Genomic DNA, 54,029 nt, shown 5'->3' on the forward strand with positions numbered 1-54,029 from the left:
GAAGCGCCTTGCTGCGCCCGGAAGGGCTGAAAAATGAAGAAAATGGATCAAATTTCGACGCGGGTCGTTTTTTGAAAAGTACTGACGGCTCGATAGCCGGAAAACATCCGGCTATTTCAGACCATCCTTAGCAATCGGGGAGAAAGATGAACGAAGAATTCAGCTATGTCTGGTTGTTGCCGTTGCTTGAGAAACCTGTCGAAACAGCTGCACTCGATTTGCCAGATGCGATAAGAGCCCTTAGGGAAAAATACACGCTGCCTGCCGACATAGCGTTGCAGCCGCTGGTGGTCACTGCCTTGAGGTCGCACTCCGAATATTGGTCGGGGCTGGCGCTTAAATGGCTGGAGGATGGCTTTCCGCTAGACGTTGAGCTAACCGCGCTCTTGGCTCATTGCACCGAGGACAAGACGTTATCTCAGTCTCGCCGCCATAGGGTACGTAGGCTCGTTGGCCGGGAAAAATCAGAAAGCTGAATCCTATGTCTGGTTGTTATCGGCTAGAAGCAGACATTTTGCACCACATCCATTCCCGGCCAAATTCGATCTCATGCACACCAGCCAGGTTGTTACACTCTTGTAATACGTTTAGACGCTGCTGGTTTTCAGGAAAATTATGGAAATTCGACTGACGGAAACAAAAGACTGGATGCTTTTGAAACAAGTCCGACTCGCCGCGCTTTTGGACACGCCAACGGCGTTTGGTGTGAATTACCAAACCGCCGCCAAATACACTGACGAACAGTGGAAAGACCGAGCGTCATCAGCCGGAACGGCGTTCTGGCTGGCCTTCGACGGCGACAGACCTATCGGAATGATCGGTGCCGGAGTGAGTAGTGCAAATCGCTATAACTTGATCGGAATGTGGATTGAGGCCCCTGCACGAGGCTCCGGCGTAGCAGCACAGCTGGCTGAGGCAGTGAAAGCTCGTGCGATTGCCCAGGGCTTCGAAGGAGTTTTTCTCGACGTCTCTCCAGACAATGCGAGAGCCTCAAACTTCTATCTGAAACAGGGTTTTGCTTTCTTGGATGAATGGGAACCGTTAGAAAGTCATCCGCATATTACAGTTCAGACAATGCACTGGCCTGGAAATTGACGCACCAGCATCCCTAATCGCAGGATGTCCGCAATGGGTTGATTCTGTTGAAAAAGTAGCTCCCCTGGCTGGCCTCCGGCAAAATCTGCGCATTGGCCAGCAGGGAAGCACGCAGCATGATGGGACAGTTATCGAGTGGGCAGGAGCGGCTGTTTTACTCGTTCAACCTTGAAGATCACATTCCAGCCAATCATCTTCTGCGCAGCATTGATCGGTGTCTTGATCTGAGCGACCTGCTCCATTACCTCGCCGATTTCTATAGCCCGATTGGGCGTCCGTCGATTGATCCAGAACTGATGATTCGTATGCTGATCGTGGGCTATTGCTACGGCATTCGCTCAGAGCGCCGGCTGTGCGAAGAGGCCCATCTGATGGAAAGGATTCAATCGATCGCCATAAACGCAGGTCTGAACCTGCTACGGGTTCCCTCTTCAATCACCGCAGAAGGCTTTTATGCTTCGCTTGGCTTTATAAAAGTCAGGGATGAGTTTCACAAATCTGAGCGCACGATCATCATGACGAAAATCTTGGACCTGTAGCACTGCAGCGGCCTAGATATCGGTGTTAGGCCACTTCGGTGTGATGCTGATGCAATGATTACGCCCTTCTTTTTTGCACCACCACGAAAACTCCATGAAGAATTCGTCATCTGGGAAGAGCACCCCATTATCAACCGCACCGTATTACCCACACTGGGATCCACCCCCTATGCCCCTGATTTCAGCTACGGACGCCCTTAAGCAGAAGCTCAAGTGCCCCCAGGGCCTGCAACAGCCTGTCTGAACCTGGTTCAGCTTCTGCGATCCAGAATGCTGCTTCGCACAAGGCACCATGGATTAGCATCGCCAATGCTTCGGGATCGGTTTGTACAACCGTCTCTTGCAGCATCAGTTGCTCAAGCATCTTTTGTAGGGAGGCTGCACAGTGCCGATGCGCTTCTGGTGGGGAGCTACCCAGAACAGCGCGCGCATCCCGCAATACGATGCGCTGTATTTCAGGCTCCTGTGCCATTTCCAGGTACATGCGACAGCGATCCCGGAAAGCCTCCCATGCGTTGTCTGTACTGTCCGAAATCACTTGTAGCCGCGTGTCCATCTCCGCATCAATTTGAGCGACCACAGCCGTGAGTAAACCTTTCTTGTCGCCGAAATGATGGTAAAGCGCGCCCCGCGTCAGGCCAGCCATCGCTGTCAAATCATCCATGGACGTTTCGGCATAGCCATGTTCGCTGAAAACCTGGCGTGCGGTCTTCAGCAACGTGGTACGTGTTTCTTCCATATCAGCGCGTGTACGTCGAACCATGATAACTCCAGACCAATAAGCCATTTACATTCACTGCGTATGATTATAGGATTTTAATCATACGCATTGAATGTATATTTACAGTTCAGCGACGCCCCGACAAGCTGAACTCTTCGATAAGGAGTATCGAGCATGGCCAATCCGTACCGAATACTGTTCCAAGACCCTGGCACCAAGGGATTCTCCCTTGCAGGCCTCCTCGCCCGTCTACCACTCCCCATGACAGGTATCGGCATCATCACCATGCTTTCGCAGTTACGGGGCAGCTACGCACTGGCAGGCGCGATTTCTGCCACCTTCGTCCTGACGTATGCATTAATGTCACCGCAGGTTTCACGCATGGTGGATCGATACGGTCAGCGCAGGGTACTGCCCTTGTCTGCTGGCATCAGTGTTTTGGGTACTCTTCTACTGCTTGCCTGTACCTACTGGCATACACCCGATTGGACATTGTTCGTAGCCGCTGTGTTAGCGGGTTTCATGCCGAGCATGTCGGCCATGGTCCGCGCTCGCTGGACTGCGATCTATAGGGGCAAGCCGCACCTGCAAACAGCTTACTCACTCGAAACCGTGCTGGACGAAGTGACGTTTATCGCAGGCCCTCCGATTTCCGTTGGTTTGAGCGTGGCCGTCTTCCCCCAGGCAGGACCGTTAGCGGCAGTTGTACTGCTGGCGATTGGCGCACTTGCTTTGGCAGCGCAAGTATCCACCGAACCGCCTGTAGAATCGGCTGAAGAAATGAGCACGCGAACAGCCTCAATCTTTCGCTTGGCAGACGTCCGGCTATTAACATTGCTGATGGTCGCGATGGGCGTCATCGTCGGAACGGTCGATATCGTGAGTGTCGCGTTCGCGGAACAAATGGGCAGTCCGGCGGCGGCCAGTATCGTGTTGTCCTGTTACGCCATCGGCTCGTGCGCCACGGGCTTGTTGTTCGGTGCGCTAAAACTGAAAACGCCGCTGCACAAACTCTTGCTGGTGGGTGGCCTTGCAACTGCCGCAACGACACTGCCCTTGTTGATGGCTAGTAACATTACCAGCCTCTCAGGAGCAGTGTTGGTGGCAGGGTTATTCTTTGCGCCCACCATGATTGTGGCGATGTCCTTGGTGGAGCGAATTGTGCCGGAGCGACAATTGACCGAAGGCATGACCTGGTTACTGGCGGGCTTGAATGTGGGGGTGGCGATGGGGGCTGCAGCGTCGGGCCAACTGGTGGATATGGAAGGGGCTCGCTATGGGTTTAACGTTGCTCTGGCAGCCGGAGCAGCTGTATTACTGGTAACTATTTGGGGGTATCGACGGATGCGAGAGCACTCGCTTGCGACATCGTACTCGGTATGAAGGCCCTCTGTGACGCGCCCTGTTCAGAGTAATCTGCAAATAGAAAAAGCCGCTCCGGGATGATGTTCTTGCCCGCGGAAGATGTAGGTGGTGGCCCTGCTGATTTGTAAGACGTACAGCTCGGATGCTTACGATTATGGCAACGTCCTACATATGATTGGGAATCCCCTTCCCTATCAATCCCTTGCGTATTTTTTACGGTGGCGACTATAGTCTTGGCGTCGCCCAAATGGCGGCCGGGTTTGGCGACCCGATTGACACAATTCCAACAACACAGGCAATTGTCATGAACCAACACATGGGCCTGACCAGCAACGCCGACGACCAACCCCTCTACGTCGATACCACCGCCCCGCTACACATCCTGCTCGACTCAGCAGCCTACCGAATCCGTGCCGCTACCCAGTTCCTGGAAAATTTGGCGATGCGCGATGAACAGACGATCGACCCCGCGACCCTTCAGGATCTGGCACAACTTTGCTGCATCCCCCTGCGTGATGGGTGCGACGTGATGGATGTGATTGCACGACGATTGGATGCGGCCCCGGCAGGTTCCACTCTATAAGCCAGCCAGCCGACAACCTGTGGCGAGGGAGCTTGCTCCCGCTGGGCTGCGTAGCGGCCCTTTTTGTGAGCGCTTCGCACTCAAGCGGGAGCAAGCTCCTTCGCCACCCATTCATCGTTTCTTAAGTACGCGTTACAGAGCTGTAGGTAGAGAGCTTTCCAATGACCCAAACAGCTACTGATGGCGGCGCGACTCAAGTCCGAAAGCTTGCTAAAGCACGATGAAAGCTTCGTATCGGGGCGCTTTTGACAGCTCTTTCAATTTCTTTAATCGATTCCATGGGTGCTTCAACTCTCCTTGAATGCCCAATGCGACGATTACCACTAGAGCGAACAATGACACGCTTGAGCATCCGTTTCTAATCAATTACCGCGAAGCATCACACCACACTCGCCCGATGCAGACTGCTCATATGCCCAACGCCCGCCGCCTGCAAACGGCTCACCAGATCCTCCCGCGCCGCTCGCCCGCCCGAACGCACGTACTCCAGCTCCGGCGCGGTGATCAATACCACCGGCACCAATCTGACCGGGGACAAAGGCATGTCATCCAGTTGGGTAGGGAAATCCGGCTCCGGGGCGCCGAGCAGAACGCCGGTGGAGTCGTCATCGGTCACGAAGAGCTTGGGCAGTTGATCGCTCATGTGGTGCGATTGGCTGAGCCCGGGCAGTTCAAGGGATAGCGTCCCGTATTGGTCAAGTTGGTGGGTGATGCCGCCAGCGTCGGCCACCGTTTTGGCGACGTGCTCCAGCAGCTCGAAGGCCCAGCTGCCTTTGAAAGGATCGACCTCCCCCACTGGACCATAGGCGTGCTCGGGGATATCCGCGGTTTCGACGAACAATTCCATCTCGAAGCCGTTGCCCATTCCTTCCGTATCATCGAATGGATCGGACAGGCCTTCAGTGGCGAGGATGATCGTGTCGCCACGGCGAACCACGCGGTAGGCCTGGCGGGTCGAAGGCCAGTACGGGCCGCCGGAAAAGGTTGGGCTGATCAGGTAGGCCAGGACATCCCGCTCGACCGTGCCGACAGCGCTCCAATGACGATCCAGGCACGCTGCGCCGGCTTCCCGGACGGCCAGATTGGCGGCTTCAGCCTCGGTCAGGTCGCCAAGCTCGTGGGATTGCGGCGCAGGCTGGTCGTCTTGGGGTTCAGGGGCTTTCGATGAACCGAAGAGCTTCTTGAAGAAATTCATGGGCGTTCCTTGCTGGTTTTTCGCTCAACCTCGCCCGTGTCAGCACTCGCTGATCCGATGGCAGGCGTTGGGCGCATTGTGGCGTCTTGGCGTTGATATGAAAACGCGGGCAGGCACTTGCGGGCAGTTTCGACGAAAGGCGTGACAATCAGGCTATACACCGTCAGGTAACGTTGGTGGTCCTGTTCTCCGGTGCCGAAACGCAAGTGCTCAGGCTGCGTGCGGGTGACATAGAGCGTGCCGAACAGCCAGTCCCACAGCGACAGGTTGACGCCGAAATTGCGGTTGAAATGGCGCGGAGCATCGCTGTGGTGGATCTGGTGCTGAGCCGGACTGTTCAGCACATGTTCCAGCACCGGGCCAAAGGACAGCCAGACATGGGTGTGACGCAAGTTGGCCGCCAGGCTATTGAAAATGAACACCAGGTACGTCACGCCGAACAATGTGTAGCGGCTGATCTCACCACCACAGACATACCAGAAGCAGCCCGTGAAAAGGCCCAGGCAGGCGGTAATGCAGAGCTTCTCGACGATCTTCTCCACAAAATGCACCCGACTCGCGGTGGCCGGCACCAGCACGGGCGCCGAATGATGCACCTTGTGAAAAGCCCAGAGCCAGCGCGAATGAAACGCCCGGTGCGCCCAGTAGTGGACGAAATCCTTCACCAGAAACACCCCCAACCCATAGAGCAAGGCGAGCGAAAGGTTCTCCCCCAGACGCGGACGCGCGCCCCAGAGGTTGCTGAAAAAAGCCAGGTAATCCCCGGAGCGCAGGATGTACGGATCGACCAGATGAACAATGGGCAACACCAAGGCAATCTTGAGAATGGCCCGGACGAAGTAGTAGCGATAGTCCAGCAACGCCGAACGATGCAGGTACACCCCACGACCACCGATGAATTGCCAGAACGAACGAGCGTCAGTCAGGCCATGGTGCTTTCTGAAACGGAACAGGCCATAGGCGACACCGTAGGAGGCGCAGAGAAACAGGATGCCGAGGCGGCCGTTCAGGTTGAAAATGCCGAGGAACTGCTGGGTGACGGGTGCGATTACCCATGCGCTCAGGTGTTGATAGACAAGGGAAAACGCATCCACGAAAGGCCGGTCTCTGTCGAAGGAATGGCATTGTAAATCAGTCGCGTTGGGCTGGGCTTGGGTTTTCAGGCATTTTCTGGGGCGGTCGCTCAAAAGAATCTAGGGACGGCCCGATCTAACGCGACGCATATGGATAAGTGCGGTTCTACGCTTATCTGGAGAAACTCGCTCTTCGACAGCAAAGGGCAAAAAGCCCAGCTTTGGATAAAGCAGCAAGCCTGCCGTGTTTTCATTGAAACACGATACCTGCACCTCAGTGGCGTCATAGCGGTCGAACGCCAGGGCCGTCATCGTTTCCACGAGAAAACTGGCAACACCTTGACCTCGAGCCTCTCGGGCAACGATGACATTGCCGATACAGCAAACCCCACCGGTTTCAGCCCGATAGAAGTTAGCAAAACCAACGACACGGTTCCCAGCCTCGATGACCGTCGAATCGAATCGTTGAGCGATAGCGTCAGCCAACTGCGCCTCAGTTAGAGGGTATTGGGCTTTCGGGAACATATAGAACAGTTCCCGAGCGTCCTGCGCAAAGCTACAGAGAGTCTTGATGTCATCGGCCGTCACTGGCCTGCTTTGCAATTGCATTGGGCGTCCTTGAGATCTATGCACTTGGTGCGCGAAAAGTTATCAGGCTCGCTGGCCGTGGCTCAGGATCATCGAGAAATGATGCAAATCTCCATAGTCCTGTGGCGAGGGAGCTTGCTCCCGCTGGGTGGCGAAGCCGCCCCAAAACGTTCTTCCAGACAAACTGCATCAATCGGTCTACGACGGCTGCGCCGCCGAGCGGGAGCAAGCTCCCTCGCCACGGAGTGTGTATCTATTCAAACCATGTTGTAACTTGTTGCCGCCTTCGCGAGCAAGCTCGCTCCCACAGGAGATTGGCGGTGGGTACCCGTTCTGTGAAGCGCAGCCTGAACGCGTTAAGAGCTGCGAGCTAAGAGAAATCCGCAAACTGACTCAAATGAAGATTTTCTTGACGCACTGAATGTCCTGCAAATCCCTGCTCCAGGATTGAAACACCTACCGACTCAGCCTTGACTCATCGTCCCCGAAAAACTCGCCTCCACCGGCCCGATAAGAAAGACGGCCCCCACGCCATCCCATTGCACGGTCACACCCCCGCCATCACATTCAACCTCGACGGTGCTGTCCAACAAACCACGACGAATCCCATTAACAACCGCGCCACACGAGCAAGAACCTGAACCCAGTGCAATCCCTGCACCACGCTCCCAGATGCGCAGCCGAATATGCGTGCGATCAATGATCTGGACGAAATGAACGTTGGTCTTGAGCGGAAATAACGCGTTGGTTTCGATGGCCGGGGCAATCGTCGCGATATCAACGCTAGCCAGATCATCGACAAAATAGGTGCAGTGGGGATTTCCCATGCTGCACGCGGCAGGACTGTCGGTCAGTGGCAAGACAGCGGAGTCCAGCTCTTGCGCTAAAGGAATGTCCGACCAGCCGAAAAGCGGGACGCCCATGTCGACGGAAATGTCGCCGGTCGGAGTACGTTCGCAAGTCAGCAGACCACGGTGAGTGCGCAACGCAACCGAAGTCACATTTGCTTCGCGCATCAGCATATCCGCCGCCCCCCGCGTCGCACTGCCACAAACGTCCAGCGCGGAGCCATCCGCGTTCCAGAACATCACCCGCGCATCGGCATCGTCGCAATCGAGCAACACCGCGAGTTGGTTGAAGCCCACGCCCCGGTTCCGATCCCCCATTCGCTGGGCCATGGCACTCGTCACCGGGTTGGCCGAATTTCGCGAATCGACAATAACGAAGTCATCGCCATTGGCATGCATCTTTTGAAAGTTCAGCTGCATGCAAACGCCCTGCTGGAGATGGAAATGGAATGACCGTCGGGGTCTTTGGCGTTGGAAAAAGAATAACCATCCGCCCTGTGCGTAGCGCCAAACCTCAGGCCTTGGGCCAGGCACTTGGCCTTGAAACCCTCGACATCCTGGAGATCAAAGACAAGCTTTACAGTGCCCTGCCCGGTTTTAACGGCCTTCCCTGCCGGATGAAGCATCAGGATCGCACCACCGTTTGCAGGGCTCAATTCAGTGACGCGATCATCGACTGTTCTTTCGCTGGTAAAACCGAAATGACGCTCATAAAAGTCACAGGTCGCTTGAACGTCCCGGACATACAGCATGATTCGATTGAGTGACGGTTGCATGTGTTCTTCCTTGATCATTATTAGTGTTGCGTCTGCTCATACGCCTTAGTCATGACCTCCCAGGTCTTCGCGTCGGCAGGAATCAGATGCTCGATACGCAATGAGCTCATCGTGATGTCGAGCGGCATGCCGAAGGTGGTGAACGTTGACATGAACTTCAGCTCACCATGGGGAGACGTGACTCGCGTCAGCAACAACGGAGGCAGCTCGTTAACCCGCGCCGCAGAGCGGTGTGGGGCCGGCAGGCTCTTCAGAATCTCAGCCAACGCGGGATTACTCAAGGCTTCCCGAGAGGCCCGTTGCCAGGCCACTAATCTTATTTCCTCGGCGTTACTCAAATGATCGCCCAAGCCACCGGGTTGCAGCAGTGTCACCAAGAGGTTGAGCCCATCGGCTGCGTCTCTGGCAAGCCCCACCAGATCGAACAAAACTCCCGCGCTGGTGTTGGCTGCAAGGATGTCCCATTGAGCCCCCAGAACAATCGCCGGAGCGGGATTATTGGCGTGAAGGACATGATTAATGGCATCACGTACCACATCCATTGACGACGACGTGAGCGGTGTCGTTTCGTAGCGAGGGGCATAGCCACTGGCGAGGAAGATGTCGTTGCATCGTTCCAACGGTACATCCAAGGCCGTCAACAAGTTATGCAGAGTGCCCGGGCTTGGCTTGGCACGCCCTGTCTCGATGCAACTAAGGTGACGCTGAGATACCCCTGTTATCAATGCACAGTCCAGCTGACTCAGTCCGGCCTGTTGGCGCAAGTGACGCAGCTGCGCACCGGCTGAGGTTGGTGGCGTCGCTCGAGAAAAAGGTCGACTGGTCATCCGTTGACTCCGGCATTGCGGGCTCGTTCATCCATGACCTCAGAGGTCATTGAAACCATGACGGTCATATCACTAGCCTACCTCTACTGACCAATGAACGAGTCCAAGGAAGTAAAGTGAAAAGACCCTACGTTGCACTTGTCGTGCTGCTGCTTTTTTCAATGTACACGGCGAGTACTGTGTTTTTCGCCGAGCAATCACTCGTGGCGTTCGGCGTCAGGCTCATGTCTAGCCCAGACACCGCGCAGGTAGTCATCGATCTCTATCTGCTCGCTTGCATGGCGTGCGTTTGGATGTACAGGGACACTCGCTCGAAAGGCAGGTCGCTCATATCGTTGCTGCCCTACGTCCTGATCACGGTGATCTTTGTATCAATCGGTCCACTGTTGTACGTCGTCGTTAACGGATTTGGACGCCAATCGTCGGTGACGTCTACTCACCACCATTCACCTTTTTCTTAAGCCACGCCTCACGCGTCATCTCCCAGACCTCCTTGAGCAACGCCCCACAGACAAAATCCCCTTCCTGCGTCCCGATCAGGCGCATGCCTTCACGCTCCGATACCCTGCGCGAAGCCTGGTTGCCCACCGCTTTGGGTACTTGCATGACGGGGTGTTTCAGGGTTTCGAACCAGTAGGCATTGATCACTTCACAAGCCTCGCGCATGTAGCCCTGGCCCTGCCACTGCGGCGCCAGCCAGAACCCTCGGTTGTTGCCGGGCTGGTCGTACAGGCTGATGCTGCCGATGCTCTGTGCCGGCTCCTCGGCAAGGCGGATCATCCAGTGCCACTCGCGTCCGGCTGCAATAGCCGGGAGCGCATGGTCGCGCACGTATGTCAGCGCGCCGTCATCCGGGTAAGGCCAGGGCACGCGGCTGTCCAGGTAACGGACCACCTCCCAATGGGGAAATAGCTGTTGGATAGCCGGTGCATCCGTCAGTTCAAGGGGTGCGAGGATGAGACGGCGGGTTTGGAACGTGGGGCTGGGGCTCATGATGAAACGCCTTTTTCAACGTTATAGGGTCCTTGGAAAACCTCCACGCTAAAAGTTATCCGTCACCCTGCACAGTTTGCTGTCCTTCAAGAATGAACGGGGAAGCTGCGTCGTTGCCGCGGGCAGTTGCTTGAGCCTCACCTCACACTCAAAACGCCCCGCAGCGTCCAGTTGGTAATCCTCCCCTGCCTTAGGGACAAAGCTGAACATGTTGTAGCATCGATCACCGATGTAATGAAAAGAAATAGGCTCCCCGGCAGGCACCAGCAGCTCAGACATGACCGTGGAAGATGAGTATTTGTCGTCATCTGGCATGCCCAGGCTTTCGCCGTTGCGATTGGCGTAGCCATCGCGGAACGCCACCATGACGCCCGCGCCCGGCAGGCGGAAGTCCACACAATCGGACTGGGGTACGGCCCTGACCATGCCATCGCTGATCACTCGCAAGCGCGCGGTCTCACCACCGTCAGGCGTTGAATAGGGGTGCATCCGACAGCGCTCCGCAGCCGGTGAGCAGCGTCAGTAAGGTGAAGTTCCAGGCATGTCGCAGGACGCGGGACGTAGTACGCGGGTAAATGTCAGTCTGGGAGTTGAGAGGGCGAAGCGATTGGCTCACGATGACGCTCCATGCGGGTCAGATTTCCAGGGACAACGACGGTCGAGAGGAACGCGATGTCAGCGCGAGATTTTATAGAAGGTTCGGGGACTCGCTGCAATGGCCGGTGTGTCGGGGCGCACGCCTGATGATCCAGGCCCACTCAAACCTCATCGCCGGATTGGCCCTCGCAGTCGTCGCGACACTGAGCTGGGCGTTGAACTTCATAGCGCCCTACGTCACCGGCGCCTACACGATCTATGACTTGATGATCGTACGGTTCCTGATCGCCGGTGCCCTGGGCCTGGCTGTCGTGCTGCTCTATCGGGACCAACTGTGGCTCCTGCGTCGCGCTCAGGTGTTTCTGGCCGCAGGGCTGGGTGTGATCGGCTACCTCGGCTATAGCGCCTGCATCGCCGCCGGCATCATCTTCGGTGGGCCGGTGCTGACCCCGGCCTTTATTGGCATGGTGCCGGTCTTGCTGGCACTGCTGGGCAACGCCACGACCAAAACCCTCCAATGGCGCAAACTGGCAATCCCGCTGGGTTTTTTGACGGTTGGGCTTCTACTGTCGAACCTCGGCGCTGTCCATCAACCCGTTGCAAACGATGGCTCATGGCTGATGGGCTTGTTGTTTTCAATCGGTGCCGTGGTGTTATGGCTCACATTCAGCTGGTTGAACCAGCGTGCCTTGCTAACGCTGCCACCCCGCGCGTCAGGCGCGTGGACCGGCCTTATGATGGCTGGCGCCGGCATCGGCACCTTGTGCTTATTACCGGCGATACAAGCGCTCGACCTGCTCAAACTGCCGAGCCTGGGTTTTAGTGTTTCCGTTGCGGGGCCTTTGTATCTCTGGGGTTTCGTGATTGCGCTGATGTCATCCGTTGTCGGGGCCTGGGCCTGGAACGCCGCGTCCCGACGCCTGCCCATGGTGTTTTCCGGACAATTGATTGCCTTGGAGTCGCTGTTCGCGACGCTGCTTGGCTTGTGGTTTCATGGCCGGCTACCGACACTTTTGGAGACGTCAGGTCTTGCGGCTGTGCTTGTGGGGGTGATCATGGCGGTGCGTGTCATCCTGAACTCCCGTGGATCGACGACCGACCCTGCCCCCTGATCAGCAGACGACTGCCCTACCCCTTGTCCGACTCTTTGGCTGTCTTTCTGCGGCCCGTCGAAGTCACCACGTTGTATTCACCAGCACCAGTCTCCTCCACTGAATAGGCGGTCTGAGAGCCCTCTTGCAGAAGGTCATGAGCTGAAGTTTTACTGACGGGAAGAGGGACAGCTTCGACATGAGCCGTCACCTTTGATCAATTGCACAGGCGTGCAGGTCGCCTCAAAAGCGGCATTCGATTCGCGAAACTGGTCGCAGTTGCGCTGATAGGCCAGGATTTCGTCCTCGAGCTCAACGAGAATTTTCTCCTCCGTCTTGCTCAGTTCGCGCCCGTCGGTGAGCGCATCGAGCAGGTCGGTCGCACGTTCATAGTCGGCAGGGGTCTTGATGCCATGCACAAACTCACCGCGCAGGCGATCCAGTACCCCATGTAGCTCGCCAAGCGTTGCGATTACGGTTTGAAAGTCGTTGCGGGCTGCACTCATCGTCTTAACCCTTTGTTTCTTGCATACCAGACGTTGGCAACGTCGTAATCGGCATCCGTGTAGATGTGTTTGACGTAGAACGTCTGCCGATGTAGTTGACGCCACCGATCACCCTGAGATCATTGCCGCCTACGTCGATCACCACCCAATTCATTGCGGCTCTGGGTTTGAACAAGTCGCACCGTGCGTACCGAAAAGCTTTTGCAGGTCCGCGAACGCTTTCGGGCGCGCCATCCTCAAAATGCGCTGGCATCGATCAAGCCCGGCCTTGTCGTTCGGGTACAAAATCGCAGCGTCGTCAAAACGTGATGGCGTGAGTATATCCATGGGCGTCCTTGTCTTTGAGCCGATGGCACTCTGGTTGCGTTTTTTCACAACTACGGTTTTTTGGCAGCCGCGGGACTCATACGGTGGCAAGCAGGCGATTTGGCCGGCAGCATTGGGCCAAATGGGTTATCACCTACACATCCCGAGACAAAAACATGAACCCTGTCGACTCGAACCGCCTGAAAACCTGGCAAGCCCTTTCCTCGCTCTTCCTGGATACCGAGATCGACGACCTGACCTACAACTACATCGCTCGCGTCGTCCTTGAAACCCATTATTCGCCAAAGGAAATCCACAACATCCTGTGGAATGAAGTGTTCCCGGTGCTCGAAGCGAACCTCAGATCCGTTGCGGGTGAATGGGCGGGGTGGACGGATGAGTGGCTGCTGGAGCACCTCAGTGCAAGCGCTGAGCTGGAGCCCAGGAATGGCCGCGGCAGCATTGCCAAGGAGATTGCCAGGTGTTGGAGCCAGGTCGCGACGCGGCTTCCACCCGGATACGCTTGATACAACGGCATTGCCTCGTGACGAAGTAATGGCGGTAGATTCCAACGGCATACGCTGAGGATCAAATGTTTACGCCACATCGAGGTGTCGGGAATGAGGGTCGGGTTCGTTGTGGTCAAGCCTTTCAGCCATGAACTCTTGCTTGACCATTTGTATATAAGGCCCGGCGCGCAAGGATCAGGAATAGGCGCCGCTGTTCTCGATCATATTTTCAAGGAGGCGGATGCGGCCGCGCTCCCGCTCAGGGTGGGCGCCCTTAAGGAAGGCGCCTCGAATCGCTTTTACATCCGCCATGGCTTCCAATTCGTCGAAAGCAGCGGCGGGGGTTATGGTGTATCTGTGTAGGGGGTTCCGGTCACCGTGGGCCTAAAAAAGGCCCCCACACCTGGGCCGGGTGTGGGGGCCTGTTGAACATAAACGGCGTTATTGGTAACGCGGCGGGCCGCGCCTTAGTTGAGAATCTGCCGAATTTATAGCTGCGTTAGACTATTGCTTCAAAAGACAACCCGTGATAAGCGAGAGAACATGAAAAAAGCTCAAATGACCCATCAATTGACCTTCGACTTCGACATAGCTCCCTTCGAACACTCCGACCAACCCACCCGCCTCCTGGCTACCCTGCCGTTTCCACCAGCCACCACGCCCGAACCTGCGCCGTTCTACGGGAGCTTTTTGCCGCGTCGGATGCTCGACAAAAACGGTCATTACCGCCGGTGAGGGGTCCCTTAATCGTTGCTTTTTTGCACCACGATAGTGCAGCAGTCCCATGGTGGTCCCATGGGGCTGTTTTTTGGACGCCAAAAACCACAAACCCCCGACTTTCTCTAGGAAAATCAGGGGTTTGCGTTTTAGGAATGTGGCGGTGAAGGAGAGATTCGAACTCTCGATACAGTTTCCTGTATACACACTTTCCAGGCGTGCTCCTTAAGCCACTCGGACACTTCACCGTATCTCGACAAACTGTTCAGTCTGTCGAGGCGCGCTAATGTAGTCGAAAGCTTTTCCGATGGCAAAGGTTTTTTTCAGAATTTTCATGCGCTTAAGCATCGCCGAGCATTTCAAACGCGCCAGGGCATGGCAAACCGGCCAATCTTCGGCGCTATGCAGGCGCTGTTCTATAGATGAAGGCGAAGCGGGATGGGCGGGCCGGGCTGTTTGCAGGGCCTGGGGCTGACCGGTGAGTCAGTCACGGTGCTTTACCTGGCCTGCGGCGGTGGGTAACGTCTGAGACACTTCTCTTACAAGGAATAGCGTCATGAACGACTTGATTGCCTACCATCTCGAAGACGGTATCGCGACCCTGACCCTGAACAACGGCAAGGTCAATGCCATCTCGCCGGATGTGATTGCCGCGTTTAACGCTGCGCTGGACCAGGCGACGACGGATCGGGCGGTGGTGATCATTACCGGGCAACCGGGGATTCTGTCGGGGGGTTACGATCTGAAGGTGATGACCGCCGGTCCCAAGGAAGCGGTAAGCCTGGTCACAGCCGGCTCGACGCTGGCCCGTCGCCTGTTGTCGCACCCTTTCCCTGTCGTTGTCGCTTGCCCGGGGCATGCGGTGGCCAAGGGTGCGTTCCTGCTGCTCTCGGCGGACTATCGCATCGGGGTGGAAGGGCCGTTCAGCATCGGCCTGAACGAAGTGCAGATCGGCATGACCATGCACCACGCCGGTATCGAGCTGGCCCGTGATCGCCTGCGCAAGTCGGCGTTCCATCGCTCGGTAATCAATGCCGAGATGTTTAACCCACAGGGCGCGGTGGATGCCGGCTTCCTCGACAAGGTGGTGTCGGCCGAAGAACTGCAGGGCGCGGCCCTGGAAGCGGCGCGTCAGTTGAAGAAGATCAACATGTCCGCCCACAAAAACACCAAGCTGAAAGTGCGCAAAGCCCTGCTGGAAACGCTGGACAGTGCGATTCTGCTGGATCAGGAGCATATGGGCTGACGCTTGTAGGAGCTGTCGAGCGGAGCGAGGCTGCGATCTTTGATCCTTCGCTCCGGACTCAATTGGTAATGGAAAGATCGCAGCCTCGCTCCGCTCGACAGCTCCTACGAGCCAAGAGCGCGCGAGCCCTCCCCTAGAGCTGGGCTTTTTCCTACGCGCGTCGCTTAAAAGTCCGCAACCACTCTAGGCCACTTCTGTCGCGTCATTTGCAAACATGCGCTTAAACATCGTCCATCTCCTTCCTCTATAGTGGCAATTGCCGAAAACAGTGCACATCCGTACACTGCGCCACCTTTTGTCCCGATGGGGCCTGTAGATGCTGTTTGTATTGCGTATGTTATTGATGGGCCTGCATTTTGTACTGGCTGGTGTGCTTGGGGTGATTCTGGGCCTGTGCCGGCCATTCAACCCGGACAACAGTCGTTTATGTGCAAGGTTGTACGCGTTGCCAGCGATGTACATTTTGCGCCTGCGGGTCCGGACGCAGGTCGACACGCTGGTGAATAAGCCCAACGGCTGCGTCATCATCGCCAACCACCAGTCCAACTATGACCTGTTCATGTTCGGCAACGTGGTGCCACGCCGTACCGTGTGCATCGGCAAGAAGAGCCTGAAATGGGTGCCGCTGTTCGGGCAGTTGTTTTGGCTGGCGGGCAACGTATTGATCGACCGCGGCAACGCTATCAAGGCGCGACAGTCGATGCTGACCACCACCCATACGTTGCAGCATGAGGACACCTCGATCTGGGTTTTTCCGGAAGGCACGCGCAATCTGGGTGAGGACCTGTTGCCGTTCAAGAAAGGCGCCTTCCAGATGGCAATAGCCGCCGGGGTGCCGATTGTTCCGGTGTGCGTGAGCAGCTACATCAAGCACATGCGCCTCAATCGCTGGCGCAGTGGTGACATCCTCATACGTTCATTGCCGGCGATTCCTACAGCCGGGCTGAGCATGGATGACATGCCCCGGCTCATCGCCCAATGTCGCGAACAAATGCGCGAGTGCATCGCGACAATGGACCGGCAACTACAAGCCGCATGAATGAAAAACCCGCCCCTGTGCGGGTTTTCTTTTGCCGCCGAACTCCGCAGATTTTGCTGACTCTCAAGCTACAGGGCACGTTAAGCTGGACGCTGCCTGCCACTGCCATTTCCAATAAGAAGTGAACCACCATTATGGGTAGAGTCGTTGCTGCTGCGGTCTACAGCGCCGGTAAGAAAGTCACCAATATCACCCTCGACGAAGGCAGCGCCTGGGCTGCCAAACCTGGTCATTTTGTGTGGATCGGTCTCGAAGAGCCCAGTGCCCTGGAGCTGACCAACCTGCAGCGTCAATTCAACCTGCACGAATTGGCGATCGAAGACGCCATGGAGAAACACAGCCGTCCCAAGCTGGAGACCTTTGGCGATGCGCTGTTTATCGTCACGTATTCGCCGATACGCAAGGAAGGCAAGCTGCAGTTCATCGAAACCCATATCTTTGCTGGCAAGGGCTACATCATCACGGCCCGCAACGGCCACTCTGCGTCCTACGCCCATGTCCGGCAACGCTGTGAGGCACGTCCGCTTTTACTGAAACACGGGGAAGATTTCGTCCTCTATGCCATCCTTGATTTCGTGATTGAAAACTACCAGCCCATGGGGGAAGCCATTCACGCCGAAATCGATGAGCTGGAGCACAACGTCATGTGCAGTTCCCTGAACGAGCGTGACATCCAGAACCTGCACAGCTTGCGCCGCGACGTATTGCGCCTGCGCCGTTACGCGGCGCCCATGGTGGAGATCAGTGAAGAGTTGCAGAAACTCGACTTCCCCTTTATCGACAAGAACATGAGCCCGTATTTCCGCGACGTGCAGATTCATGTCACGCGGCAAATGGAAGACCTGACCACCCTGGCTGACATCGCCAGCCAGACCATCGAAGTCGGCGTGCTGCTCGAAGCGTCGCGCCAGAGCGTGGTACAACGCAAGTTCGCGGCTTGGGCGGCGATCCTGGCGTTTCCCACGGCCGTGGCCGGGATTTATGGGATGAACTTCCAGGACATGCCGGAGTTGAGTTGGCAATACGGGTATTTCGCGGTGCTGGGGGTGATTGTGGTGGGCTGCTCGTCGCTGTGGTGGAGCTTCAAGCGATCGGGGTGGTTGTAAGCGATCGCTCTTCGCTCAACGCCAACTGTTCCACCGCTATCGCGAGCAAGCTCGCACACATGAGTGGTGATCTTTAGCCTTGGGTGGCTTCGGCCTGCGGCTTATGAGCGACGAAACGCATCATCCATTCCGCCACCGTGGTGCCGTGGTGCTCATGGGCCAGGCTCGCCACACCCTGGCTGTAGATCTGCTCGCCGAGGTGTTGCTGGCGAATCTCCAGCAAGGCCCGGGAATAATCGTGGATAAATTCCGGGTGCCCCTGGAAGCACAGCACCTGGTCGTTGATGTGATAGGCGGCGAACGGGCAGAAATCGCTGGAGGCGATGACCGTGGCGTTTTCAGGCAATTGGGTGACCTGGTCCTGATGACTGATGAGCAAGGTCAGATCTTCCATCACCGGGCTCATCCAAGGCGCCTTCGCGGCGAGCTTGTAGCGATGGGTGCCGACGCCCCAACCTTGGGTGGCGCGTTCGGTCTTGCCGCCCAGCAACAACGCCAACAGCTGGTGACCAAAGCACACACCGAGCAATTTATCGCCGCGCTGATAGCGCTTCAGCAGATAGGTCCTGAGGGTTTGAATCCACGGGTCGGTGCCGAAGGAGTCAGCCTTGCTACCGGTCACCAGATAGGCATCGAACGGCTCATCATCGCTGGGGTAGTGGCCTTCCATCACGTTGTACACCGTGAACTCAGCCGCGACAGGTTGCTGTGAAAACAGGCGCTGGAACATCTGCCCGTAACCCTGATATTGGTCGACCAGTTCCGGACGCAGGATATCGGTTTCCAGAATGCAGATGCGTAGCGACATAAAAAATACCTGACACGATGATGGGAATATTGCACATCCCAGAGCCTGCCCTGAAACACGGTCCCAAGGCAAGCCCCTTCCCTGCCCTGTCAGAACAGTTCGTGCCGAGCGGCTTTGTCCAACAACAAGGCCGGTGGCGAGAATCGCTCGCCGTATTGCTCGGCCAGATACTGAGCGCGACCGACAAAGTCCAGCAGGCCGTATTGATTGATGAACTGCAGCGCACCACCGGTCCAGGCGGCGAAGCCGATGCCGAAGATCGAACCGATGTTGGCGTCGGCCGTTGAGGTCAGCACCCCCTCCTCCACACAGCGCACGGTTTCCAGGGCCTGGATGAACAGCAGGCGATCCCGGATATCCTGCGGGGAAATCTGCCCGTCGGCTTTCTCGAAGCGGCTTTTGAGCGGCGGCCACAGGTACTTTTGCCCATTGGCCGGGTATTCATAGAAACCGGCGCCGGCGGCCTTGCCCGGTCGCTTGTATTCGTTGAGCAGCAAGTCAATCACAGCGAACGCCGGATGCTCAATCGGCGTTTTCCCTTCTGCGCGCAGGTCCTTGGTGGTTTGCTGGCGGATATGGCTCATCAGGCTGAGGGAAACTTCGTCAGCGATCGCCAGAGGTCCGACCGGCATCCCGGCCTTGCGCGCTTCGGTCTCGATCATCGGCGCGCTCACGCCCTCACCGAGCATGGCGATACCTTCATTGGTAAAGGTGCCGAACACCCGGGACGTAAAGAAGCCGCGACTGTCATTGACCACAATCGGCGTCTTGTTTATTTGCAGGACAAAATCGAAACCCCGGGCCAGGGTCGCGTCACTGGTACGCGCGCCCCTGATGATCTCCACCAGGGGCATTTTTTCCACCGGGCTGAAGAAGTGCAGGCCAATGAACTTCGTCGGGTCCGGCACGGCCATCGCCAGGCCGGTAATGGGTAAAGTCGAGGTGTTGGAAGCGATCACCGCATCATCTCCCACCACGGCCTGGGCGGCGGCCGACACACTGACTTTCAGGGCGCGATCTTCAAACACAGCCTCGATGATCAGGTCGCAACCGGCCAGGTCTGCGTTGCTGTCAGTGGTGTGAATCCGCGCCAGCGCGGCTTCGCGTTGCTCGGCGGTGAGTTGGCTGCGGGCGACTTTTTTATCCAGCAACATCGCCAGACGGGCCTTGCCCTTCTCGGCCACCGCCAGATCGACATCCTTGAGTACCACTGCGATGCCGGCCATGGCACTGACATAGGCAATACCCGCCCCCATCATGCCCACGCCCAGCACGCCGACTTTTTTCGTCAGAAAAGGCGCAAAACCCTGTGGGCGAGAACCACCAGCCTTGATCTCGTTGAGCTGGAACCAGAAGGTGCCGATCAGGTTCTTCGCCACCTGACCGGTGGTCAGTTCGGTGAAGTAACGGGTTTCGATCAGGTGCGCGGTGTCGAAATCAACTTGGGCACCCTCCACCGCTGCGCAGAGGATTTTCTCCGGCGCCGGCAGACAACCCTGGGTCTTGTTCCGCAGGATCGACGGGGCGATTGCCAGCATTTGCGCCACGTTCGGGTCTGACGGCGTGCCGCCGGGCAGCCGATAACCCTTTGCATCCCAGGGTTGGATGACGCTGGGGTTGGCAAGAATCCAGGCCCGGGACCTGGCCAGCAGCTCGTCACGATCCTTCGCCAACTCATCGACCAAACCGACCAGCAGCGCTTGTTGTGGGTTGACCTTCTTGCCCTCGAGCAAATACGGCAAGGCCTTCTCCAAACCGAGCAGGCGCACCATCCGCACCACCCCGCCACCGCCGGGCAGCAGGCCGAGCGTGACCTCCGGCAGGCCGAGCGTGACCTCCGGCAGGTCCAGGGCCACACGATGATGGCAGGCCAGGCAGATCTCCCAACCACCGCCGAGGGCCGCGCCGTTGATGGCCGCCACCACGGGTTTGCCCAGGGTCTCCAAGGCTCGCAGTTGCGCTTTAAGCAGCAGGACCCTGTCGTAGAAAGCCTTGGCCTCGGGCTTACCGACCTTGACCAGTTCATTGAGGTCACCGCCCGCGAAAAAGGTGTGCTTGGCCGAGGTGATGATCACACCGGCAATCGAGTCCTTTTCAGCCTGCAAACGGGCGACACAGGCGGCCATGGCCTCACGGTACACCGCGTTCATGGTGTTGGCGCTCTGGCCCGGCAGGTCCAGGGTCAAGACGACGATCCGGTCCTGGCCGATTTCGTAACGGATGGCATCGGTCATGAAAAAGTATTCCTTGAAGTCGGGGCTCAGAGGCGCTCAATGACGGTGGCAATGCCCATGCCGCCGCCGACACAGAGGGTCGCCAGACCATAGCGCTGGCGACGCCCCTCCAATTCGTCGAGTAACGTGCCAAGAATTGCGCACCCCGTGGCGCCCAAGGGATGCCCCATGGCGATGGAGCCACCGTTGACGTTGACCTTGGCGGGGTCGATGGCCATGTCCTTGATGAACTTGAGCACCACCGAGGCGAAGGCTTCGTTGACTTCGAACAGATCGATGTCCTCCACCCGCAGCCCGGCCTTGGCCAGGGCCTTGCGGGTAGCCGGCGCCGGGCCGGTGAGCATGATGGTCGGGTCGGTACTGGTGACGGCGGTGGCGACGATCCGCGCCCGGGGTTGCAAGCCCATGGCACGCCCCTTGGCTTCGGAACCGATCAGCATCAGCGCCGCACCGTCGACGATGCCGGAACTGTTGCCCGGCGTGTGCACGTGATGGATGCGTTCGACATGGCTGTAGACCCGCAACGCCGTGCCGTCGAAACCCATCTGGCCCATGGCTTCGAAGCTTGGCTTGAGCTTGCCCAAGCCTTCGAGCGTGGAATCGGCGCGGATGAATTCGTCGTGGTCCAGCAGCACGATGCCATTCTGGTCCCGCACGGCGACCAGGGATTTAGCGAATGAGCCGTCGGCCCGGGCGCGTGCCGCTTTTTGCTGGGAGTGCAGCGCGTAGCGGTCAACGTCCTCGCGGTTGAAGCCTTCCAGGGTGGCGATCAGGTCGGCGCCAATGCCCTGGGGAACGAAATGACCGTGCAGGTTGGACTGCGGGTCCAGCGCCCACGCGCCGCCATCGCTGCCCATGGACACCCGGGACATGGACTCGACGCCGCCGGCCACCACCAAGTCTTCGAACCCGGAACGCACTTTCATGGCCGCCAGGTTCACCGCTTCCAGGCCCGAGGCGCAAAACCGATTGAGTTGCACGCCCGCCACGCTGACATCCCAATTGGCCACCAGCGCAGCGGTCTTGGCGATATCGGCCCCCTGTTCACCCACCGGGGTCACGCAACCAAGCACGATGTCATCGACCTGGCTGGTGTCCAGATCCATGCGCTGCTGCAAGGCGCTGAGCAGACCACCCATCAGGTTCACCGGCTTGACGCTGTGCAAGGCACCATCGACCTTGCCCTTGCCACGGGGCGTGCGTAATGCGTCGAAAATCAAAGCTTGGGTCATGAGGTCCTCGAAACCACGGGGGCAATGCGATGCCTTCAACCATAAGCCCAGCGGCGCCAGATTCAATGACCACAGCGCTCAATGACGTTGACGGCCACGCTCAGACGAACGGTAGCGAGCTATCGGGTTAATCAATTCAGGAGGGCAAGCTGTCTAGCAAAAGGGCGGACAGGAAGGTGGCAATAGGCCTCATAGCCCTTTCAGAGCGGTATGCACCAAGATGATACGAATTGGATCTAAGCCAAGGCAGCCGCGGCCCCTAATGTAATCCTTGTACAAGAATGTCGTCGGGTTTTGCCGAGACGCTTGTCGGACAGGAAGTACAATGCCAGCCGCCATGGATATGCAGGCTGGCTTTTAGGAAATAACAATAAAGGCGGGTCAGCCATGTTCAAACATTCGAAAGTTCGCCAAGCCGGACTCATTCTCTTTGCCACGACGCTGCTGTTGATTTTGCCGAATATCACCAAGGTGATCGGCTGAATCCTGCGCGAGGGCATCTGCATTATTCATTAGTTGTGTCGCCAAAAAATGTGACGGGTTCTCTGTTCGAGCCGCGATGGCTGTGCCAACCTTTGCGGCCCCCTCGACATGGAAGGCGATCGACTTGAAAGCTCTTATTGTGTTCGGGGCGTTGCTGCTCAGCACGCCCCTTTATGCCGCGCAACTGGTGCTGGAGTTGGGCGCGGGCACACGCACCTGGCAAACCGAAGAACTGCTCAAGCACCCGGACGCTCAAACGGTCCAGATCACTGATGACGTTTCCTACAAGAAACCCATGAGTTATCGAGCCGTTCCGCTGACGGCACTGTTGGTGGGCGTCCAAGCGGACGACCACCTGCAGGCCGTTGCCCTGGACGGCTTCGCTGCCGAAATGCCTGCGGCGCCGTTACTCAACAAGAGTGGGGCCCGAGCCTGGCTGGCGATCGAGGACCCGGCCAAGCCCTGGCCGCCACTGGGGGAAGGCAAGCACAGTGCCGGGCCTTTCTACCTGGTCTGGACCGATCCGCAGACTGGCCACATCAGCCCGGAACAGTGGCCCTACGCGGTGGCGACCATCAAGCGTCTGAAGGCCGTGGCCGAACGCTTCCCGGCTCTGTTGCCGGCGCCCAACCTGGCCAAGGACGATCCGATCAATAAAGGTTTCGAGCTGTTCCAGAAAAATTGCCTGGCGTGCCATCGGCTCAATGGCGCAGGCGACGCGCAGTTCGGCCCTGACCTGAACATTCCCTTCAATCCGACCGAATACTTCTCCGGGGATTTCCTCAAGCGCTACATTCGCGACCCACAAGCGCTGCGTCGCTGGCCCCAGGGCAAGATGCCCGGGTTCTCGGCTGCAGTGCTGCCGGATTCGGAGTTGGAGTTGCTGGTGGGTTATTTGAAGCATATGGCGGGACGCAAGCAGCCATTGGCCCCGTGAGATTGCTCTTGCTCCCGCTGGGCTATGCCCTGTAGGAGCTGGCGAAGCCTGCGATCTTTTGATCTTTTGATCTTTCGCTTGAGACTCAAGTGTCTGGGGAAAGATCGCAGCCTCGTTGCACTCGGCAGCTCCTATACAGCTCCTACAGAACCCAGCGGTAGCAAGCGTTCACTCGCCAGATAATTATTGTTGTTGCACCGTGATCACCGGTGCCGCAGGCACGACCAGCTTGGCATGCATCTGCTCGCAACCGCCGCCGCGGCGCATGCCACGCACCGGGCAGGCGTCCAGGTAATCCAGGCCCACAGCCAGCTTCAGGTGGCGCTCCGGGCGGGCCAGTTGGTTGGTCACGTCGAAGCTGTACCAGGCGTCGTCAAGCCAGGCTTCTGCCCAGGCATGGCTTGCCAGGTGCTCGCTTTCTTCGCTGAACAGATACCCCGAGACATACCGCGCCGGCACCCCCAGGCTACGGGCGCAGGCCAGGAAGGCGTGGGTGTGATCCTGGCACACCCCGCTACGACCGGCAAAAGCCTGGGCCGCACTGGTCTCCACCGCCGTGGTGCCAGGGGTGTAGATCATGTGCTGGTTCAGCCCGTGCATCAGGTCGATCAGCGCGGTGCGATCGCGACGCTGCTGGCATTGCTGCGCGGCGAAGGTTCGAAGGGCCTCGTCCGCCTCGGTCAGCCGGGTGAAGCGCAGGAACGGCAACGCCGACTGACTCTCGTGCTCGGCTTCGCGCAACGGATCGATATCCACCTGTCCGCGGGCGCCGATGATGACCGTTTCGTGAGGTTCGTCCAGGGTCAGTACGTGCAGGATGTTGCCGAACGGATCCAACTGCGCCCGCACCGGCCGGGGCAAATCCAGTTGCCAGCTCAGTACATGCTGACGTTCGCTGTCGTGGGGCGTCAGGCGCAGGTACTGGATGCTGGCGCGCACCTGATCTTCATAGTGGTAGGCCGTTTCGTGGCTGATCGAGAGTCTCATATGACCTCCAGGTAGGAACTGTGAATGGCATTGCCCAGTTCACGGACCCGTGGGATGAATTCGGTGAGCCAGGCATGCAGGCCCCCGTCGAGGATTTCGTTGATGCCGGTGTAGCGCAGGCGTGCGTCCATTTCAGCCGCCAGCCGTTGTGCCTGCCGGCCGTTGGTGCCCGGCAGGCTCGCCAGTATCTGGTTGATTTCTTCGGTGCAGGCACGCAGCGAACGCGGCACGTCGGCGCGCAACAGCAGTAACGCAGCCACATGGCGAGCACCCGGGGCGTCACGATAGATCTCGGTGTAGGCCTCGAAGGACGACAAGGCCCGCAACAAGGCGCTCCATTGGTAATACGCGTGGGCCGTGCCATCGCTGGCCGCGTCGGCCTGGTCACCGGCCATTTCGTAGCGGGCGTCGAGCAAGCGCAGGGTGTTGTCGGCCCGTTCGATAAAGGTCCCCAGGCGAATGAACCTGAACGCGTCGTTGCGCATGATGGTGCCGTAGGTTGCACCACGAAACAGGTGAGATCGCTCCTTGATCCACTCGCAGAAACGGCTCATGCCGTAGCGATTCAAGCCTTGCTCGGCGATACCGCGAATGTCCAGCCAGGTGGCGTTGATGTTCTCCCACATGTCGGCGGTGATTCTCCCACGTACCGCGTGGGCACTGGCTCGCGCGGCGCCAAGGCAACTGTAGATACTGGCCGGGTTGGCCGCTTCCAGGGCAAAGAAATGCAGCAGCCGCTCGGCGTGCAGCTCGCCGTGTCGCTCCCGGTAATCATCCAACGTGCCAGTGATCAGCAATGGCATGGCCAGCTCGTGCAGGCCGTCGCCACGCCCGTCCTGGGGCATCAGTGACAACGAATAGCTGACGTCGAGCATCCGTGCGAGGTTTTCCGCACGCTCCAGGTAGCGAGACATCCAGTACAGGTCCGAGGCGGTTCTACTGAGCATGGCAGTTCCTCAATCCTCGACTACCCAAGTGTCCTTGGTACCACCGCCCTGGGATGAATTCACCACCAGGGAGCCTTCGCGCAACGCCACCCGTGTCAGCCCGCCAGGCACCACGCGGGTCTCGCGCCCCGACAGCACAAACGGCCGCAAGTCGATGTGACGCGGGGCGATGCCGTTTTCGACAAAGGTCGGGCAGGTCGAGAGCGACAGCGTCGGCTGGGCGATGTAGGCGTGCGACTTGGCCTTGATCCGCTCGCGGAAGGCATCGATCTGCGCCGTCGTCGCGGCCGGCCCCACCAGCATTCCGTAACCGCCGGAACCCTGGGTTTCCTTGACAACCAAATCGGGAAGATTTGCCAGCACGTGGGAGAGCTCAGCAGGATTACGACATTGCCACGTAGGGACGTTCTTCAGGATCGGCTCTTCGTCCAGGTAAAAACGGATCATCTCGGTGACGAACGGGTACACCGACTTGTCGTCCGCCACACCCGTGCCGATGGCGTTGGCCAGCACCACGTTGCCGGAACGGTAGGAGGACAAAAGTCCCGGCACCCCGAGCATCGAGTCTGGATTGAAGGCCAGTGGATCAAGGAACGCGTCGTCGAGGCGACGGTAGATCACGTCCACCGCTTTCGGGCCATCGGTGGTGCGCATGAACACTTTGTCATCGCGTACGAACAGGTCGGCACCTTCCACCAGCTCCACGCCCATCTCCCGGGCCAGGAATGCGTGCTCGAAGAACGCGCTGTTGAAACGCCCCGGCGTGAGCACCACGACACTGGGATCGTCCAGCGGGCTGGAGCTTTTCAGGGTGTCGAGCAGCAGGTTCGGGTAATGGTCGATGGGGGCGATGCGCTGGGCGGCGAACAGTTCGGGGAACAGACGCATCATCATCTTGCGGTCTTCGAGCATGTAGCTGACGCCACTGGGCGTACGAAGATTGTCTTCGAGCACGTAGTACGTGCCGTCACCGTCGCGTACCAGATCGACACCGCAAATATGGGCATAGATGTCACGCTGCAGATCAAGCCCCTGCATCGCCAGTTGGTACTGCTCGTTAGCCAGCACCTGCTCGGCCGGAATGATCCCGGCCCGGATGATCCGCTGCCCGTGGTAGAGGTCGGCCAGGAACATGTTCAGCGCCTTGACCCGCTGGATGCAGCCGCGTTCGACCACCCGCCATTCACTGGCCGGGATGCTGCGCGGGATCGTATCGAAAGGGATCAGGCGCTCTGTCCCCTGCTCGTCCCCGTAGAGCGTGAACGTAATGCCGGCACGATGAAACAACAGGTCGGCTTCACGCCTGCGTTGCGCCAGCAGCTCATCAGGCGTTTCAGCCAGCCAGCGGGCAAACGCCTGGTAATGCGGGCGTACCTGGCCGTTGGTATCGTACATTTCGTCAAAACCGCTGCGGATCATGCCGTACTCCTTGTCACCCTGGCAGCAAGGCTTCGCAAGCCCCGTGCCATCGGCATAAACGCTTTATGATCAACGGGTTGGGTTCTCCTCTAACAGGCCGCGCACTTTTCCAGTGCAGCAGATGCCTCCACCCGCAGCCCCTGCTTCATTGCGATGCAGGGGCGTCGCCCTGCTGAGCATAGTCACGGAAAAACGACGCAGCTTGATCTGGATACAGTTAGGTACAAAATCTGGCGATTGCGGTGTTGACGGGGGCATGCTCACCTATTCCGCGTCCACCACAAATCCCTGTGGGAGCCAAGCTGGCTCGGCTCTCACAGGGATTCTCGGTTAGCTCACAGACATGAAAACGGCCGACACAAAGGTCAGCCGTTGCTGTGGTTGCGGTGAGTGACTGTCAGGCCTGCAGGCGCCGGATCTCTTGCTTGACACCCCAGCCCTCGATAACACCACCCAAGGGTTCGACGACGGCCTCAAAGTCTTGCTCGAAGTCGCCGATGTCATCGTAAGTGGCGTACATCACCCGGCTCAGTTCCAATGACCAAGCCCCGTCGTCCCGTGCACTGATCTGCGCGTTCAACGACTCTCCCCGAAAATGACCTGCCGCCCTGCGCGCCCGCTCCTCGTCCGGGAAAATGGCGTAGAACTCAATGGGATGAAATCGGGAAAAATCGAAACCGCCTTCTTTCATGCGGCGCAATACGCTGGTGCTGATGTCTTCTTGATAGGCTGTGCTCATGAAACGTCCTCCTGAAACCAATGGATAGACTTTCCGTCTTCCCGTGCGTGAAGCCCTCAGGCTTCCAGCGGTACGGCATCACATGGCCGTCGGGACACAAGCATGTAGCTGACAAGACCGGACCTTGGCGATCCTTTCGCTGATCTCAATTGCAGAGTAGCCGTAAGTGGCAGCCACTGCCAAGCGAGACCAGGCACCGTTTCATGAAATCGGTGTAATGCTGATGATTTCGATACTGTGCTGGGACTTGAGGTTCTTGACGGTGGGATCCTCAATACGACCTTCCAGGTCGTTGAGGTCCAGTTGGGCGGGCACAGGCAGCAATTTTTCACGAATCAATTGTGCTGCCTGCTCCATCGTAGGCTCCTGGTCGCAGTCGAACCGCTCGGCGATGGCTTCGCCGTGATCATCCACGAAAGTGATTTTCCACTTTTGCATCGGTGTCTCCTTGATCAATTCAGGGCCTGGCTTACCTTTATCTCGACATTGAGGGCCGGACAATCGTTCCTCTGGGCGTCTGGACGGTACATATGAAAAGACCGCCTCTGGGGCGGTCTCTGGGTGTGAAGCCGTGGCCGATCAGTTTTCGGCGCGCTCCTTCAGGGCTTTCAAGGTGTTGAACGGCGCATCCACCACGAACTTGTTCGCCAGCCAGGACGGTACGTCACCCCCTGGTTCGGTGTGGACCTGGTAGGTCACTTCGATCTGGTCAGCGCCCTTTGGCGTGAACTTCCAGAAGCCGTCGATCTGGGTCACCCGCACGAAACCCTGCTCTTGAGGCAGGTAATTCGGCACGCCCTTGAGCTTGCGGGTCAGGCTGCCGTCGGCGCCCTCCTCCGTGGTGACTTCCAGCACCGAGTCCCGGGACGTCACCGGCCATGGCGTGTTGAACTGGGTGTACGTCCAGCTCTGATTGCCTTCGTGCTTGAGCAGTTTCTGGCTCTTGCACTCATGAATCCAGGCACAGGCACCGGGAACGTCTTCCTGCAGGGCCCGCAGCTTGGCCAACGTGGTTTTCATCACCGCCACGCCGCGGTAGGCCTTGTATTTTGAGCCCGCCACCTCACTGAGAGAAACCTTGATACCGTCCTTCTCCTTGGCAACCTGCCAGTCCTCTGCCTGAGCGGTGGCCGTTGCCAGCAACACGGTCAACCCACACAACACAGCCATACGATGCAGCGAACCCATAGTTCTTTTCCTTATTGTCCAAGTTCGTTCAGTTAGGATCCATTCATTGACTCATTACGCTGCCGTGATCTGTTCCCACCAACCGATCAACCGGATGGCCTCCTCACTGCTGCTGCCGCAAACCTCGATGTCGGCTGCGAACGCCGAGCAGACTGCCGGACGCTCCGGCTGGCCGAAGATCCGGCACAGGTTATCGATCGACAATTGCACGCAACGTTCTCCCGCTGGTTTGCCTTGGGGCATGCCAGGGATAGGTGAGCTGATGGAAGGGGCGATGCAACAGGCGCCACAGCCTTCACGGCATTTCATGACGACAACATCCTCACGATAGATAACGGTTGGTAACAGAACACAGAGTAACGGCTAAAACACTCGTTTTAAATTACCGTCTGTGTGTTTTTTTGCCCACGGCGAGATGACTGAACGGTCAGCGACGAGCTACAGGCCTGTCGAAGGTTATTGCTTGAATTCGAAGTCCAGCGCCGCACCCTCCACTTCATTGCGCTCCTGGTTGCGCAGTGGCAGCTGCATTTCATTGCTCAACAAACGGCCATTGAGCTGAAACGGCCCGGGTTTCTCGCCGAACATCGACGGCAAGAGGGGTTCACGCTTGGACTGCACCACCTTACCCGGTGGTTGCAATTGCTCGACCATCCCTTGGGGCAAGCTCAAATCCAGTTTGGCCGGCGGCAATGGGGTCTTGGCGACCTCGTGGGCGGATTTGCTCTTGGAGGCGATGGGCGCGCGTTTTTTCTTCGCGGGGGCTGCCTTCTTGGCGGAAGGTTTCTTGGCCACTGTGGTTTTTTTCGGCGCATCCTTCGTGGCACTGGCGGCCGGTTTTTCCTGCGCTGGGGCTGCCGCGACGACGCCTCCCATGTGGAAGGCGCTTAACAGGCCGATCAAAACCCACGTAGCAGGAATAATGCTTTTCATACACACAACGGCACTAACGACAGGGACGCCCATGCTCGCCTGATAATGAGGCGCTGACAAGCGCATCGAGCTAAGCCACTGGCGTCTAAAGAAATCCGTTGGCCGTCTCTTGGCACAATTGAGTGGCCAACATCCCGAGTGTCATCAAGGCCCGCTCCGCCTCACGGTTCCAGGGTGTGCCGCAGTTCAAGCGGATGCAGTGGTTGAACTGCTCGGTGTTACTGAAAATCAGCCCTGGCGCGATACTGATGCCTTGTTGCAACGCCCGCACATGCAACTCCTGGGTATTGACCCGCCCCGGCAGACTGACCCACAGGATGAATCCTCCAGTGGGACGGCTCATTTGCGTGCCTTCGGGGAAGTACTGTTGCACCGCCAGTTGAAAGGCGCTGAGGTTCTTGCGGTACTCCTGGCGGATATAGCGCAAGTGCCGGTCATAGCCGCCGTTTTCCAGGTACGCGGCAATGCCCATCTGCGTGACGCTGCACGCCGAGTGAGTGCTGAAGGTCTGGAGGCGCTGGATTTCCTGCTGGAATTTCCCCGCGATCATCCAACCGATGCGCACACCCGGCGACAACGTCTTGGAAAAACTCGAACAGTAGATGACCCGATCCAGTCGGTCGTAGGCCTTGAGGGCCTTAGTGCGCCCCTGCTCGAACATCAACTCGCCATAGATGTCGTCTTCGACGACCTGGATGTCGAAGTCCGAGGCCAGACGCAGCAGTTGCTTTTGCCGCTCTTCCGGCATGGTGCCGCCCAGAGGATTGCTCAGGCGCGTGGTCAGTACCAGCGCCTTGATCGACCACTGGTTGGCCGCCAGTTGCAAGGCCTCCAGGCTCATGCCGGTGACCGGGTCGCTGGGAATCTCGATGACCTTGAGGCCCAACAGATCCGCCAGTTGCAGTAAGCCGTAATAAGTCGGCGACTCGGCGGCGATCAAGTCTCCCGGCCGCGTCAGCACCCGCAAGGACATCTGCAGCGCATCGACGCAGCCGTGGGTGATCACCACCTCGGAAGGGTCCACCACGACGCCGGCGTCTCGCATGCGAATCGCCACCTGGCGACGCAATGGCTCGAAACCCGGGCTGAACATGTAGCTGAACGCCCGCGGGCTGTGGAAACGCGTGACCTTGGCCAATTGTTGATGCAAGGCCCGGACAGGCAGATAGTCGACGCTCGGCACCGCCGCCCCCAGGGGAAACACCCCTTCGCGGCGCGACTCGACCAATACTTGCTGGATGATGCTGCTGCGCGTCACCAGCCCCGGACGCTCGACCCGGGCAATGTCCGGCGTCGGTGCCGTCAAGGCCGGCGTCTGGTGCACGTAGTAGCCCGACTGCGGCCGTGCGCGGATCAGCCCCTGGTCTTCAAGGTTGGCGTAGGCCTGCAGCACCGTGGCATGGCTGACGTTGAGCTGCGAGCTCATCTTGCGCACCGATGGCACGCGCTCACCGGGCTGATACACACCGCGCCGGATGTCTTCAGCCAGCTGTTGAGCAATACGTTGATAGAGCAGAAGGTTGGTCATGACGCAGCACTCGATTTCACGGGCATTTTATTCTTGTCGGAAACGATACCGGAACAGTTTAGAAGTGTACTGGGACAGTTGCCAGATTACTCGACAGTACAGTGGAGTGACAGCTCTAACTGTACTCATCGTGCATCGATTGCAGGGCCAAAAAAACCCGGCGCCTTTTACAGGGGCCGGGTTTTCCAGTGACGCAGCCCTCAGCGGGCGGCGCCGAGCTGGCCTTTTTCGTCGGAGAACACAATTTCGACGCGACGGTTCTGTGCCCGGCCACGCTCGGAAGCGTTGACGTCCACCGGGTATTCATCGCCGTAGCCTTCGACCTGCATACGCTTTTCGTCTATCCCCAGGTCCACCAGTACATCCGCGACCGCTTGCGCGCGGTCGCGAGACAGCTTGAGGTTTTCCTGCTTGCCGCCGGTGCTGTCGGTGTAGCCCTCGATACGGACCACGCGCTTGGGGTTGAGCTGCAGGAACTGCACGATCTTGAGCACGACCCGGTTGGCCGAGTTCTTCAGTTCCGCTTCGCCGGTGTCGAACAGCACGTCACCCAGGGTCATCACCAGGCCGCGATCGGTTTGGGTGGTCGCCATCGCCATGATCTGTTCTTCAAGCCATTTGCCCTGCAACTGCACGCTCAGCAACTTGGATTCACGCAGGGCCAATTGCAGGCGCTGACGCTCCAGTTCGAGCTTCGCGGCGCGCTCTTCGTTGAGCACCTGGTTGCTGTGCTCCCGGGCGATCGCACTGTAGCGCTGGCTCAGGTAGGCGTAATGCTGCACATCTTCGCCGCTGCCCCAGTAGCTGGACAAACGATCGGCACGGGCCAGGGATTCGCCAGCGCGGATCACGTCCCGGGGTGCAGCACGCAACACGCTGGCGTCTTCCTTGACCTTCTGGAAGTCGGTGCCGGCCTGCTCCAGCGCCGCTTCGCTGCGCTGGCCGGCACAGCCATACAAGCTGGCCAGGCCGGCGAGGACCAGGCCGCCCAATACATAGGAGTGCTTCATTGGGCATCCTCCCTCAACTGTTTGCGCAAGCGCTGGATGCGGGTGTCGAGTACGTTCAGTTGCTCCTGGCTTTTGAGGGTCAGCACCTTCGCTTCGGCCAGGCGAGCGTCGAGTTCAGCCTGTTCGGCTCGCATGCGCGCCTTCTTGTAGGATTCGTCGGCCATGTTGGATTTGGCGCGGGCGAACTTTTCTTCAGCCAGTTTCAATTCAGGCACTTCGTCGGCCGTGGCGCCAATGGCCCGGGCTTGCTCCAGTGCCTGTTCGGTCAGGCGGATCTGTTCATTCGGCGCCGGATCGGCTGCGCAACCCGCCAGAGCCAGAACGGCCAGGGCAGCGAAAAGAGGTCGAATAGTCACTAATGTTCCCTACTGTTTTGGGGCACTGACAGATGGCTGCAACTGTGTATTCCAACGTTCGAGATTGCGTTGCAACACAGCCTCTGCCAGGCCGGACGCGGCCAATTCTGTCATCTTTTGCGCCAGCTGTCCGCGTAACCATGGGTCATTGCAGGCGGAGTTATGGGAAATCGCGAGGAACAGTCCGGGTTTGTCCACCGGTTGCGGTGCGGCTTGCAGATCGTTGGCCATTCCCAGTGTCTGCACCATTGCCAGGCCCGAGTAGCGACCCGCCAGGACATATTCCACCTCGCCCAGCAGCAGTTTCTGAAAGGCCTGGGTCAGGTCCGGCGTGCGCACCAGGGACAATTGCTGCTCGGAAAAGACGTCGAACCCCTGGGTCATGTGGGCCTTTTCCGACAAGGCCCCGGGATGACCGTAAAGGTCTGTGGGCTGGTTGATAACCAGCGTCGAGTCCTTGCGGGTCCAGACCAGGTAATCGTTTTCGAGCAAGGGCGGATGCACGTAATCCAGCACTTCAAGCCCGGTAACGGTCAGCGGAACGTCGGTGAACAGGTCCATGCGCCCACTGCGTACTTCGCCCAACGCCTGGGCGTGCTTGCCGGCATACAGCAGTTCGATCTTGACCCCCAGTTCCTGCGCGACCTGCGCCAGCAGGTCGGCACCGGCACCAATCAAGTGCTTGGGGTCCTGAGGGTCCTGCCAGAGATAGGGCGGCGCATCCGGGCTGCCGGTGGCGATCAGTCGTTCACATTTGCCGGCGGCGGCAGACAGGCCTGGCACGAGCGCCAACGTCCACAGCAACGACCAGCCAGCCAAACGGCGCAATTCCATGGCGATACGTTCCTCTGATAAATAAAAAGCCCGGCCAAAGGGCCGGGCTCTTTATAAGTGAAGACACCGGATTAGACCAGCTTCTCCAGCTCAGGGATGGCGTCGAACAAGTCCGCGACCAGGCCATAGTCGGCCACCTGGAAGATCGGTGCTTCTTCGTCCTTGTTGATCGCAACGATCACCTTGGAGTCTTTCATGCCGGCCAAGTGCTGAATCGCGCCGGAGATACCGACGGCAATGTACAGCTGTGGCGCAACGATCTTGCCGGTCTGGCCGACCTGCATGTCGTTGGGTACGAAACCGGCGTCGACCGCGGCACGGGAGGCACCGACGGCGGCGCCCAGCTTGTCGGCCAGGGCGTACAGGTGCTTGAAGTTGTCACCGTTCTGCATGCCACGGCCGCCGGAAACGACGATCTTGGCGGCGGTCAGTTCAGGACGGTCGGACTTGGCCAGTTCTTCGTTGACGAAGCTGGAGATGCCGGCGTCATGGGCAGCGCCTACGGCTTCAACAGCAGCCGAGCCACCTTCAGCGGCAACCGGGTCGAAACCGGTGGCGCGGACTGTGATGACCTTGACCGCAGCGTTCGATTGCACGGTGGCAATGGCGTTGCCGGCGTAGATCGGACGCTTGAAGGTGTCGGCGCTTTCTACCGAGATGATTTCGGAGATCTGGTCGACGTCCAGTGCGGCGGCCACGCGCGGCAGGATGTTCTTGCCGTTGGAAGTCGCGGCAGCCAGGATGTGGCTGTAGCCGTTGCCCAGCTCGGCTACCAGCGGTGCAACGTTTTCCGGCAGTTGGTGCGCGTAGGCGGCGTTGTCGGCCGACAGCACTTTGGCCACGCCAGCGATTTTCGCAGCGGCTTCAGCCACGGCGCCAGCGCCCTGGCCAGCCACCAGCACGTGAATATCGCCACCGATTTTGGCAGCGGCAGCAACAGTGTTCAGCGTGGCCGGAGCCAGCGCCTTGTTATCGTGTTCGGCGATTACGAGGATAGTCATGATCAGATCACCTTCGCTTCGTTTTTCAGTTTCTCGACCAGTTCAGCCACCGACTTGACCTTGATGCCCGCGCTGCGTGCAGCCGGCGCTTCGACTTTGAGGGTCTTGTTGGTGGAGGCGGTGGAAACGCCCAAAGCGTCAGGCGTCAGCACTTCAAGCGGCTTCTTCTTGGCTTTCATGATGTTTGGCAGCGACGCATAGCGTGGCTCGTTCAAACGCAGGTCGGTGGTGACGATGGCCGGTAGTTTCAGGGAAACGGTCTGCGCGCCGCCGTCGATTTCGCGGGTCACGGCAACGCTGTCGCCGGACACTTCGACTTTCGAAGCAAAGGTGCCCTGGCCGTAGCCGCTCAATGCAGCGAGCATCTGGCCGGTCTGATTGTTGTCGCTGTCGATGGCCTGCTTGCCGAGGATCACCAGCGATGGCTGTTCCTTGTCGACAACGGCCTTGAGCAGCTTGGCCACGGCCAGGGAGGTCAGGTCTTCGGCGGATTCGACGAGGATGGCGCGATCAGCACCCAGTGCCAGCGCGGTGCGCAGTTGTTCCTGGGCGGTGGTCGGGCCGATGGAGACGACGACGATCTCAGTCGCCACGCCTTTTTCCTTCAAGCGCACGGCTTCTTCTACGGCGATTTCGCAGAAAGGGTTCATCGACATCTTGACGTTGGCGAGGTCGACGCCGGAGTTGTCCGCCTTGACGCGAACCTTGACGTTATAGTCGACCACTCGTTTGACAGCTACAAGAACCTTCATGGATTCCTCGTTACTCTCCGGTGAAAAAAAGTCGCCTAGGCGAACCTGGCGGTTGATGCTCATGGGCGCAAGGGCACCTCTAAAAACGCCGGCATGAACCACACATGACCCAGCTCACGGCAATGAAGACCATTCGTCAGTGATGACTGATGAGTCATTCATTATCTCGGCGTGTAAACTGCGCGTCAGAACCACGCAATGCGTCACGTTGTGCTGCCTTCGCCCTGTCTTTAGAGGTGCTCTTGAAACCAACAGTCAGCCTACGGCGAGCGCAAAACCGCCCGTATCTTGACCGGAACGCCTATTCCGGTCAATACGGCAAAATGGTCAGTCATAAGCCGTACGTCAGTGATTTATCTGGGCTGCGGCAATTTCAAACAAACGTTTGTATTGGACCCTGAGAGTGGTGTAGATATAATGCGCCGCTTAAGAGAGACACGCGTTTCATCCATTGTCGCTTTCGTCGCTTTTCGCGAGGGAAACAACGAATGCAACGCCAAACCTCCAATTAGAAAAAACTGTGAGCCTTGAGTAGGAGAGAGCCCTGTGGAACGCGAATACATGGAATTCGACGTGGTCATCGTCGGCGCCGGCCCCGCTGGCCTGTCTGCCGCTTGCCGACTGAAACAGAAGGCCGCCGAAGCCGGTAAGGAAATCAGCGTCTGCGTGGTCGAAAAAGGCTCCGAGGTTGGGGCACACATCCTCTCCGGTGCGGTGTTCGAACCCCGCGCCCTGAACGAGCTGTTCCCGGACTGGAAAGAACTCGGCGCCCCGTTGAACACGCCCGTCGTACGCGATGACATTTATGTCCTGAGAAACGCCGAGGCCGCGAGCAAAATCCCTGACTTCTTTGTGCCCAAGACCATGCACAACGAAGGCAACTATATTATTTCCCTGGGCAACCTGTGCCGCTGGCTGGCCCAGCAGGCCGAGAACCTGGGCGTGGAAATCTACCCGGGTTTCACCGCCCAGGAAGCGCTGTTCGACGAGAACGGCGTAGTGCGCGGGATCATTACCGGCGACCTGGGTGTCGACCGTGAAGGCAATCCGAAGGAAGGCCTTTACACCCCTGGCATGGAACTGCGCGGCAAATACACGCTGTTCGCCGAAGGCTGCCGTGGCCACATCGGCAAGCAACTGATCAAGCGCTTCGACCTGGACAGCGACGCCGACGCCCAGCACTACGGCATCGGCCTGAAGGAAATCTGGGAAATCGACCCGGCCAAGCACCAACCAGGCCTGGTGGTGCACACCGCCGGCTGGCCGCTGAACATCATGGGCACCGAGAATACCGGCGGTTCTTTCCTTTATCACCTGGAAAACAATCAAGTGGTGGTCGGCCTGATCGTCGACCTGTCCTACAGCAACACGTTCCTGTCGCCGTTCGACGAGTTCCAGCGCCTCAAGCATCACCCGGTGCTCAAGCAGTACCTCGAAGGTGGCAAGCGCATCAGCTACGGCGCCCGTGCACTGGCCAAGGGTGGTATCAATTCGCTGCCGAAAATGGTCTTCAAGGGTGGCGCATTGATCGGCTGCGACCTGGGTACCATGAACGTAGCCAAGATCAAGGGCAGCCATACTGCGATGAAATCCGGCATGCTCGCTGCCGAATCGGTGGCTGAAGCGTTGCTGTCAGGCGGCGAAGGCGGTGATGAATTGACCACCTACGTCGACCGTTTCAAAGCCAGCTGGCTCTATGAAGAGTTGTTCGCCAGCCGAAACTTCGGCCCAGCGATGCACAAGTTCGGGCCGATCCTCGGCGCCGGCTTCAACTGGTTCGACCAGAACATCCTCGGCGGCAAAATTCCGTTCACCTTGCACGACACCAAGCCCGACTACGCTTGCCTCAAGCTGGCAGCCGATTGCAAGAAAATCGACTACCCGAAACCGGACGGCAAGATCAGCTTCGACAAACTCAGCTCGGTGTTCATCTCCGGTACTAACCACGAAGAAGAACAGCCCTGCCACCTGAAGCTGACCGACCCGAGCATCCCGATCAGCAAGAACCTGCCGTTGTACGACGAACCGGCCCAGCGCTACTGCCCGGCGGGCGTGTACGAAGTGGTGACCAAGGAAGACGGCGAGAAGCGCTTCCAGATCAACGCCCAGAACTGTGTGCACTGCAAGACCTGTGACATCAAGGACCCTTCGCAGAACATCACCTGGGTGTCGCCGGAAGGCGCCGGTGGACCGACTTACCCGAACATGTAAGCCGTTGCACTGAACATCAAGGCTCCCGCAACGGGGGCCTTTTTGTTGCCTGTAATCCAACAAACACCGCCGTCCAAATGTGGGAGCAAGTCCGCTCCCACAAGGGATTTTCAGAGACTCAGGCGGCGCGCTCTTCCCCGGGGCTGCGTTCAAAGTAGCGCTTGTACTCCCGGCTGAACTGCGACGAGCTCTGATACCCCACCAGGTGCGCAACCTGGGCCACACCCATGCCCTCGGCGAGCAGCAGTCGCTGGGCCTTGAGCAGGCGTAAACGCTTGAGGTACTGCACGGGCGACAACAACGTGCTGCGCTTGAAATGCTCATGGAAGGTCGAGGCGCTCATGTTCGCGCAACTGGCCAATGTCTCGACGTTCAGCGGTTCAGTGAAGTGCGCGTGCAAATGGCTCAGGGCCGCGGCAATCCGGGCGAATTGGCCTTGCTGCTCCACCAGCGCCCGCAGCACATCGGCCTGGGGCCCGCGCAACGCGACGAACAGCAACTCCCGCAGCCGCGCCTGGCCCATGACCTGGCATTCCAATGGATCGTGCAGGCAGCGCAACAAGCGTTCGACACACCCACGCATGGCGTCATCGAGCACTGCACAGGTCATTGATTCCAGCGTCTGGGGCACCAGGCTCCGCCCCGGCACCAGCCCCATGGCCAGCACCAGTTCGCCCAACATCGCCCGGTCGATCGCAACGGAAACCCCCAGCAGCGGAGCATTGGGCATGGCGTAGGTTTCGCATTCGAACGGCACCGGCAAGGCCTGGATCAGATAGTGCCCGGCGCCATATTCCAGTGTGCGCGGCCCCAGGTACGCCAGTTTGCTGCCCTGGGCGATGATCACCAGGCTCGGCTCGTAGAGCTGCGGACCACGGGCGACGTCCTGGCTGGCGCGAAGCGCTTGCACGCCGGGCAGTCGCGTAGGGATGAAACCGTCGCGGGTCGCCAGGGGTTCTATCAGTGAAACCAGCGTGGCGTTGGCATCGAGATGACGGGTCAACAACATGGGCGAAAACTTCACGAAAAAAGGGACGAAACCATCATCGCAGGTCTGACGCCACTGAGGATCAAATCCTGGCCAAGACCGGAGGATTAGGCATGACAGACGGAGGAATCGCCATCGCCACCTGCCGCTGGTGCTCCCAGAATAGATCGCCTCACCGTTCACTGCTTAGCGAGGTCCATCATGTACACAGCCATCGGCTATGCCGCCCAATCGGCCACCACCCCCCTCGCCCCCATGAAGTTCGAGCGTCGCAGCCCACGAGCCGACGATGTGGCGATCGACATTCTCTACTGCGGCGTCTGCCATTCCGACATCCACCAAGCCCGCAATGAATGGGGTATTGCCGTTTACCCGCTGATGCCCGGCCATGAAATCATCGGCAAAGTCACCGCTGTCGGTGCGAATGTCACCCGCTATGAAGCAGGCGATTTGGTCGGCGTGGGCTGCATGGTCGACTCCTGCCGCGAGTGCGAAGCTTGCCGCGCCGACCTGGAGCAATACTGCCTGGAAGGCATGACTCAGACCTACGCCAGCCCGGACCGCGTGAGTGGCGGCCACACCATGGGCGGTTACTCCAACAGCATCGTGGTCAGTGAGCACTTTGTGCTGCGCATTCCGGCAGCACTCGACCCGGCCAGCGCCGCGCCACTTCTCTGCGCAGGCATCACCACCTACTCTCCCCTCAAGCACTATGGTGTGAAGGCTGGCGACAAGGTTGGCGTGCTGGGCATGGGCGGCCTGGGCCACATGGGCATCAAATTCGCCAAGGCCATGGGCGCAGAAGTGACATTATTCACCCGCTCGGCGAGCAAGGCTGAAGAAGCCCGTCGCCAGGGCGCCGACCATGTGATCGTGTCCACCGACGCCAAACAGATGGCCGCCGCAGCCGGACGATTCCACTTCCTGCTGGACACCATTCCGGTGCAGCACGACCTCAATCCCTACCTCGACACGCTGCGTTTCGACGGAGTGCACATCATCGTCGGCCTGGTCGAACCGGTCGATCCGCCGGTACACGCGGCAAAACTGATCATGGGTCGCCGCGTCCTGGCCGGTTCACTGATCGGCGGTGTCGCAGAAACCCAGGAGGTGCTGGATTTCTGCGCCGAACACCAGATCAGTTGCGACATTGAAATGCTCGACATCCGCCAGATCAACGAGGCCTACAGCCGCATGATCGCTGGGGATGTGAAATACCGCTTCGTCATCGACATGGCCACGCTCAAGGCCTGACGCTCGTCAAACCTTGGCGCCCAGTTCCGCCGACAGCCGGGCAGTGACCCCTTTGACCAGGGGAATCAGCTCGGCCATTTTTTCCAGCGGCATGTACGGCACGGTGCTGGCGATGCTGATGCCGGCGACGATGCGCTTGCCGGCGTCACGGATCGGTGCTGCCACGCACCGAATCGACGGTTCGTTGTCTTCCAGGTCGAAGGCGTAGCCCCCCGCCACATACTCCACCATCCGTTGCTGGAACTGTTCCCAGGATTGCTCCTGATGCTGGGGCCAGAATTGATTCTTCCCAGCGGCTGGCAGGCTGATTTCATACAGTCGCTTCCATTGTTCCTGCGAGTCATCAAGCATCAGCGCCTTGCCGATCCCGGTGCGCGCCAACGGCATGCGATGGCCTACGCGCGAGCGCATTTCCGGACCGTTGCGCCCCGGATTCTTCAGCAGGTACAAGACTTCGTCATCCTCGCGAATCGCCAAGTGAACGGTGTCCCCGGTGAGCGCCGACAGCTCATCCAGATACGGCCCCGCCAGGCTCACTAGTGGCAACTCTTCCCGGGCCTGAAAGCCCAGCTCGATCAATTTCGGCCCCAGCAGGTAACCCACTTGCGGCACCACGCGCAGGTAACGTTCGTCCACCAGGCAACTGGCCAGGCGATGAGTGGTGCTGCGGGTAGTGCCGATCAGCCGGGCGATTTCCTTCAAGTCACGCGCACCGCTGGCGACCGCCTGGACCACACCCAGGCCGCGCAACAATGTCTGCGTGCCTGTGGGCGCGGCGTCCTTGGTGATTTTTGGATCGTCTTGCTGCATAGCCGGCCTTCAACAGTGAGCGGGGAACGGCCGGCATTATGGTCGCCCGCCCCGTCGGACTACAACTCGATGCGCTCGACCTTCCCGACCAGCAGGATGTAGGACAGCGCCCCAGCCAATGCCAGAACAGCGATATAGGTGATGGCCGGGGCAAATGAATCGCCGCTGGCGAGAAAGCCAATGACGATCGGCGTGGCGATGGCCGCCAGGTTGCCGATGAGGTTGAACACCCCGCCCGTCAGCCCGAGCAACCGTGCCGGCGCCAAGGTGGAGACCAGCGACCAGGTGATCGACGCCAGGCCATTGCCGAAGAACGCCAAAGCCAGGAAACCGATCACCAGCGGCGTCGACTCAACAAAGTTGGCGCCGATGATCGAGGTCGAGATCAGCAACCCACCAATGATCGGCAGCTTGCGCGCAAACCCCACGGTGGCACCGCGCCGAATCAGCCAGTCGGAGAAAAAACCGGCGCACAGCACGCCGACAAACGCCGCGAGAAACGGCAACGACGCCAGCAGGCCGGACTTGATGAAGTCCATGCCGCGATATTTCACCAGGTAAGTCGGAAACCACGTCAGGAAAAACCACAGCGTGGAGTTGAGGCAAAACTGTCCCAGGTAAATGCCCCACAATTTGCGTTGGGTCAGGACAATCCCCAAATCAGTCCAGCTGAATTTCGCCTTGGCCTTGGCGGTATCGGCCTGGATATCCACCAACCCGCCGCCTTCGCGGATCAGTTCGATTTCGGCGGCATTGGCGCCTTTGAAATCCCGCGGCTCGCGATACACCGCGTACCAGATTGCCGCCCAGAGAATGCCCACCGCGCCCGTGGCGACAAACACCATGTGCCAACCGAAGGTGTGTTGCAGCCAGGCCAACACCGGGGTCAGGAAGGCCAGCCCAACAAACTGCCCGGAGGTGTAGAAACCGATGGCCGTGGCCCGCTCGCGCTCAGGAAACCAGGTGGTGACCACGCGGCTGTTGATCGGATAAGCCGGCGCTTCCAGGGCACCGACCGCCATGCGCAGCACGAACAGCGCGATGAAACTGGCGGCGAAACCCAGCATCACCGTGGCCAGCGACCATAACAGCAACGCCACGCTATACAGAATGCGCGGCGGCACTCGATCCACCAGCCAGCCACCGGGGATCTGCATGGCGGCGTAGGTCCAGCCGAACGCCGAGAAAATCAGCCCGACATGAATCGGATCGATGCCCAGGTCGCGGGTCAATGCGGGAGCGGCAATCGAGAGGTTGCTGCGGTCCAGGTAATTGATCACTACGGTGATGAACAGCAGGACCATGATGAAAAAACGCTTACGGCTGGGCGTCACCAACGACGCCTGCGCGCTCAGGGTGTGCGCTTGCATGTGAGGTGCCTCTTTTTATATTTGTCGAATACGGCAAGGATTGAGCAAGCCTTGCTCCCACAAGATTCCTCGGTTCCCGCGCAGTACTCAGGCGCAAATCACCACTCGGCAAAACTGCCATCGGCATGACGCCAGATCGGGTTGCGCCAGCGGTGACCGATGGCCGCGCGCTCAATGACGTATTCCTCGTTGATCTCAATGCCCAGGCCCGGGCCGTTGGGGATTTTCACGAAGCCCTTGTCGTAGTCGAACACCTGCGGATCCTTGATGTAATCCAGCAGGTCGTTGCTCTCGTTGTAGTGGATACCCAGGCTCTGCTCCTGGATGAACGCGTTGTAGCAGACCGCATCCAGTTGTAAGCACGCCGCCAAGGCGATGGGGCCCAGCGGGCAGTGCAGCGCCAGGGCCACGTCGTAGGCCTCGGCCATGTTGGCGATCTTGCGGGTTTCGGTGATACCGCCGGCGTGGGACGCATCCGGCTGGATGATGTCCACGTAGCCTTCGCTGAGTACACGCTTGAAGTCCCAGCGCGAGAACAACCGCTCGCCCAGGGCAATCGGGGTGCTGGTCAGCGGCGCCAATTCTTTGAGGGCTTCGTAGTTTTCGCTGAGCACCGGCTCTTCGATGAACATCAGCTTGTAGGGATCGAGTTCCTTCATCAGCACCTTGGCCATCGGCTTGTGCACCCGGCCGTGGAAGTCCACGCCAATGCCGACGTTCGGCCCTACCGCATCCCGCACCGCCGCCACGTTGGCCAGGGCCAGGTCGACTTTTTCATAAGTGTCGAGAAACTGCAGCTCCTCGGTGCCGTTCATCTTCACAGCGGTGAAGCCCCGCGCCACGGCTTCTTTCGCCGCGCGAGCGGTGTCCGCCGGTCGGTCGCCGCCGATCCACGAATACACACGGATCTTGTCGCGCACCTGGCCGCCCAGCAGGTCGCTGACCGACACACCCAAGGCCTTGCCCTTGATGTCCCACAACGCTTGGTCAATGCCGGCCAGGGCGCTCATGTGAATGGCCCCACCGCGGTAGAAGCCGCCGCGATACAGCACCGTCCAGATGTCTTCGATGTTGCGTGGGTCTTTGCCAATCAGGTAGTCAGACAATTCCTCGACAGCCGCCGCCACCGTGTGGGCACGGCCTTCGACCACGGGCTCGCCCCAACCGGTCACGCCCTCATCCGTCTCGATCTTGAGAAAGCACCAGCGCGGCGGAACGATAAACGTAGTCAGCTTGGTGATTTTCATCGTGTTGTCTCTCTTATCAGATGCAGCGCACGGGGCGCTGGAAAAGTCTTCAGTTCAAGGCGCTCCATGCGGCCACGTAGGCCTTGGCGCGCACTGCCACTTCGTCCGCTGTCAGGCCCGGCTTGAACAGCCCGGAACCGAGACCAAAACCCTTGACACCGGCTTCGACGAACACCGCCATGTTGTCTGGCGTAATCCCGCCCACCGGCACCAGCACGGTCCCGGCCGGCAGCACCGCGAGCCAGGCCTTGACCACCGCCGGGCCCATTTGCTCGGCGGGAAACATCTTCAGTACATGGGCGCCTTCGGCCAGTGCGGCGAAGGCTTCGGTGGGCGTGGCGACGCCTGGCGACAAATACAAACCCGCCGCTTTTGCGGCACGCAACACCTTCGGATCGCTGTGGGGCATGACGATCACTTGGCCACCGACGGCTTTCACTTGCTCGACCTGTTCCGGCATGAGCACGGTGCCGGCACCGATCAGGCAATCGGCGGGCAAGGTACTGCGCAGGATGCGGATGCTTTCGTACGGCTCGGGGGAATTGAGCGGCACTTCGATCACGCGAAATCCGGCGCTGTACAGGACTTCGCCGATGGCCGCCGCCTCTTCGGGACGCAGACCACGCAGGATCGCGATCAGCCCGTTGTGCGCCAGTGCTTGTGTGAGCATGTCAGACCTCCAATCAGGTTCAAGGGGCGGTGGAACCGAGCAACCCGGCCGCCACGGCCAGTTGCCACAAACCGCGTTCAGTGGCCTGTTCGGCCAAGACCACCCGGGCGAAGCCGCAAGCGTCGAGGGCCCGTTGATAACGGACACAGAGTTGGGAGTTGCCGATCAGCACCACCGTCGGCAGATGGAGGCTGTCGCGTCGTCGACGCTGCACCTCGGCCAGCGCCGTCAACTCATGGCCGATCAATAGGCCCGAGAGGTAATCCGCCTGGGCGCTGGCGGCCAGCTCGCCGGTCAAGCCCAGGCTGCGGGCGCTGAACACCGTGGACAACGGACCGATCTGGCCGTCCACCGACAACGCCACCTGCACGCCACGATCAAAGGCCACGCCATCGAAGGTCGTACTCCGTTGCTGGGTACGGCCGAGAATGCTGTGGTCACTGAGCACGGCGAAAATCTCGCCGGTCATGAAGGTGTCGAAATGCACGATGCAGCCATCGGCCACTTCCACCCATTTCGAATGACTGCCGGGCAGGCCGATCAGCACCGCTTCATCCGGCAAGCTGTGCAAGGCGCCGAGCACCTGGGTTTCTTCACCGCGCATGACATTGGGCAAGCGTGAACGCTGAATCACCCCCGGCACGATGTGCACATCGACACCGCGAAGGCTGCGAACGGCTTGTAGGGAATGTCCGAGATTGGCGACGTTGGCGGGTGTGTCGCAGTACGGCGCTTCACGCCAGCCCTGAGCACTACCGACCATGCCGCAGGCAATCACAGGCAGGCCAGGCTGCGCATCGAGCCAGTCGCCACAGGCCTCGTCGAAGGCCAGTTCAAAACCGTCGATGCACACCCGTCCGGCCACGCTTCGCGGCCCGGACGGCAACTGCATGATTCCCGATGACAGCGAGCGCTGTTCGAGCACCTCGCCCCCGGCGGCGAGTTTGTAAGCCCGTAATGAGGTGGTCCCCCAATCGAGCGCAATCAATTGCGCCTGCATCCGTTTCACCTGTTTTGATTGTTGGCAGTGAGTGAGACGGACTATAAACCTTGGCGCGTAAAAATCTCAATATATAAATATCAATCCCATATATCGGGACAACATGAGTCAACCCAAAAGCCAATCGCCATCCGTCCAAGACCCTGCTACGTTTCTCACCGGACGCCAAACAACTCAGGGAAAAAGTGATGGGACAACTGCTGAAAATCCTCGGCCGCACTTCCTCGATCAACGTCAGAAAAGTGTTGTGGACCTGCCAGGAACTGGACATCGCCTACGAGCGCGAAGATTGGGGCATCGGCTTTGCCTCGACCCATGACCCGGCGTTCCTGGCCTTGAATCCCAACGCCCAGGTACCGGTGATCATCGATGAAAACGGCGTGCTCTGGGAGTCGAACACTATTTGCCGCTACTTGGTGGGCAAGCATGGGCCCAGCGATCTGCTGCCCGTCGAACCTGCCGCACGGGCGCGCGTCGAACAATGGATGGACTGGCAAGCCACAGAGCTCAACCCGTCATGGGGCGATGCGTTCTACGGACTGGTGCGCAAACACCCGGATTTCCAGGACCCACAGCTCATCGCCAAAGGCGTCAAAGGCTGGAACGAGAAGATGGGTTTGCTGGAGCAGCAATTGAACCGCACCGGCGCCTACGTGGCCGGTACGGCATTTTCCCTCGCGGACGTGCTCATTGGCCTGTCCGCCCACCGCTGGCGCCAGACGCCCATGGAACGCCCGGACTATCCAGCGGTGACCGCCTATTGCAAGCGGCTCGAACAGCGCCCGGGATTTGCCGAGTATGCATCCAGCGCCTACTCGTGAATTTCAATTGCCGTTAGCGAAATCCCGTAGCACCTTGCCGTCCATTCGGTAGCGCACCCACTCTTCCTGGGGTTGCGCGCCGAGGGATTTGTAGAACTCGATGGCCGGCGTGTTCCAGTCCAGCACGCTCCATTCGAAGCGTCCGCAATCGTTGTCACAGGCAACTTTAGCCAGATGGCGCAGCAACGTCTTGCCCGCCCCACCACCGCGCTGTTCAGGCGTGATGTACAGGTCTTCGAGGTACAGGCAGTTGCTGCCCAGCCAGGTGGAATAACTGAAGAAAAACACCGCGTAACCAATCGGCACGCCGTCACGCAGGCAGATCAGCCCATGGGCGGTTGCGCCCTCGCTGAACAGGCTGCGCTCGATGTCCGCCACACTGGCGATGACTTCGTGGCGGGCCTTTTCGTAATCAGCCAGCTCGGTGATGAAGGCAAGGATTTGAAGCGCATCGCTGGGTTGCGCGGGACGGATCTCGATCGACATGAACAGGCCTTGTAGCCAATTGAAAGCGCCATACTAAGCCGCCACGGGGCGCTCGTCACATATGAAAATGAACATCATCCACGAACCCTCGAAGTACTGACATACAAAGGATCTGTCATGACCGCTGCCGCCTTTGCACCTTTTCAAACCGTCGCGGCCCAATTGCTGCCTCATGCATTGGAGCCATCGGAGGATGGCGCTCACGATCTGTCACACCTGCAACGGGTCTGGCACAACGTACGCTTGCTTCATCGCCAGGAAGGCGGTGATCTGCTTATCCTGCTGGCGGCAACGTTGCTGCATGACTGTGTGGCGGTGGAAAAAAACTCACCGCTGCGCGCCGAGGCCTCTCGCCTGGCAGCGAAAAAGGCATCGACGCTGTTGTCGACACTGAACTGGTCAAACGAAAAAATCAGCGCCATTGCCCATGCCATCGAGGCTCACAGTTTTTCGGCCAATGTCGCAGCGATCACACTCGAAGCCAGAATTCTCCAGGACGCCGACCGCCTCGACTCATTGGGCCTGCTCGGTGTAGCCCGCACATTTTATGTGGCCGGACGCATGGGCAGCGCGCTCTATGACCCTCAGGATCCGCAGGCCAAGTCCCGGGATTACGATGACCGACGCTTCTGCCTTGATCATTTCCAGACCAAATTGTTGCACCTGGCCGACGGTTTCCAGACCGCCACCGGGCAACACATGGCGCTGATCCGTCACGAAAAACTGAAAAGCTTCATGGAGCAATTCATGGAAGAAGCCGGACTCGACGGCTAGACCATTCGTCGCACCCGAGGCACCAACCCAAATCCAGCGAGGCCCAAGATCGGGAAAGCATTCTAAAAAATGGAGGCGACACCCATGACCACTTCAAGGCTGACCGCATTCACCTTCGCCGCGCTGCTGTCCTCGATGGCCTTCGCAGCTTCCACCTCCGGCACCGGGCCTACCGATCCCGTGCAAGCGCCCAACTCCCCCGCCACGCAAGGCCTGCCCAAGTTGGACAACGACGGTACTGGCGACGGCCTGAACAATGGCCAGCCACCCGCCACTGGCACCGATCCGCGCGTGCAGGGTAATGACACGGGGCGCCAAGGCGGCATGAATACACCGGACTCGACTGCACCTGATAATGCCGAGACTGGAGTGGGCTCGAAAACCACGACCGGTGGTTCGGGCTCCGAAGGGGGCGCCGCCAGCCAATAGCCTCTGCTCAGGCATTTGAGGAGGAACATCCCATGACTCGTGGAAGCAAAGACAAATACACCGCCGAACAAAAACGCAAGGCCGCACACATTGAAAAAAGTTACGAGAAAAAAGGTGTGTCCGAAAACGAAGCCGAGGCACGCGCCTGGGCGACCGTGAACAAGCAGTCCGGTGGTGGCGAACGCTCCGGTGGTTCAGGCAAGGAAAAACCGGCAAGGGCCAAGAAAACCGACCGCAAGGAATCGGCCCGCCGCGCTGCCAAGACCCGCGAAGGCCAGCCGCGCACCAGCAAAACCTCCCGTGCGACCCAGACCGTGGACAGCTTGATGACGGAAGCCCGGGCGAAAAACATTCCCGGGCGCTCGAAGATGCGTAAGCAGGAATTGATAGAGGCGTTGCGCAAGGCGGGGTGAGCGTCGGTGTCTGTATCTGGAGGAACGCCTTCGCGAGCAAGCCCGCTCCCACACATTGGACCTGCGCTGTGCCGGGGTGCTGCGCCCTGGCACAAAACCTGTGGGAGCGAGCCTGCTCGCGAAAGCGGCCGGCCCGGTTGCTGCAAGGTTCAGCGTTGCTTCAAGCGGTCGATCACCACCGCCAGCAGCAGGATCGAGCCGCGGATGACGTATTGGTAGAAGGTGTCGATGTTCTTCAGGTTCATCGCGTTTTCGATGATCGCCAAAATCAGCACGCCTGCAATGACGTGACGGATCATGCCGATGCCACCGCTCAACGACACCCCACCCAGCACGCAAGCCGAGATCACGGTCAGTTCGAAGCCTTGGCCGATCATCGGCTGGCCCGAGGTCATGCGCGACGCCAGGATCACCCCGGCCAAGGCGCCGATCAAGCCATGCACGGCAAAGATGATAATCTTGGTGCGATCAACGTTCACCCCCGCCAACAACGCCGCTTCCTGGTTGCCACCAATGGCCATGGTGTTGCGCCCATAGGTGGTGTAATTCAGCAGCCAGCCGAAAAACAGGAAGCAGGCGATGGTGATCAGGATCGGCACCGGCACGCCGAACAATTGGCCGTTGCCAAACACGAAGAACGATTCCTGCGACACACCCACTGCTTTGCCGCTGGCGAAGATGTAGGCCAGGCCACGGACGATCTGCATGGTCGCCAGGGTAGTGATCAACGCATTGACTCGCAGTTTGGCGATGACGATGCCGTTGACCAGACCGACGATCAAGCCCATCACCAGCGCCGCGCTGACGCCGAGGAACACGCTGTTGGTGTCGCGCATCACCACCGCCGCGACCACGCCGGCACAGGCAATCACCGAACCGACCGACAAATCAAAGTGCCCGGACGCCAGGCAATACAACATGGTGCAGGCCGCGATGCCGGTGGTGGAAATCGCCAGGCCCAGCCCGCGCATGTTCAGCGGCGACAGGAAGTTGTCGATCATCAGGGTGCAGAGCACGAAGATGCCGACGGCCGCCAGCAGCATGACCCAGTCATCCAGGAAGCGGCGCAGGTCCAGGGGTTTGCGTGCCGTTGGCAGTGCATTGTTTTGAATGGTCATGATTTACCTCTCAGTTCGCCGCGTCGGCAACGCGTTGGCGCGGCAGCGCCAGTTGCAGCAGGTTGGATTCGTTGGCCTGGTCACGCGGCAGCTCGCCGCGCATGGCCCCTTCGCAGAGCACCAGGATTCGGTCGGAAATGCCCATCACCTCCATCAGGTCGCTGGACACCACAATCACCGCGATGCCCTCGGCCGCCAGGTTGTGGATAATCTGGTAGATCTCCGCCTTGGCGCCGATGTCGATGCCGCGAGTGGGCTCGTCCAGCAACAGGACTTTCATCGGCATCGACAGCCAGCGACCAAGAATAGCCTTCTGCTGATTGCCGCCGGACAGGTACATGATTTTCTGGCTGGCCGCCGGCGTCTTCACTTTCAGCGATTTGATCTGCTTGTCGGCGTTGCCCCGTTCCCAGTCGCCACGCAACAGGCAGCCAAGCGCGGAATGAGCCGGGCGCGCACTGATGTTGATGTTCTCACCCACGCTGCCCAACGGGATGATGCCTTCCTTCTTGCGATCTTCCGGGCACAGCAGCACGCCAGCGGCGATGGCATCCCTTGGTGAACGCAGTTTCAGTTCCTTGCCATGCAGCACGAGACTTCCCTCGCGCTGGCGCTCCAAGCCACTGAGCAAGCGCAGCAGCTCGGTACGACCGGCACCGACCAGCCCGAACAAGCCGAGGATCTCGCCCTTGTGCACCTGGAAACTCACCGATTCGCGCAAGCCCGGCCCCAGCAGGTTCCTCACTTGCAGCGCCACATCGCCGCGCTCTCGAGGACGGTAGTCATAGATGTCCTGGATGTCGCGACCGACCATGCACGTGACGAGTTGATCATGGGTCAGCTCGCTCATGTTTTCGAAGGTCCGTACATAACGACCGTCCTTGAACACCGTCACCGCATTACAGATACGGAATACTTCTTCCATGCGATGGCTGACGTACAGCACCACTTTGCCCTCGTCTCGCAAGCGGGCAATGATCGCCATCAAACGGTCGATTTCCCGGGCCGACAGGCTACTGGTGGGTTCGTCGAAGGCAATGACATGGGCGCCACGAGACAAGGCCTTGGCGATTTCCACCAATTGACGCTGGCCGAGGGACAGGCGACCGACTTTTTCCTGCGGGTCGATTTCGTCGGCCAGGCCTTTGAGCAGCGTCAGTGCCTGCTGGCGCAGTACGCCACGATTGACCAGGCCGAAACGCGCCGGTAAATGGCCGAGAAACAGGTTTTCCGCGACGGTCATTTCCGGCACCAGATGCAGCTCCTGGTGAATCACCGCCACACCACTGGCGATGCTGTCAGCGGTGCCTTTGAACGCCATCGTCTGTTCGCCGATCTGCAAGTCGCCACTGCTCGGGATGTAGGCGCCCCCGAGGATCTTCAGCAACGTGGACTTGCCCGCGCCGTTCTCGCCCATCAAGGCATGCACCTGCCCCGGATGCGCGACAAAACTGATATTGGCCAGCGCCTGCACGCCGGGAAAGGATTTGCCGATCCCGTTGAACCGCAAGCTGGCGCCGATGTTGTGTTGCCGTGTCGCTGTTTGCGCTTGCATAACCACCTCGAACTTACAGAGATCAAGCGACCCCGCCACTCATGTGACCAGGGGCCGCTTCTGAATCAACCGACCGTCAGTTCCACAGGCCGATCTTTTCCAGCTCCTGCTTGAAGTTCTCCCGGGTGATCAGCGTTACCTCGTCCATGGCGGTGTACTTCGGCGGTTCCTTGTCGGTGGTGATCCACTCGTACATCATTTCAGCGGTCTTGTAGCCTTCGATGTGCGGACTTGGCAGCATCGAACCGAAGAAGCCGCTGTTAGGCTTTTTCAGTTCACCGATGGCGTCGGTGCCGTTGATGCCGATGCCAATAACATTGGCCGCCTTGAACCCGGCCGCTTCCGTGGCGCGCACGCCGCCCAGCACGGTGTTGTCGTTCATGCCGCCGATGATCAGGTTTTTCGCGGCGCTTGGCAGTTTAACCAAGGCCGAGTTGGTGGAGTCCATGCTGCCGGGTACGTCGAGGGTCTTCAGGGCGGCGAAGAGGATGTGGTCTTTTGGGATGCCGGCCTCCTCAAGGGACTTGACCGAACCGTCAGTGCGCTTCTTGCCAGTGTCCAGTTCGTTGTAGGTGTTGATGACCGCGTAGGTATCCTTCCAATCCCAGTTGCGCTTTTTCGCTTCAGCCACCATCGCGTCGCCCTGCTTCTGGCCCACCTCGAATGCCGCCATGCCCAGGTACGGCACGTCTTCCATGAACTTGCCGCTGGCGTCGACGAAACGGTCGTCCACAGCAATCACCTTGAGATTGTTGAGCTTGGCCTTGGCCACGATGGCCGGGCCAAGGGATACGTCCGGCGGGCAGATCACGAAGCCCTTGGCACCGTTGGCGGCCAGGCTGTCGATGGCCGAGAGGGTCTTCTCGCCATCAGGCACGGCGATCTTGATCAACTCAAAGCCTTTGTCCTTGCTCGCCTTCTCGGCGAACGCCCATTCGGTCTGGAACCAAGGCTCCTCGGCCTGCTTGACCAGGAAACCGATTTTTACGGGATCAGCCGCCAGCAAGTTGCTGCTAAGGCTGACCGCGGTAACCGCCAGGGCGGCGCGACACAGGGAACGGATCCCACGACGATGATTCATAGTTGACTCCTTGTTTTTTTTATTGAAAGCCAAACGTCCAGGGCTCTGCTCCACCGTCGGTGAAAATGCGCAGGCTGGGCGGTTACATCAAGTGGCTACACAGCATAGGCCTGAATAGTCATATCGTATGATGATTGGATTGCAGGCGAAGTTTCCGACTGCAATCCAGGAATATTCAGTCGTGGTACATGACCGAACGTCCTCCATCGATGGTGATGCATGAGGCATTGATAAACGGAGCTTCGTCACTGGCCAGGAACACAGCCGTCATTGCCACTTCGATCGGTTGCCCGACGCGCCGTGGCGGGTGCAAATCCAGCGCACGCTGGCGTTCGGCATGGGGGTCGGCAAAACCGTTCCAGTAGTCGACGTTCAGCTGGGTTTCGATATAACCCGGTGCGATGGCGTTGACGCGTAACCCTTTGGGTGCGTATTCGATGCCCAGGGCGCGAGTCAGACCGAGCAGGCCATGCTTGGCCACCGGGTAAGGAAAACAGCCGGGAATGATGTGGGACGAATGGACGGAGGCAATGTTGATGATGCTGCCCACGCCCTGCTCGATCATCTGTGGCAACACTGCCTTGCAACCGTACCAGGCGCCATCCAGGTCGATGGCGAAGCAACGGCGCCAGTCTTCTTCGGACATTTGCAGCGGGTCACGGAAGACATTGACGCCGGCGCAGTTGACCAACACATCGATACGGCCATGCAGCTCAACGGCGCGACGGGCCATGGCCTGCAAGTCCTGCGGCTTCGACACATCGGCCTGCAGCGCTTGCACATCGGCCCCGTGCTCACGCCAGTGGGCGGCCACCGCCTCGACCTTTTGCGCCTGGATGTCACTGATCACCAGCCGAGCCTGTTGCGACGCGAACGCCGCGACGATGGCCTCGCCAATGCCTTGGGCGGCACCGGTCAACAGCACGACCTTGTTTTTCAGGCGCTCGCCCTTCGGTGGCTCCGGCACGGGTGGCAAAACCAAGGGCTCAGCCATGGTTAAAACCTCCTGCGCACGGGCACGACAAAAACCGGGCATCCACGGATGACCGGCGCAAAGGCACTTGAAAGAACAGTGGCCGGCATACGCCGCCGGGGCGTAAGGGGAAAGATCGCTGCATCACTTCACCTGTTTTGTTTTTTTAGTGTGAGTGTGTATTGCCGATGGAGCCGACTATAAACCCGACCGCCAAATAATCTCAATATATATATTTAGATCCCATATTTTGAGATATTACTTGCAAACCTTGTACACGCCACGCCAGGCACATCGACACGCATCGACAGCACAGCACCGTCCAGCGGATGACCCAATGGGCTCGCCGCACTGGTGATGTACAACGTCTTGAGGTCTTCGCCGCCGAACACACAACTGGTCGGGCGGCTGACGGGCAGTTCGATCACCCGATCAACCTCCCCGTCCGGGTTCAGCCGCAACAGGCAACTGCCGTCCCAGCGGGCATTCCAGATGTAGTCTCGGGCATCCATCGCCGAACCATCCGGGCCACCACGCGGGTGCGGGCCGAACCAGACTTCGGCAGGCGCTAGGGTGCCATCAGGGTAGATAAAGTGCCGATACAACGTGCCATCCAGGCTCTCACCGAAATACACCGTGGTGCCATCGGGGCTCCAGAGCAAGGTGTTCGGAATACCCAGCCCGCGCAACAAGGGCGTGACCCGGCCATCACCCGCGACGCGAAACAGCCCGCCGGAACGCCGCTTGATCGGCAAATCCTCGCCTTCGTCACCGATATTGTTCTGCATGGTGCCGAGCCAGAGTTGACCCAGGGCGTCGCAACGGGCCTCATTGGCGCGATTGCCAGGCTGGGGATCGGCCATGCACAGCAGCGTCAGGCGCGGCTCCAGGCCCGGAGAATCGAGATCGAGGCGGTAGACCCCACTGCTCAGGGTCACCAAGGCGTCGCCACTCTGGGTCGCAATGAAAGCGGACACATGCTCGGGCATCTGCCAGATCTGTACGTTGGCGCCGATCAGGCGCAGTGCCTGCTTGCCGACGATATCGACCCAATACAACGCCTGGGTCAGCTCGTCCCAGAAAGGTCCCTCGCCCAACTTTGCCCGGTGCTCCGTCACAGCCATCCACTTCATTGAAACCTCCCGTTCCCGGCTTGCCCGGCAGCGTCTGTTCGACCGGCCATGACATTGGGGTAAAAACGTTTGATGGCCAGGTCAGCGTTATCGATCAGGGTCATACAGGCCCAGACGCCACGCGCCGCGTCACGGGCGCCGATGGCGTCGGCGATGTCCTTGTGGATGGGCAAGGTGCGGCGCAGCTCATCCGGGTCGGCCGCCGATACTTCGAACGACACCGCCAGCAGCGCACCAAGGGCCGGGACCATTTGCTCGATGAACTGATTATGGCTGGCAGCGAGGATGCACTCATGGAAAAACTGGTCGGCGCGGTTGTAATCAGCACCGCTGTCCACCGCCCGTTCCAGCGCATGGTAGGCCAGGCGGATCGCCTGCACCTGATCGGCCGTGGCCCGCTCACAGGCCCAGCGCACCGCCATCGGCTCGATGGTGCGACGCAGGTCCAGCAAGTCATCGACAAAGTTTTCCGGCAGGCCGCTGCGTGACAGCCAGCCAACCACTTGGGGGTCGAACAGATTCCAGCGCCGCACCGGCAACACCCGCGTGCCGACTTTCGGCCCGACTTCCAGCATGCCTTTGGCTACC

At 59.2% G+C, this 54,029-nt stretch carries 60 protein-coding genes, 1 tRNA gene and 2 pseudogenes (1 of these 63 running past the window's edge); 20 read left to right on the top strand and 43 right to left on the bottom strand.

The window, feature by feature from the left end:
- The first annotated feature begins 146 nt into the window (after window positions 1-146).
- The 3 genes and pseudogenes from AACY31_RS22400 to AACY31_RS22410 form a co-directional block, all read left to right on the top strand.
- Complete coding sequence (locus AACY31_RS22400) at window positions 147-476, top strand: hypothetical protein (RefSeq protein WP_339505094.1); 330 nt, start codon at window positions 147-149, stop codon at window positions 474-476.
- Between the two features lie 139 nt (window positions 477-615).
- The gene (locus tag AACY31_RS22405; RefSeq protein ID WP_339505095.1) at window positions 616-1,095 is read left to right on the top strand and encodes a GNAT family N-acetyltransferase; all 480 of its coding nucleotides are present in this window, start codon (window positions 616-618) and stop codon (window positions 1,093-1,095) included.
- Window positions 1,096-1,211: 116 nt separating this feature from the next.
- Window positions 1,212-1,466, top strand: a pseudogene (locus AACY31_RS22410) (transposase); the annotation flags it as partial.
- Window positions 1,467-1,815: 349 nt separating this feature from the next.
- On the opposite strand, the gene AACY31_RS22415 reads toward AACY31_RS22410, so the two are convergent.
- The gene (locus AACY31_RS22415; protein WP_339482285.1) at window positions 1,816-2,397 is read right to left on the bottom strand and encodes a TetR/AcrR family transcriptional regulator; all 582 of its coding nucleotides are present in this window, start codon (window positions 2,395-2,397) and stop codon (window positions 1,816-1,818) included.
- Between the two features lie 132 nt (window positions 2,398-2,529).
- Between AACY31_RS22415 and AACY31_RS22420 the strand changes: the two genes are divergently transcribed.
- Window positions 2,530-3,738: an MFS transporter gene (locus AACY31_RS22420; protein ID WP_339482284.1), complete on the top strand. Its 1,209-nt coding sequence runs from the start codon at window positions 2,530-2,532 to the stop codon at window positions 3,736-3,738.
- A gap of 286 nt (window positions 3,739-4,024) precedes the next feature.
- On the top strand, window positions 4,025-4,303 hold the full coding sequence (locus AACY31_RS22425; protein ID WP_339482283.1) for a short-chain dehydrogenase: 279 nt from the start codon (window positions 4,025-4,027) through the stop codon (window positions 4,301-4,303).
- A 379-nt stretch (window positions 4,304-4,682) separates the two neighbouring features.
- On the opposite strand, the gene AACY31_RS22430 is transcribed toward AACY31_RS22425, so the two are convergent.
- The 6 genes from AACY31_RS22430 to AACY31_RS22455 all read right to left on the bottom strand — a co-directional run bounded on the left by AACY31_RS22430 (window position 4,683) and on the right by AACY31_RS22455 (window position 9,610).
- A complete protein-coding gene (locus AACY31_RS22430) occupies window positions 4,683-5,498 on the bottom strand; it encodes a suppressor of fused domain protein (protein WP_339482282.1) in 816 nt (271 codons plus the stop codon).
- Window positions 5,495-6,592: a sterol desaturase family protein gene (locus AACY31_RS22435; protein ID WP_339482281.1), complete on the bottom strand. Its 1,098-nt coding sequence runs from the start codon at window positions 6,590-6,592 to the stop codon at window positions 5,495-5,497. Before AACY31_RS22435 ends, AACY31_RS22430 begins: the two co-directional genes overlap by 4 nt.
- Window positions 6,593-6,691: 99 nt before the next feature.
- Window positions 6,692-7,180 (bottom strand): GNAT family N-acetyltransferase, encoded by a 489-nt coding sequence (locus AACY31_RS22440; RefSeq protein ID WP_339482279.1) that lies wholly within the window; start codon window positions 7,178-7,180, stop codon window positions 6,692-6,694.
- A gap of 443 nt (window positions 7,181-7,623) precedes the next feature.
- Window positions 7,624-8,427, bottom strand: a complete 804-nt coding sequence (dapF, locus tag AACY31_RS22445) for a diaminopimelate epimerase (protein WP_339482277.1) — start codon at window positions 8,425-8,427, stop codon at window positions 7,624-7,626.
- Window positions 8,418-8,783, bottom strand: a complete 366-nt coding sequence (locus tag AACY31_RS22450; protein ID WP_339482275.1) for a VOC family protein — start codon at window positions 8,781-8,783, stop codon at window positions 8,418-8,420. The genes dapF and AACY31_RS22450 overlap by 10 nt, the downstream gene beginning before the upstream one ends.
- 20 nt (window positions 8,784-8,803) lie before the next feature.
- Entirely contained in the window at window positions 8,804-9,610 is an 807-nt protein-coding gene (locus AACY31_RS22455) for a helix-turn-helix domain-containing protein (RefSeq protein WP_339482273.1), read from the bottom strand.
- Between the two features lie 116 nt (window positions 9,611-9,726).
- Here AACY31_RS22455 and AACY31_RS22460 point away from each other — a divergent pair, with 116 nt between their 5' ends.
- Window positions 9,727-10,071, top strand: coding sequence for a DUF2834 domain-containing protein (locus AACY31_RS22460; protein ID WP_339482272.1), 345 nt, complete (start codon window positions 9,727-9,729; stop codon window positions 10,069-10,071).
- On the opposite strand, the gene AACY31_RS22465 is transcribed toward AACY31_RS22460, so the two are convergent.
- From AACY31_RS22465 to AACY31_RS22475, 3 genes are read right to left on the bottom strand one after another with little or no spacing between them, the layout of a single operon-like run.
- Window positions 10,043-10,603: a GNAT family N-acetyltransferase gene (locus tag AACY31_RS22465; protein WP_339482271.1), complete on the bottom strand. Its 561-nt coding sequence runs from the start codon at window positions 10,601-10,603 to the stop codon at window positions 10,043-10,045. The genes AACY31_RS22460 and AACY31_RS22465 overlap by 29 nt on opposite strands.
- A gap of 48 nt (window positions 10,604-10,651) precedes the next feature.
- Window positions 10,652-11,092, bottom strand: a complete 441-nt coding sequence (locus tag AACY31_RS22470; protein WP_339482270.1) for a hypothetical protein — start codon at window positions 11,090-11,092, stop codon at window positions 10,652-10,654.
- Window positions 11,070-11,219: a hypothetical protein gene (locus AACY31_RS22475; protein ID WP_339482268.1), complete on the bottom strand. Its 150-nt coding sequence runs from the start codon at window positions 11,217-11,219 to the stop codon at window positions 11,070-11,072. Before AACY31_RS22475 ends, AACY31_RS22470 begins: the two co-directional genes overlap by 23 nt.
- A gap of 127 nt (window positions 11,220-11,346) precedes the next feature.
- Between AACY31_RS22475 and AACY31_RS22480 the strand changes: the two genes are divergently transcribed.
- A complete protein-coding gene (locus tag AACY31_RS22480; protein ID WP_339482267.1) occupies window positions 11,347-12,312 on the top strand; it encodes a DMT family transporter in 966 nt (321 codons plus the stop codon).
- 149 nt (window positions 12,313-12,461) lie between these two features.
- Here the strand turns inward: AACY31_RS22480 and AACY31_RS22485 are convergent, their stop codons facing one another.
- Both AACY31_RS22485 and AACY31_RS22490 read right to left on the bottom strand, forming a co-directional pair.
- The gene (locus AACY31_RS22485; RefSeq protein WP_339482266.1) at window positions 12,462-12,797 is read right to left on the bottom strand and encodes a hypothetical protein; all 336 of its coding nucleotides are present in this window, start codon (window positions 12,795-12,797) and stop codon (window positions 12,462-12,464) included.
- 150 nt (window positions 12,798-12,947) lie between these two features.
- A complete protein-coding gene (locus AACY31_RS22490) occupies window positions 12,948-13,124 on the bottom strand; it encodes a hypothetical protein (protein ID WP_339482265.1) in 177 nt (58 codons plus the stop codon).
- A 155-nt stretch (window positions 13,125-13,279) separates the two neighbouring features.
- Between AACY31_RS22490 and AACY31_RS22495 the strand changes: the two genes are divergently transcribed.
- The 3 genes and pseudogenes from AACY31_RS22495 (at window position 13,280) to AACY31_RS22505 (ending at window position 14,347) form a co-directional block, all read left to right on the top strand.
- Window positions 13,280-13,630: a DUF7079 family protein gene (locus AACY31_RS22495; protein ID WP_339482264.1), complete on the top strand. Its 351-nt coding sequence runs from the start codon at window positions 13,280-13,282 to the stop codon at window positions 13,628-13,630.
- Window positions 13,631-13,702: 72 nt separating this feature from the next.
- Window positions 13,703-13,975 (top strand): annotated as a pseudogene (locus AACY31_RS22500) (GNAT family N-acetyltransferase); the annotation flags it as partial.
- A 180-nt stretch (window positions 13,976-14,155) separates the two neighbouring features.
- On the top strand, window positions 14,156-14,347 hold the full coding sequence (locus AACY31_RS22505) for a hypothetical protein (protein ID WP_339505098.1): 192 nt from the start codon (window positions 14,156-14,158) through the stop codon (window positions 14,345-14,347).
- Window positions 14,348-14,487: 140 nt separating this feature from the next.
- On the opposite strand, the gene AACY31_RS22510 is transcribed toward AACY31_RS22505, so the two are convergent.
- A tRNA-Ser gene (locus AACY31_RS22510) sits at window positions 14,488-14,577 on the bottom strand.
- A gap of 308 nt (window positions 14,578-14,885) precedes the next feature.
- Between AACY31_RS22510 and AACY31_RS22515 the strand changes: the two genes are divergently transcribed.
- The 3 genes from AACY31_RS22515 to AACY31_RS22525 all read left to right on the top strand — a co-directional run bounded on the left by AACY31_RS22515 (window position 14,886) and on the right by AACY31_RS22525 (window position 17,720).
- On the top strand, window positions 14,886-15,575 hold the full coding sequence (locus tag AACY31_RS22515) for a crotonase/enoyl-CoA hydratase family protein (protein ID WP_339505100.1): 690 nt from the start codon (window positions 14,886-14,888) through the stop codon (window positions 15,573-15,575).
- Window positions 15,576-15,891: 316 nt separating this feature from the next.
- Window positions 15,892-16,614, top strand: a complete 723-nt coding sequence (locus AACY31_RS22520) for a 1-acylglycerol-3-phosphate O-acyltransferase (protein WP_339482260.1) — start codon at window positions 15,892-15,894, stop codon at window positions 16,612-16,614.
- 134 nt (window positions 16,615-16,748) lie between these two features.
- Window positions 16,749-17,720, top strand: a complete 972-nt coding sequence (locus tag AACY31_RS22525; RefSeq protein WP_339482258.1) for a magnesium and cobalt transport protein CorA — start codon at window positions 16,749-16,751, stop codon at window positions 17,718-17,720.
- Between the two features lie 73 nt (window positions 17,721-17,793).
- On the opposite strand, the gene AACY31_RS22530 is transcribed toward AACY31_RS22525, so the two are convergent.
- From AACY31_RS22530 to AACY31_RS22540, 3 genes are all read right to left on the bottom strand, one after another.
- Entirely contained in the window at window positions 17,794-18,528 is a 735-nt protein-coding gene (locus AACY31_RS22530) for an amidotransferase (RefSeq protein ID WP_339492208.1), read from the bottom strand.
- A gap of 89 nt (window positions 18,529-18,617) precedes the next feature.
- The gene (locus AACY31_RS22535) at window positions 18,618-20,762 is read right to left on the bottom strand and encodes a 3-hydroxyacyl-CoA dehydrogenase NAD-binding domain-containing protein (RefSeq protein ID WP_339505101.1); all 2,145 of its coding nucleotides are present in this window, start codon (window positions 20,760-20,762) and stop codon (window positions 18,618-18,620) included.
- 26 nt (window positions 20,763-20,788) lie between these two features.
- Window positions 20,789-21,994: an acetyl-CoA C-acetyltransferase gene (locus AACY31_RS22540; protein WP_339482254.1), complete on the bottom strand. Its 1,206-nt coding sequence runs from the start codon at window positions 21,992-21,994 to the stop codon at window positions 20,789-20,791.
- A gap of 607 nt (window positions 21,995-22,601) precedes the next feature.
- On the opposite strand from AACY31_RS22540, the gene AACY31_RS22545 reads away from it, so the two are divergent.
- Window positions 22,602-23,414 carry a c-type cytochrome gene (locus AACY31_RS22545; protein WP_339482252.1) on the top strand — a complete coding sequence of 271 codons (813 nt, stop codon included), beginning with the start codon at window positions 22,602-22,604 and terminating at the stop codon, window positions 23,412-23,414.
- A 183-nt stretch (window positions 23,415-23,597) separates the two neighbouring features.
- On the opposite strand, the gene AACY31_RS22550 is transcribed toward AACY31_RS22545, so the two are convergent.
- The 14 genes from AACY31_RS22550 to AACY31_RS22615 all read right to left on the bottom strand — a co-directional run bounded on the left by AACY31_RS22550 (window position 23,598) and on the right by AACY31_RS22615 (window position 35,108).
- Complete coding sequence (locus tag AACY31_RS22550) at window positions 23,598-24,401, bottom strand: transglutaminase family protein (protein ID WP_339482250.1); 804 nt, start codon at window positions 24,399-24,401, stop codon at window positions 23,598-23,600.
- Window positions 24,398-25,348: an alpha-E domain-containing protein gene (locus AACY31_RS22555; RefSeq protein ID WP_339482249.1), complete on the bottom strand. Its 951-nt coding sequence runs from the start codon at window positions 25,346-25,348 to the stop codon at window positions 24,398-24,400. Before AACY31_RS22555 ends, AACY31_RS22550 begins: the two co-directional genes overlap by 4 nt.
- Window positions 25,349-25,357: 9 nt before the next feature.
- A complete protein-coding gene (locus tag AACY31_RS22560; protein ID WP_339505102.1) occupies window positions 25,358-26,767 on the bottom strand; it encodes a circularly permuted type 2 ATP-grasp protein in 1,410 nt (469 codons plus the stop codon).
- Between the two features lie 397 nt (window positions 26,768-27,164).
- Window positions 27,165-27,506, bottom strand: coding sequence for a ribonuclease E inhibitor RraB (locus AACY31_RS22565; RefSeq protein WP_003179463.1), 342 nt, complete (start codon window positions 27,504-27,506; stop codon window positions 27,165-27,167).
- A gap of 201 nt (window positions 27,507-27,707) precedes the next feature.
- A complete protein-coding gene (locus AACY31_RS22570) occupies window positions 27,708-27,944 on the bottom strand; it encodes a hypothetical protein (RefSeq protein ID WP_339482245.1) in 237 nt (78 codons plus the stop codon).
- A gap of 141 nt (window positions 27,945-28,085) precedes the next feature.
- A complete protein-coding gene (locus tag AACY31_RS22575; protein WP_339482244.1) occupies window positions 28,086-28,694 on the bottom strand; it encodes an START domain-containing protein in 609 nt (202 codons plus the stop codon).
- A 54-nt stretch (window positions 28,695-28,748) separates the two neighbouring features.
- A complete protein-coding gene (locus AACY31_RS22580; protein WP_339482243.1) occupies window positions 28,749-29,003 on the bottom strand; it encodes a YkgJ family cysteine cluster protein in 255 nt (84 codons plus the stop codon).
- 147 nt (window positions 29,004-29,150) lie between these two features.
- Complete coding sequence (locus tag AACY31_RS22585) at window positions 29,151-29,627, bottom strand: translation initiation factor 2 (protein ID WP_339482242.1); 477 nt, start codon at window positions 29,625-29,627, stop codon at window positions 29,151-29,153.
- An 85-nt stretch (window positions 29,628-29,712) separates the two neighbouring features.
- On the bottom strand, window positions 29,713-31,155 hold the full coding sequence (locus AACY31_RS22590) for an aminotransferase-like domain-containing protein (RefSeq protein WP_339482241.1): 1,443 nt from the start codon (window positions 31,153-31,155) through the stop codon (window positions 29,713-29,715).
- 200 nt (window positions 31,156-31,355) lie between these two features.
- Window positions 31,356-32,165 (bottom strand): OmpA family protein, encoded by an 810-nt coding sequence (locus AACY31_RS22595; RefSeq protein ID WP_339482239.1) that lies wholly within the window; start codon window positions 32,163-32,165, stop codon window positions 31,356-31,358.
- Window positions 32,162-32,521, bottom strand: coding sequence for a DUF4398 domain-containing protein (locus tag AACY31_RS22600; RefSeq protein ID WP_339482237.1), 360 nt, complete (start codon window positions 32,519-32,521; stop codon window positions 32,162-32,164). The genes AACY31_RS22595 and AACY31_RS22600 overlap by 4 nt, the downstream gene beginning before the upstream one ends.
- Window positions 32,522-32,530: 9 nt before the next feature.
- The gene (locus AACY31_RS22605; protein WP_339482236.1) at window positions 32,531-33,355 is read right to left on the bottom strand and encodes a substrate-binding periplasmic protein; all 825 of its coding nucleotides are present in this window, start codon (window positions 33,353-33,355) and stop codon (window positions 32,531-32,533) included.
- A gap of 71 nt (window positions 33,356-33,426) precedes the next feature.
- Window positions 33,427-34,356, bottom strand: a complete 930-nt coding sequence (locus AACY31_RS22610) for an electron transfer flavoprotein subunit alpha/FixB family protein (protein WP_339482234.1) — start codon at window positions 34,354-34,356, stop codon at window positions 33,427-33,429.
- Window positions 34,357-34,358: 2 nt separating this feature from the next.
- Entirely contained in the window at window positions 34,359-35,108 is a 750-nt protein-coding gene (locus AACY31_RS22615; RefSeq protein WP_014339477.1) for an electron transfer flavoprotein subunit beta/FixA family protein, read from the bottom strand.
- 546 nt (window positions 35,109-35,654) lie between these two features.
- Here AACY31_RS22615 and AACY31_RS22620 point away from each other — a divergent pair.
- Window positions 35,655-37,319 carry an electron transfer flavoprotein-ubiquinone oxidoreductase gene (locus tag AACY31_RS22620; RefSeq protein WP_339482233.1) on the top strand — a complete coding sequence of 555 codons (1,665 nt, stop codon included), beginning with the start codon at window positions 35,655-35,657 and terminating at the stop codon, window positions 37,317-37,319.
- Between the two features lie 118 nt (window positions 37,320-37,437).
- On the opposite strand, the gene AACY31_RS22625 is transcribed toward AACY31_RS22620, so the two are convergent.
- Window positions 37,438-38,328, bottom strand: coding sequence for an AraC family transcriptional regulator (locus AACY31_RS22625; RefSeq protein WP_339482231.1), 891 nt, complete (start codon window positions 38,326-38,328; stop codon window positions 37,438-37,440).
- A 180-nt stretch (window positions 38,329-38,508) separates the two neighbouring features.
- Here AACY31_RS22625 and AACY31_RS22630 point away from each other — a divergent pair, with 180 nt between their 5' ends.
- Window positions 38,509-39,561, top strand: coding sequence for an NAD(P)-dependent alcohol dehydrogenase (locus AACY31_RS22630; protein WP_339482229.1), 1,053 nt, complete (start codon window positions 38,509-38,511; stop codon window positions 39,559-39,561).
- A gap of 6 nt (window positions 39,562-39,567) precedes the next feature.
- On the opposite strand, the gene AACY31_RS22635 is transcribed toward AACY31_RS22630, so the two are convergent.
- The 5 genes from AACY31_RS22635 to AACY31_RS22655 form a co-directional block, all read right to left on the bottom strand.
- Window positions 39,568-40,371 carry an IclR family transcriptional regulator gene (locus AACY31_RS22635; protein WP_339482227.1) on the bottom strand — a complete coding sequence of 268 codons (804 nt, stop codon included), beginning with the start codon at window positions 40,369-40,371 and terminating at the stop codon, window positions 39,568-39,570.
- Between the two features lie 59 nt (window positions 40,372-40,430).
- The gene (locus AACY31_RS22640) at window positions 40,431-41,741 is read right to left on the bottom strand and encodes an MFS transporter (protein ID WP_339482225.1); all 1,311 of its coding nucleotides are present in this window, start codon (window positions 41,739-41,741) and stop codon (window positions 40,431-40,433) included.
- A gap of 98 nt (window positions 41,742-41,839) precedes the next feature.
- Window positions 41,840-42,988, bottom strand: coding sequence for a galactonate dehydratase (dgoD, locus tag AACY31_RS22645; protein WP_339482224.1), 1,149 nt, complete (start codon window positions 42,986-42,988; stop codon window positions 41,840-41,842).
- A 49-nt stretch (window positions 42,989-43,037) separates the two neighbouring features.
- Window positions 43,038-43,658: a 2-dehydro-3-deoxy-6-phosphogalactonate aldolase gene (locus AACY31_RS22650; RefSeq protein ID WP_339482223.1), complete on the bottom strand. Its 621-nt coding sequence runs from the start codon at window positions 43,656-43,658 to the stop codon at window positions 43,038-43,040.
- A gap of 19 nt (window positions 43,659-43,677) precedes the next feature.
- On the bottom strand, window positions 43,678-44,658 hold the full coding sequence (locus AACY31_RS22655) for a 2-dehydro-3-deoxygalactonokinase (protein ID WP_339482222.1): 981 nt from the start codon (window positions 44,656-44,658) through the stop codon (window positions 43,678-43,680).
- 188 nt (window positions 44,659-44,846) lie between these two features.
- Between AACY31_RS22655 and AACY31_RS22660 the strand changes: the two genes are divergently transcribed.
- Window positions 44,847-45,479, top strand: a complete 633-nt coding sequence (locus AACY31_RS22660; protein ID WP_339492199.1) for a glutathione S-transferase family protein — start codon at window positions 44,847-44,849, stop codon at window positions 45,477-45,479.
- A gap of 3 nt (window positions 45,480-45,482) precedes the next feature.
- On the opposite strand, the gene AACY31_RS22665 is transcribed toward AACY31_RS22660, so the two are convergent.
- Window positions 45,483-45,965 (bottom strand): GNAT family N-acetyltransferase, encoded by a 483-nt coding sequence (locus AACY31_RS22665; protein WP_339482220.1) that lies wholly within the window; start codon window positions 45,963-45,965, stop codon window positions 45,483-45,485.
- A gap of 117 nt (window positions 45,966-46,082) precedes the next feature.
- On the opposite strand from AACY31_RS22665, the gene AACY31_RS22670 reads away from it, so the two are divergent.
- The 3 genes from AACY31_RS22670 (at window position 46,083) to AACY31_RS22680 (ending at window position 47,581) form a co-directional block, all read left to right on the top strand.
- A complete protein-coding gene (locus AACY31_RS22670; RefSeq protein WP_339482219.1) occupies window positions 46,083-46,739 on the top strand; it encodes an HD domain-containing protein in 657 nt (218 codons plus the stop codon).
- An 84-nt stretch (window positions 46,740-46,823) separates the two neighbouring features.
- The gene (locus AACY31_RS22675; protein WP_339482218.1) at window positions 46,824-47,168 is read left to right on the top strand and encodes a hypothetical protein; all 345 of its coding nucleotides are present in this window, start codon (window positions 46,824-46,826) and stop codon (window positions 47,166-47,168) included.
- Window positions 47,169-47,200: 32 nt separating this feature from the next.
- Complete coding sequence (locus AACY31_RS22680; protein ID WP_339505103.1) at window positions 47,201-47,581, top strand: Rho termination factor N-terminal domain-containing protein; 381 nt, start codon at window positions 47,201-47,203, stop codon at window positions 47,579-47,581.
- A gap of 149 nt (window positions 47,582-47,730) precedes the next feature.
- Here AACY31_RS22680 and araH read toward each other — a convergent pair whose 3' ends face one another.
- The 6 genes from araH to AACY31_RS22710 form a co-directional block, all read right to left on the bottom strand.
- Window positions 47,731-48,699 carry an L-arabinose ABC transporter permease AraH gene (araH, locus tag AACY31_RS22685; RefSeq protein WP_339482216.1) on the bottom strand — a complete coding sequence of 323 codons (969 nt, stop codon included), beginning with the start codon at window positions 48,697-48,699 and terminating at the stop codon, window positions 47,731-47,733.
- Window positions 48,700-48,709: 10 nt separating this feature from the next.
- Complete coding sequence (gene araG / locus AACY31_RS22690; RefSeq protein WP_339482215.1) at window positions 48,710-50,254, bottom strand: L-arabinose ABC transporter ATP-binding protein AraG; 1,545 nt, start codon at window positions 50,252-50,254, stop codon at window positions 48,710-48,712.
- A gap of 76 nt (window positions 50,255-50,330) precedes the next feature.
- Window positions 50,331-51,335 carry a substrate-binding domain-containing protein gene (locus AACY31_RS22695; protein WP_339482214.1) on the bottom strand — a complete coding sequence of 335 codons (1,005 nt, stop codon included), beginning with the start codon at window positions 51,333-51,335 and terminating at the stop codon, window positions 50,331-50,333.
- 175 nt (window positions 51,336-51,510) lie between these two features.
- The gene (locus AACY31_RS22700) at window positions 51,511-52,329 is read right to left on the bottom strand and encodes an SDR family oxidoreductase (protein ID WP_339482213.1); all 819 of its coding nucleotides are present in this window, start codon (window positions 52,327-52,329) and stop codon (window positions 51,511-51,513) included.
- Window positions 52,330-52,544: 215 nt separating this feature from the next.
- On the bottom strand, window positions 52,545-53,441 hold the full coding sequence (locus AACY31_RS22705; protein ID WP_339505104.1) for an SMP-30/gluconolactonase/LRE family protein: 897 nt from the start codon (window positions 53,439-53,441) through the stop codon (window positions 52,545-52,547).
- Window positions 53,438-54,029, bottom strand: the 3' portion of a protein-coding gene (locus AACY31_RS22710; protein ID WP_339482210.1) for a FadR/GntR family transcriptional regulator. 155 nt of this gene lie beyond the right edge of the window; the window shows 592 of its 747 coding nt (coding positions 156-747); its start codon lies off the right edge, out of view; it ends in the stop codon at window positions 53,438-53,440. The genes AACY31_RS22705 and AACY31_RS22710 overlap by 4 nt, the downstream gene beginning before the upstream one ends.

The sequence above is a fragment of the Pseudomonas sp. RL_105y_Pfl2_101 genome (assembly GCF_963970585.1).
Lineage (GTDB): Bacteria > Pseudomonadota > Gammaproteobacteria > Pseudomonadales > Pseudomonadaceae > Aquipseudomonas.

What these genes read in the sequence shown, in the direction of transcription:
- AACY31_RS22400 (WP_339505094.1), top strand. Translation starts at nt 147, where the DNA reads ATGAACGAAGAATTCAGCTATGTCTGGTTGTTGCCGTTGCTTGAGAAA.
- AACY31_RS22405 (WP_339505095.1), top strand. Translation starts at nt 616, where the DNA reads ATGGAAATTCGACTGACGGAAACAAAAGACTGGATGCTTTTGAAACAA.
- AACY31_RS22415 (WP_339482285.1), bottom strand. Translation starts at nt 2,397, where the DNA reads ATGGTTCGACGTACACGCGCTGATATGGAAGAAACACGTACCACGTTG.
- AACY31_RS22420 (WP_339482284.1), top strand. Translation starts at nt 2,530, where the DNA reads ATGGCCAATCCGTACCGAATACTGTTCCAAGACCCTGGCACCAAGGGA.
- AACY31_RS22425 (WP_339482283.1), top strand. Translation starts at nt 4,025, where the DNA reads ATGAACCAACACATGGGCCTGACCAGCAACGCCGACGACCAACCCCTC.
- AACY31_RS22430 (WP_339482282.1), bottom strand. Translation starts at nt 5,498, where the DNA reads ATGAATTTCTTCAAGAAGCTCTTCGGTTCATCGAAAGCCCCTGAACCC.
- AACY31_RS22440 (WP_339482279.1), bottom strand. Translation starts at nt 7,180, where the DNA reads ATGCAATTGCAAAGCAGGCCAGTGACGGCCGATGACATCAAGACTCTC.
- dapF (WP_339482277.1), bottom strand. Translation starts at nt 8,427, where the DNA reads ATGCAGCTGAACTTTCAAAAGATGCATGCCAATGGCGATGACTTCGTT.
- AACY31_RS22450 (WP_339482275.1), bottom strand. Translation starts at nt 8,783, where the DNA reads ATGCAACCGTCACTCAATCGAATCATGCTGTATGTCCGGGACGTTCAA.
- AACY31_RS22455 (WP_339482273.1), bottom strand. Translation starts at nt 9,610, where the DNA reads ATGACCAGTCGACCTTTTTCTCGAGCGACGCCACCAACCTCAGCCGGT.
- AACY31_RS22465 (WP_339482271.1), bottom strand. Translation starts at nt 10,603, where the DNA reads ATGAGCCCCAGCCCCACGTTCCAAACCCGCCGTCTCATCCTCGCACCC.
- AACY31_RS22470 (WP_339482270.1), bottom strand. Translation starts at nt 11,092, where the DNA reads ATGCACCCCTATTCAACGCCTGACGGTGGTGAGACCGCGCGCTTGCGA.
- AACY31_RS22480 (WP_339482267.1), top strand. Translation starts at nt 11,347, where the DNA reads ATGATCCAGGCCCACTCAAACCTCATCGCCGGATTGGCCCTCGCAGTC.
- AACY31_RS22485 (WP_339482266.1), bottom strand. Translation starts at nt 12,797, where the DNA reads ATGAGTGCAGCCCGCAACGACTTTCAAACCGTAATCGCAACGCTTGGC.
- AACY31_RS22490 (WP_339482265.1), bottom strand. Translation starts at nt 13,124, where the DNA reads ATGGATATACTCACGCCATCACGTTTTGACGACGCTGCGATTTTGTAC.
- AACY31_RS22495 (WP_339482264.1), top strand. Translation starts at nt 13,280, where the DNA reads ATGAACCCTGTCGACTCGAACCGCCTGAAAACCTGGCAAGCCCTTTCC.
- AACY31_RS22505 (WP_339505098.1), top strand. Translation starts at nt 14,156, where the DNA reads ATGAAAAAAGCTCAAATGACCCATCAATTGACCTTCGACTTCGACATA.
- AACY31_RS22515 (WP_339505100.1), top strand. Translation starts at nt 14,886, where the DNA reads ATGAACGACTTGATTGCCTACCATCTCGAAGACGGTATCGCGACCCTG.
- AACY31_RS22520 (WP_339482260.1), top strand. Translation starts at nt 15,892, where the DNA reads ATGCTGTTTGTATTGCGTATGTTATTGATGGGCCTGCATTTTGTACTG.
- AACY31_RS22525 (WP_339482258.1), top strand. Translation starts at nt 16,749, where the DNA reads ATGGGTAGAGTCGTTGCTGCTGCGGTCTACAGCGCCGGTAAGAAAGTC.
- AACY31_RS22530 (WP_339492208.1), bottom strand. Translation starts at nt 18,528, where the DNA reads ATGTCGCTACGCATCTGCATTCTGGAAACCGATATCCTGCGTCCGGAA.
- AACY31_RS22535 (WP_339505101.1), bottom strand. Translation starts at nt 20,762, where the DNA reads ATGACCGATGCCATCCGTTACGAAATCGGCCAGGACCGGATCGTCGTC.
- AACY31_RS22540 (WP_339482254.1), bottom strand. Translation starts at nt 21,994, where the DNA reads ATGACCCAAGCTTTGATTTTCGACGCATTACGCACGCCCCGTGGCAAG.
- AACY31_RS22550 (WP_339482250.1), bottom strand. Translation starts at nt 24,401, where the DNA reads ATGAGACTCTCGATCAGCCACGAAACGGCCTACCACTATGAAGATCAG.
- AACY31_RS22555 (WP_339482249.1), bottom strand. Translation starts at nt 25,348, where the DNA reads ATGCTCAGTAGAACCGCCTCGGACCTGTACTGGATGTCTCGCTACCTG.
- AACY31_RS22560 (WP_339505102.1), bottom strand. Translation starts at nt 26,767, where the DNA reads ATGATCCGCAGCGGTTTTGACGAAATGTACGATACCAACGGCCAGGTA.
- AACY31_RS22565 (WP_003179463.1), bottom strand. Translation starts at nt 27,506, where the DNA reads ATGAGCACAGCCTATCAAGAAGACATCAGCACCAGCGTATTGCGCCGC.
- AACY31_RS22570 (WP_339482245.1), bottom strand. Translation starts at nt 27,944, where the DNA reads ATGCAAAAGTGGAAAATCACTTTCGTGGATGATCACGGCGAAGCCATC.
- AACY31_RS22575 (WP_339482244.1), bottom strand. Translation starts at nt 28,694, where the DNA reads ATGGGTTCGCTGCATCGTATGGCTGTGTTGTGTGGGTTGACCGTGTTG.
- AACY31_RS22580 (WP_339482243.1), bottom strand. Translation starts at nt 29,003, where the DNA reads ATGAAATGCCGTGAAGGCTGTGGCGCCTGTTGCATCGCCCCTTCCATC.
- AACY31_RS22585 (WP_339482242.1), bottom strand. Translation starts at nt 29,627, where the DNA reads ATGAAAAGCATTATTCCTGCTACGTGGGTTTTGATCGGCCTGTTAAGC.
- AACY31_RS22590 (WP_339482241.1), bottom strand. Translation starts at nt 31,155, where the DNA reads ATGACCAACCTTCTGCTCTATCAACGTATTGCTCAACAGCTGGCTGAA.
- AACY31_RS22595 (WP_339482239.1), bottom strand. Translation starts at nt 32,165, where the DNA reads ATGAAGCACTCCTATGTATTGGGCGGCCTGGTCCTCGCCGGCCTGGCC.
- AACY31_RS22605 (WP_339482236.1), bottom strand. Translation starts at nt 33,355, where the DNA reads ATGGAATTGCGCCGTTTGGCTGGCTGGTCGTTGCTGTGGACGTTGGCG.
- AACY31_RS22610 (WP_339482234.1), bottom strand. Translation starts at nt 34,356, where the DNA reads ATGACTATCCTCGTAATCGCCGAACACGATAACAAGGCGCTGGCTCCG.
- AACY31_RS22615 (WP_014339477.1), bottom strand. Translation starts at nt 35,108, where the DNA reads ATGAAGGTTCTTGTAGCTGTCAAACGAGTGGTCGACTATAACGTCAAG.
- AACY31_RS22625 (WP_339482231.1), bottom strand. Translation starts at nt 38,328, where the DNA reads ATGTTGTTGACCCGTCATCTCGATGCCAACGCCACGCTGGTTTCACTG.
- AACY31_RS22630 (WP_339482229.1), top strand. Translation starts at nt 38,509, where the DNA reads ATGTACACAGCCATCGGCTATGCCGCCCAATCGGCCACCACCCCCCTC.
- AACY31_RS22635 (WP_339482227.1), bottom strand. Translation starts at nt 40,371, where the DNA reads ATGCAGCAAGACGATCCAAAAATCACCAAGGACGCCGCGCCCACAGGC.
- AACY31_RS22640 (WP_339482225.1), bottom strand. Translation starts at nt 41,741, where the DNA reads ATGCAAGCGCACACCCTGAGCGCGCAGGCGTCGTTGGTGACGCCCAGC.
- dgoD (WP_339482224.1), bottom strand. Translation starts at nt 42,988, where the DNA reads ATGAAAATCACCAAGCTGACTACGTTTATCGTTCCGCCGCGCTGGTGC.
- AACY31_RS22650 (WP_339482223.1), bottom strand. Translation starts at nt 43,658, where the DNA reads ATGCTCACACAAGCACTGGCGCACAACGGGCTGATCGCGATCCTGCGT.
- AACY31_RS22655 (WP_339482222.1), bottom strand. Translation starts at nt 44,658, where the DNA reads ATGCAGGCGCAATTGATTGCGCTCGATTGGGGGACCACCTCATTACGG.
- AACY31_RS22660 (WP_339492199.1), top strand. Translation starts at nt 44,847, where the DNA reads ATGGGACAACTGCTGAAAATCCTCGGCCGCACTTCCTCGATCAACGTC.
- AACY31_RS22665 (WP_339482220.1), bottom strand. Translation starts at nt 45,965, where the DNA reads ATGTCGATCGAGATCCGTCCCGCGCAACCCAGCGATGCGCTTCAAATC.
- AACY31_RS22670 (WP_339482219.1), top strand. Translation starts at nt 46,083, where the DNA reads ATGACCGCTGCCGCCTTTGCACCTTTTCAAACCGTCGCGGCCCAATTG.
- AACY31_RS22675 (WP_339482218.1), top strand. Translation starts at nt 46,824, where the DNA reads ATGACCACTTCAAGGCTGACCGCATTCACCTTCGCCGCGCTGCTGTCC.
- AACY31_RS22680 (WP_339505103.1), top strand. Translation starts at nt 47,201, where the DNA reads ATGACTCGTGGAAGCAAAGACAAATACACCGCCGAACAAAAACGCAAG.
- araH (WP_339482216.1), bottom strand. Translation starts at nt 48,699, where the DNA reads ATGACCATTCAAAACAATGCACTGCCAACGGCACGCAAACCCCTGGAC.
- araG (WP_339482215.1), bottom strand. Translation starts at nt 50,254, where the DNA reads ATGCAAGCGCAAACAGCGACACGGCAACACAACATCGGCGCCAGCTTG.
- AACY31_RS22695 (WP_339482214.1), bottom strand. Translation starts at nt 51,335, where the DNA reads ATGAATCATCGTCGTGGGATCCGTTCCCTGTGTCGCGCCGCCCTGGCG.
- AACY31_RS22700 (WP_339482213.1), bottom strand. Translation starts at nt 52,329, where the DNA reads ATGGCTGAGCCCTTGGTTTTGCCACCCGTGCCGGAGCCACCGAAGGGC.
- AACY31_RS22705 (WP_339505104.1), bottom strand. Translation starts at nt 53,441, where the DNA reads ATGAAGTGGATGGCTGTGACGGAGCACCGGGCAAAGTTGGGCGAGGGA.